Here is a 57,671-nt window from a genome sequence, read left to right as displayed (position 1 = left end):
CGCCGATACGTTTCAGTTCATGTATCAGCTTCAGGACTACAAAGTGCAATGTGACCGACTACTGAAAGAGGTGGATGTTGTTATTACGCCGACCACCGGAAGCACTTACACCATTGAAGAAGTTGAAGCTAACCCGATAGCGCTCAACAGTAACCTTGGTTACTACACTAACTTCATGAATCTGCTGGATTATACGGCGATAGCGATTCCGTCATCGTTTTGTGAATCCGGTTTACCGTTTGGCTTTACGCTTTTTGCCCCCGCATTTACAGACTTGGGATTGATTAAGCTTGCAAAAGCGTGGCAAAAAGAAACTTGTCTTCCTCTTGGCGCTACTGAGCAATTTTTACCTGAAGATGAACGTGTTGATCTGCTGGTGTGTGGTGCCCATATGGAAGGGCTCCCGCTGAATCATCAGCTAACGGGAGTGGGTGCGATTCTCAAAGCCAAAGGCGAAACCGCCAAGTCTTATCGGATGTACGCATTGGCTGGTGGTCCGCCAGCACGTCCGGGGCTCGTTCGAGATGAAGGCAATGGTCAGGCGATTGAAATTGAAGTGTGGTCGTTCCCTAAATCGGCTTTAGGTACTCTGCTATGCCAGATCCCGCATCCGTTAGGGTTAGGAAAAGTCGAGCTCAGCGATGGCAGTTGGGTAACAGGATTTATCTGTGAAGCGATTGGAATCAAAGGTGCTGAGGATATTACCGAGTTAGGTGGATGGCGAAATTATCTTTCTGCTAGTTAAAGAAACTTTGTTAATAGAATAGCCAGTTAAATCTAAAGCTTAGACTAAGGAGAAAGCCGCCGTTCTCCTTATTTTAGTTCTTCAGTAAGACGATGTTTCTCATTGGCTGTTTTACCCGGCTCTCTAATCATGTCCTTACAGCCCGCAGCGTCGTTAGTTTGCGGGCTTTTATTTCGCTTCTCACTTTAACCTCTCTTTAGCTATGCACGTCTTTACTCTATAATCCCCCCGTTTTATTCGGTACTTAACCATTTTCTCCTGGGATATTTTCATGATTTCAAAAAACCAATTAAAACTGCTTCGTGCTTTGGGTCAAAAGAAGCAGCGTAAAGCGCACGGCTTATTTCTGGTTCAGGGTGAAAAAAACGTACTGGAGTTGGCGACGAGTTCGTTAACGGTTAAACAGATTTTTGCAACGGCAGAGTTTCTTGAACTGCACCGCCAAGAACTTAGTCAATTTGACTGCATCGAAGCATCACTAGACGACCTGACTAAAGCAAGCACGTTGGTAAGCAACAACGCGGCAATCGCTGTAGTAGAAATCCCAAGTGTGAAAGTGCCTCAGGCTAAAGGCTTGATGATCGCGTTGGACGGTGTGTCTGATCCGGGTAACTTAGGTACTATCATTCGCGTAGCGGATTGGTATGGCATTAAGCACATTGTCGCAAGTGCAGACTGCGCGGATCCATACAACCCTAAAACCATCAGTGCGACGATGGGCAGCTTTGGTCGCGTTCAGGTTAGCCTTGTTGATCTGCCAAGCTACCTCGAGCAAGCGAACTTGCCAGTCTATGGTGCGTTTTTGGAAGGGGAAAGCGTGCATAAGACGGATTTCTCTGCCGAAGGCATTTTATTGATGGGCAGTGAATCTCACGGCGTGCGTGAAGAAGCGTCGAAATTCGTGACGGATAAGATCACTATTCCGGCATTTGGCGGTGCTGAATCGCTCAACGTCGCAATGGCTACGGGTATTATTTTGGATAATATGCGTCGTCAGCACAGCTAATTTCATTCAACAAATCGAGATACAAAAAAAGCGTAATGGCTTTCGTCATTACGCTTTTTTCGTTTATCTGCTCTTAATTACTTTTCCAGCATATCCAGTTTGTTTGGCACGCCATTCCACTTCTCGGCTTCTTCCATTGCTGGTTTTACTTCAGTTTGTACTGGCCAAATTTCAGCGAGTTCTGCATTGAGCTCTATATAGATTTGTTGATCTTCAGGGACTTCATCTTCCTGGAAAATCGCATGAGCGTCACACTCGTCGACACACAAACCGCAGTCGATGCATTCTATTGGATTGATTACCATGAAGTTCGGACCTTCGTGAAAGGCGTCAGCCGGGCACACCGCAACACAGTCGGTGTATTTACATTGGATACAGTTATCGGTTACGACAAACGCCATGATAATCAGCTCTTAAGTTAGTCAAAATGAAGGAATGGGGGATAATACTCATCCCAAGGTAAAATTCAACTCGAAAGGTCAACAGACCCTCAGTTAAATTCACCACCTATTTTTGATTTAGTATGACAGACAATTCAATTTCTCGTAAAATGCGCGCCATTGTGAGCTGGAGACTTTTTGATTCTGGCTAAGACACCTACTATCCGAGACATCGACATGATTCGTATTAATGAAATTAAACTTCCTCTTGATCACGAGGAAGACGCGCTATTAGACGCGATTACTAAAAAGCTTGGCATTCCTGCTGAGAAAGTTATCTCTTTTAACGTCTTTAGACGCGGGTACGATGCTCGAAAGAAAACCAACATCCATCTTATTTACACGCTTGATGTTATCGTGGAAGGCGATGAAGAAGCGCTGTTAGAGAAGTTTACAAAAGATCCACATGTTCGCCAAACTCCGGATATGGAGTACAAGTTTGTCGCGAAAGCGCCTGAAAATCTGAAAGAGCGCCCAGTTGTTATCGGCTTTGGCCCTTGTGGTTTGTTTGCAGGTCTTGTTCTGGCTCAAATGGGCTTTAACCCGATTATCGTTGAACGTGGTAAAGAAGTTCGTGAGCGTACTAAAGATACGTTTGGTTTTTGGCGTAAGCGCACGCTAAACACCGAGTCAAACGTACAGTTTGGTGAGGGCGGCGCAGGTACATTCTCTGACGGCAAACTATATAGTCAGGTAAAAGATCCTAACTTTTACGGCCGTAAAGTGATCACTGAATTTGTCGACGCTGGCGCACCAGAAGAAATTCTGTATGTAAGCAAACCACACATCGGTACTTTTAAATTAGTAACGATGATCGAAAAAATGCGCGCGAAAATCATCGAACTGGGTGGTGAAATCCGCTTTAGCACACGTGTTGATGATCTTCATATGGAAGATGGTCAGATTACGGGCGTAACACTGTCGAATGGTGAAGAGATCAAATCTCGCCACATTGTTCTGGCTGTTGGTCATAGTGCGCGTGACACATTTGAAATGCTGCATGAACGCGGTGTCTACATGGAAGCAAAACCCTTCTCGGTAGGTTTCCGTATTGAACACAAACAATCAATGATTGACGAAGCACGTTTTGGTCCAAGCGCAGGACATCCAATTCTTGGTGCGGCGGATTACAAACTGGTTCACCACTGTAAGAACGGTCGCACGGTTTACAGCTTCTGTATGTGTCCAGGTGGCACAGTGGTTGCTGCAACATCAGAAGAAGGCCGTGTAGTAACAAATGGTATGAGCCAATACTCTCGTTCAGAGCGTAACGCAAACAGTGCAATTGTTGTTGGCATCTCTCCAGAGGTGGATTATCCGGGTGATCCGCTTGCAGGTATTCGCTTCCAGCGTGAGTTGGAATCTGGCGCTTACAAGCTGGGTGGTGAGACTTACGACGCACCAGCACAAAAGATTGGAGACTTCCTGAAAGGTCGCGATCCAAGTGAATTAGGTGATGTTGAACCATCATTCACACCAGGTATCAAGCTTACTGACCTATCGAAAGCGCTGCCACCGTTTGCAATTGAAGCAATTCGTGAAGCGATTCCTGCGTTCGATCGCAAGATCAAAGGATTTGCTTCAGACGACGGTTTGTTGACTGGCGTAGAAACACGTACGTCTTCACCTGTGTGCATTAAACGTGGTAAAGATTTTCAAAGCATCAATTTGAAAGGCTTCTACCCAGCGGGTGAAGGTGCAGGTTACGCTGGTGGTATCTTATCGGCTGGTATCGACGGCATCAAAGTCGCTGAAGCAGTTGCTCGCGATATTGTGGCAGCGATAGAAAACGCTTAATTTCCCCTTCGTCTTAAAGACCGCAAAGCCAGTCAGTTTCACTGACTGGCTTTTTTGTGCGCGGTGCTTAAGCGTTTTCTGGTAAACATCCCGCCAAACGCGTGTTTTATGTGACTCACATTGTCTAATTCTACGAGTAATAAAGTCTGATGCCGGGAGAAGTAATATAAATATGTCACCACGTCTTTGTTGATTTTTCAGTCTCTCTAATTCGGATATAGATCAATAGACTAGCGCTATGATCAAAATTGACACTTTCCATTTAGTAAAATCAGAAAATTAGACGACACTTAAATAAAGGCCGCAAGAAAATGGTGCTAAGGAGATTAGGATGGCTTCATTAAAAGTAAAAGATTACATGACGTTGCAAGCAGTGACCTTCACCAAAGATATGTCGCTTACGGCTGCGTTGAATAAGGTAATGAAAAGTGTGACTCTTGGTGGCCCCGTCATCGATGAGAACAAAAAGGTGGTTGGGTTCTTATCGGAGCAAGATTTGTTAGATAAATTGGTTAAAGCGAGCTACCACTGTCAGGATACGCACACGGTTCAGGAATGCATGCATCAGGATGTACTTTCTGTTTCACCAGAAATGTCGATTATTGAGTTGGCAGATATGATGAAAATTGGTAAGCCCAAAGTTTATCCAGTCATTGATGATAAGGGGAAATTGGTTGGGATTATTACCAGACGAGATGTATTAAGGGCACTCGGAATGGCACTAAACGAATGTTTCATGCATCCGGTATAGATACAGACTTACCAAAGCTACATCAAAAAGGCGCATCAGCGCCTTTTGACGTTTAGTCTGCGGGTGCCGTCAAAAATTTTTCGAATCAACTTGACCTTGGATCTTACTCCAAGGTTTATCCTTGTTGTCAGATGAACAGGTTATCCCAATAAGGAACATGGCTTATGTGCACGAAACATCAAGGTTGCCAATCAGGCAAAATTAAATCTGCGGTGCCGATAGGGGTGAGTGACTCCTGCTGCGCGTCGACTAAAACGACCCTTAACATTACAAATGCAACGGTCGATACAGGTGAAAGTGCCTGTTGCAGCGGTAGCAGTTGCAATTCGGAATCTACGGCAGATGAAGCCCCCGAGAGAGCGCCCAAATCTTTAATTCGGAGCAGTTGGCTCGTCGCAGACATGGACTGCCCATCATGTGCACTAAAGCTTGAAAAGGCGATTACAGGGTTAGAAGGTGTAAGCAACGCCAGAGTAATGTTTGCTACCGAGAAATTGGTTGTTGATTTTGATGACCACTCACTAACATCTATCATTGAACAAACCGCTCGACAGACAGGCTTTCCTCTCGCGTCACTGGATAAGCCAAATAAGAAAAGTGAAATTAAAGGTTGGCGTGGTCTCGTTAAAGACAATCTGCACATTTTCGCTATCTCTGCTGCGATGCTGATTGCGGCCATCGTTTCGAATATAAACCCTCAAATTGGTGCCTGGATATTTACCTTAACCTGTCTGCTGGGTTTGTATCCGATTGCACGGAAAGCCGCCAAGTTAGCGAAAGGAGGAACCCCTTTTGCTATCGAAACCTTAATGACTGTTGCGGCGTTAGGTGCACTCTATTTAGGTGAAACGGCAGAAGCAGCAATGGTTTTATTGCTGTTCCTCATTGGTGAAAAATTAGAAGCGTACGCCTCTTCTCGTGCCCGGAGCGGCATTCAGGCGCTAATGGATTTGGTTCCGGAGAACACCATTTTGATTAAAGATGGTGTGCGCACTGAAGTACCTGCCTCGCAACTTCAACCGGGAGATGTCATAGAAGTGGCTCCCGGCGGCCGTATGCCTGCCGATGGTGTCCTGATGAACTCGATGGCGAGCTTTGACGAAAGCGCGCTTACCGGTGAATCGATTCCTGTTGAGCGCGGCGAGGGCGGTAAAATAATGGCGGGCGCTGTTGTCGTCGATAAAGTCGTGCGGATGCAAGTGACGTCGAAACAAGGTGACAATGCTATCGACCGAATTCTGCACTTAATTGAAGAGGCGGAATCACGAAAAGCACCGCTGGAACGTTTTCTGGACAAGTTTAGCCGCTGGTATACGCCGTTTATGATGGTGGTGTCGTTGGTCGTGGTCGTCACACCGCCACTGCTGTTCGCTCAACCTTGGGAAACATGGCTTTACCGTGGTTTAGCGCTATTACTTATCGCTTGTCCGTGCGCATTGGTTATCTCAACACCCGCTGCGATTACGTCTGGTTTAGCCGCTGCTGCACGTCGTGGGGCATTGATCAAAGGCGGCGCGGCATTGGAACTACTAGGAAAAGTGGAGTCAGTTGCGTTTGACAAAACCGGCACGCTGACACAGGGCAAACCACAAGTCACCGATGTCCTTTCATTCGGAGTGACTGAAGAGCAGCTACTTAGTCTTGCTGCTGCGATTGAGGTTGGGTCGAGTCATCCATTGGCGGTATCTCTGGTCAATAAGGCAGAAGGTTTAGGTATTGCGATTCCCGAAGCAAGCGAAAAAACCGCACAAGTGGGCTCGGGTGTAACGGGTGTAGTGGAAGGAACATTGGTTCAGGTTATTGCGCCTTCAAAAGCCGTCTTTCAACTTTCACAATCGCTTGAAGAACAGATCGTTGAGTTGGAAGATTTGGGCAAAACTGTCGTTATTGTCCGCCGTGAGGAAGAGGTAATTGGTGTCATTGCCTGGCAGGACACGCTACGGCAGGACGCACATCAAGCAGTGCAAGCTCTTAAAGCGCTTGGGATCTCTTCGGTGATGTTAACTGGAGACAACCCTCGCAGTGCCGAAGCGATAGCGACCCAAATAGGGTTAGATTATCAAGCCAGTTTGTTGCCAGCAGATAAAGTGCATTACGTTGAAACGGTTTCTAAACAGCACACGGTTGCGATGCTTGGAGACGGTATCAATGATGCGCCTGCGATGAAAGCGTCCAGTATTGGTATTGCGATGGGAGGAGGCACTGATGTCGCGCTGGAAACCGCAGATGCCGCACTGACTCATAATCGATTGCTGGAGTTGCCCGCAATGATCGAGCTATCACGCGCGACGATGAATAATATTCGCCAGAACGTTGCATTGGCACTTGGCCTGAAAGGTGTGTTTCTGGTGACCAGTCTGCTGGGTATCACGGGGCTTTGGGTTGCAGTGTTGGCGGATAGTGGAGCAACGGCACTGGTGACACTCAATGCTTTGCGGCTGTTACGTTTTAAGTCAAAGCAAGTGTCGTAATGAAATAAACTTGCACTATATTTAACCCGGGGCATATGACAGTGTCTCGGGGTTTTTGTTTTCCTGTGCTCAATATTGTCCAGTTTGATTATTGGGATATGACAGTCGCTCATTTAATATGCAACCAAGCTTTAATTTCATAAATAGTGTGACCAGAGTCTATTTTATGTGAAAGTGCTATGTTATTGCATTTTATTGGTGTGACCAATATCACTATATGTCCCCTTAAGGTTCGTTACAGTGCTTCTGTACCCAACCACATATTAATGAGCTTATTACTCCCAAAAATAAGCCAGAACAAGGAGCGACTTATGTCTCAAGCTGTATTCCATCTAAGTGTTACTGAAGCCGATCTTAATGGTGCAACTCTAGCCATCATTCCTGGTGATCCAGCACGCGTACAAAAAATTGCGGAGCAAATGGAGAACCCAGTATTCCTTGCTAGTCAACGTGAATACACGCTATACCGTGCAGAGTTGGACGGTAAGCCAGTTGTTGTTTGTTCAACAGGTATTGGTGGTCCATCTACGTCTATCGCTGTTGAAGAGTTGGCACAGCTTGGTGTTCGCACTTTCTTACGTGTGGGTACTACGGGTGCGATTCAACCACATGTAAATGTGGGTGACATGATCGTGACGACAGGTTCTGTTCGTCTGGATGGTGCAAGCCTGCACTTCGCTCCTATGGAGTTCCCAGCGGTTGCTGACTTTGATGTTGCGACTGCAATGAAAGCCGCAGTAGAAGAGTCCGGAGCAACGGTTCACATGGGTGTTACGGCTTCAAGTGACACTTTCTACCCAGGACAAGAGCGCTACGATACGTTCACAGGCCGTGTGGTTAAGCGCTTCCAAGGCTCAATGAAAGAGTGGCAAGACATGGGTGTTCTGAACTTTGAAATGGAGTCAGCAACACTACTTACTATGTGTGCAAGCTCTGGTCTGAAAGCGGGTTGTGTCGCGGGCGTTATTATCAACCGTACACAAAAAGAGATTCCAGATCATTCAACTCTGAAAGAGACGGAAGCTCGCTCAATCAAAATTGTGGTAGAAGCTGCACGTAAAATGCTTTAATTCGTCATTATCTGACTGAAAAGAATAGAAAAAGCCAGAGGTTGTCCTCTGGCTTTTTGTTTATTGAACGGTGGGATAAATGGTAAAGAAGCCGCGATTCAGCGGCTTCTTTACTCTCGATGCTCTCGATTAAACTTCGTCTGAGCCACCAGCGGCTTCAAACCAAGCTGCAAGGTGAGTTTTAAGGTCTTTTAACTCATCAGGGCCAATCAAAGCCAGTCCCAAATCTTCTGCGCGGGTGATGTCGTTATGACGCAAAGGGCGGAAGCTCACCAGCATAGCTCGTGCTTGTAGGCCACCTAGCAAATCACGAAGTGATTCCAGTTTGTACAGCGTATCATCGCCGTCATCACGCATGCCTTTCGTTTTGCACTCGATGATATGTAGTTTGTTGTTTACCACTGTCGCCACATCAAGTTCGTTTCTAACTTCACTTTCTCCAAGCTTACGATAAACCTGAACATTCAAAGATCGGTCCTGAATCGTTGGCATGGTGTCTTGAATCTGCTTCACCGTGCTGTGTACCAGAGTTTCCAGCCATTCACCATTAGAAAAACGACGTGCGTCTTCATTCGCAAACGTGAGGATGCCGTTTTCGTAGGTAGCAATTTCGGCTTCAACAAGATCGCTGATTAGCATGTTTAGTTCACGATAACCTTGTTGTTTCTCAGAAAGCTCTACATCCAGTTTCTGTTCTTTGCGACATGTGGTAGCAAGGTAGTTTAGCGTGGCAAGACCAGGACCAAGCTCAAGGGCGTTTGATGCCCAACGCTCACCAAGTTCATACAACTTTTTATCAAGAAGAGGTGGTAAATCAATGTATTGGAATTCGCCTCGCGCACCAAAAATCGTTAGGTAGTCAGCAATCGTAATATGATCTTCGACCTGGGTATCCTTTAGACCATCAGGGTAAAGCCAACATAATCTGTCACTGTTTGGCTCAACGACGAAAATTGGCCAGTGATAGGTGCGGAAAACCTCGTATACAGATAGCAATCGGTGGCGAAGACCGCAACTGGCATTCAATTTTACATCCTCACCACGGTCGTGAAGATCTTTAGCCAGCTTCTGAATCGATTGCTTAATCAAAGTAGTATTAACGGCGGAAGGGATCTCAAAGAATTCGGAGGTAATCTCTCGCTGCGCTAGAACGTTACTCAGTCGGTTATACATATCCTTCTGGCTTGCATCGCCTATGAAGACTATATGAGAACTTAGTGTGCGATTATCCAATAGAGGGGTAACCAATCTCACTGGGTCTTGGTCAATAATACCAACATGAACAGCCATAGATTTTCCTTTTTATGCGGCCGCTCTAAAATAGATATGAAAAGGGTTGAGTCGGCCATAATAACCATATGTAGACACGGCCGATAAAAAACAAGGGCGATCTAATAAAAAGTCGCCCTTATACAATTGGTTGAACCAGTGAAATATCCCTATTTATAATTTAAAGCGATGTACCAGCTCGTTTTGTTGATGTGCTAAATGAGTCAGGGACTCACTGGTTTGCGCTATGTTTGACATCGCCTGATAGCTTTCATCTGCGATGTGGTTGATATCCTCAATACTTCGCGCGATGGCTGCAGATGTTTCGCTTTGCTCCGCAGCAGCTTGTGAAATGTGAGTACTCATTTGACTGATTTCGATGATCAATGCCTGTATTTCTTCCATCGAACTATTTGCCTTCGAGGCTTGTTCGACAGACATTTCCATATCATTCATACAGCTTTGAATAACGTGGCTGGCTGACTGCGATCTTGATTGCAGATTACTGATCATCGACTCAATTTCAGTGGTCGACTGCGTGGTCCTCGAAGCAAGTACGCGTACCTCATCGGCCACAACGGCAAAACCACGTCCTTGCTCGCCTGCACGAGCGGATTCAATGGCCGCATTGAGTGCCAACAGATTGGTTTGCTCCGCGATATTACGGATGACATCCAAAATCGAGCCAATATGGCCGCTCATCTTCTGCAATTCTGATACGGCGCAGACAGATTCATGCAGACGCGTTTCCAACTGATTAATTGTTGTGATATTGCCGCTCATGATAGTGCGGCCTTCTTCTGATGCAGACTCGACGCGTTTTACCATCTCCAATGAGCCATGAGCACTGTGCGCTACCTCCTGAACTGAATGCGACATCTCGGTCATAGCCGTTGCAACGTTGGCGGTTTGTTCACGTTGAGAACTCAATTGTCCCTGAGCTTGAGAAGAGGTTTGTTCGTTGGTTGCTGCAGTCGAAGCCAGATTTTCAGACGCTTCGTTCAGCCTCACTAGGATGTCATGCAGGCTGTCTGCTAAAGAGTTGATGTGGCCGCTCACACGACTAAATTCATTTTTATATCGAACATCAATGCGTTGCGTCATATCACCTTCGGTGAGACTTTCAAGAACGTTGAGGATCTTAGTTAATGGCTCACGCACGCTTTGTGCAATGTGATAACCAATCGCCGCTGCAAAAAGTACGACTACCACACCAATGATCACCGCTTTTGTTACACCGGCAGAGTAGATGTCACCCGCCTCAGTCAGGGATTCATTCAGTTTATCTGTTGCAGTTGTGGTGAACTGCTCGAGGATAGTCATTGTTGTATCTACCTTGTTGGCAAGGTTGGCTATATTGTCATACAAAGCCGCGCGAGCGATCAGGTAGTTATTGTGCTGATCCAGTACCCCGCCACGTTTACCTACGTCACGAGTAAACTGCTCGACGGAATCGCCAAAGGCTTTTTCGATCTCTGGTAAATGGGCTGCCAGACCACGGAACGCATCGTTTAAGTGCGTGACCGTTTTGCGGTTTTTAGCGACGGCTTTTGTTACAAACTCTGAGTTTGAACTTGCTAATGCGTCTGACGTTATCACTTCTGCATCTTTCAGCTTAATGAAGTAGCTTTTGGCCATCACCTTCACCGAAATACTGGATTGATCCGCAACGTACTCTTTCAGCCCGACTGAAAGCTCTGTATTCAGTTTTTGGAAACGGCGAGAAGATTTTTGTACCTCTTCTTGCGCCATGAACATCGCTTCGTAGTTGTCCATGGCTTCTAGAGCTTCAGAAAAATAGCTTTTCTCTAATTCTTTTAGCTCAGTAAATGGTTCTGCGAGAGAGGGATAGATTTGACTTGCGGATTCTAACTGACTCAAGGTTGACTCGAATCGCTGATGAGATTTGGCGAACTCCTGACGCATTGTGTCCATGCGCTGCTTATTCTCAGTGGTCAGGAAGTCTTTAAAAGATTTGTCAGCAGAAAGTAGTTCTACACTGGTTTGGTTTGATAGAGAAACGAGTGGTAAAGATGACTTTGAAACGGTCTGGAATTTTCCATGGATGTCGTTCATTCCTCCCATCATAATGGCAATGGTGACTGCAAATAGGATGATGATCAGTGCAAAACCCGCATACATCCGTTTAATAACTGAACCTCGCATAAGTGAGTGTCCTCTCCCAGAAATAGACAAAAGAGTTCCAAATGACGTTAAAATGCAGTTTTCGGAATGTTTTAGTCCGGTTCTGGCAAGCATCTCAGGTGATTTGGGGATAATTTATAATTGTCTTAAAAAAGTAACAAAATTCACCGGATTGTATTGAGTCTGAGACGCACATTTTATGACGCACACGACAAAAATAGCTTAGTTTTAAACACCTTAAGTAATAATGTTAAGTGAACACTGTTTTTATTGAGCTATGCTTTTGCTTGGCGCATACTAAATGGGTTACACAACCTTATAAATTGGAGTACCCATGGCGGAAGAGACTATCTTTAGTAAAATTATTCGTAAGGAAATCCCAGCAGACATTCTTTACCAAGACGATTTAGTAACTGCTTTTCGTGATATCAACCCGCGTGCACCGAGCCATATTCTTATCATCCCAAATAAATTGATTCCTACTATCAATGATATGGAAGTTGAAGACGAAGCGATGATGGGTCGCCTATTTACTGTCGCGAAAAAACTTGCAAAAGAAGAGGGCATTGCCGAAGACGGTTACCGCTTAATCCTAAACTGCAATCCTCATGGCGGTCAGGAAGTTTATCATATTCACATGCATCTATTAGGCGGTCGTCCTTTAGGCCCAATGGTGTTGAGCTAAGCGACTTAAATTGGGTGGTAATTGTGCCACCCAATTTGTTTACTTTTCTGAGCACACATTTGTGGAGATAAATGTGAAATTAGGTGTGAAGCTGTTAGGGCTGGTTAGTTGGGCTCTTATGGCGTCTGGTTGTGCTAATTTATCTGCTGGTAAATTGTTTAGTCACTACAGCGATCAGAACCAAGAAGTTTATCAGGCCGTAGCCTCCGGAGAATATGCAAAAGCCAAGCAAATTCAATCGAGTGATGTAGGTGGTGAGATACTTGGCAATTTCGAAAAAGGCCGACTTTCATTTCTCGCTCAAGATTATCCGGCCAGCCTCCGCGCATTGGAAAACAGTGATCGCGCTGTTCGTACCCAACAAGATCGTGCCATCATTTCTGTCTCTGAAACTGCCACTAATGTTGGTTCTCTGGCGGTCAACGATAATCTTCAAGATTACCAACCCGCTGATTATGAGTTGGGCTTCCTACACTTATATCTTGCGCTGAATTATTTGCAGAAAAATGATCTGGAAGGCGCATTAGTCGAAGTTCGTCGAGCGAATCAGGTGCAGGAAGCGGCAAGAAAAGCGCGTGAAAAAGAGTTAGAAGCCGCTGAAAAGGATCTGAAAAACCAAGGCATGTCCGCTAATTTGGGGAGTGTACTGGCCAGATATCCCGATGCAGGGGAAAAACTTAGCGCGGTGCAAAATGGGTATCTGTTCTACCTTTCAGGTTTGTTATACGAAGCTTCACGAGACCTCAACAGCGCTTATGTCGATTATCGACGCGCGCTGGCAGTGATGCCCGATAATCCGCAAGTCATCGAAAGTACGATGTACGTGGCAAAGAATTTGGGTATGCGCGAAGACCTCAGGTTGCTGGAAAAACGCTACGGCAATGCGCCATCAGGCCTTAACAAGGCACCATCAGGCCTTAACAAGGCACAAGGCCGGGTTATCGTGCTAGACGAACAAGGTGTAGTTGAAGCTCTTAATGGATGGCGCATCGATTTACCGATTTACGACAGTCGAAATAGGTGGGCAATCTATTCGCTAGCTTTGCCTTACTACCCTAATCGAGGGACGCAGAAGTTTGGTGATGTCAGTCTGAATGGCACCAAACTGAATTCCAGTACTTTGGCTGATGTAAACGCAATGGCTCAAAACGATCTCAATGAGCGTTTAATGTCCATAGTGATTCGTCAGGCACTCCGTGTGTGGGCGAAAGACCGCATTCGTAAAGAAGCGGCCAAGAAAGGTGATGACGTTGGCAACCTTTTGTTCAACGTCTGGAATACATTGACTGAACAACCTGATACCCGAAGCTGGCAAACACTGCCTGCACAAGTGAAAACGGCATCTCAAATAGTGAAGCCGGGAACACAGAGCTTAAACTTAGGTGATCAAGTCTATCAATTTGATGTGCCTGCACAGCAAACCACGTTGGTTTGGGTCTCTCGTCAGGGAGCGCACTCGACTGTGTGGCATAAGCAACTAGGGAGATTGTAATGAGATTATGGTTTATTGGCTTAGCGATGCTTGTGGGTTTGGCTGGATGTGCTGACAACACAGCAGGCATCCGAATTGACGGTCAGACACAGCAAGTATTTTTTAACGACAACGTATTAGGTAGCCGATTAGTGGTGGACAACATTACGACCACTTATGTCGATGACCGGCCAAGAGGAGTCGTCCAGCTAAATAGTAACTATAAGGGTGATCAACCTATCCTTTACCGCTTTTACTGGTATGACAATAACGGACTGGAAGTGAACACCAAACCGGGACCATGGCGAAAGATGATCGTGCATGGTTTTGAGTCGGTTGTGCTTTCAGAAGTTACTGTGAATCCAAATGGCACGCGATTTCGCGTTCAAATCAGAGAAGCACAAGATAATTAAATTTACCCTGCGCCCTGAGCGCGAGGGTGTTGGATGAAACTAAGGAACTCTCATGAAAAAAAGTATTATTGCTCTTTTAGGTCTTGCCGTCATTCTGGGTGGTTGTGCTAACAAGGTCTCATACGGTGATGCTCAAACCACAGAAACAACGACCATCGACTTTGGTTCTACTGATCTGCAAAAAATTGCAGCTGAAATGGTCGATAGCATGATGATGTCTGGCTCTGTAGCTGCAATTACTCGTGACCAACGTCCTATCGTGTTTGTTGAACGCATTAAGAATAAGACCAGTGAGCATATTGATACTGAATCGATTACCGACACAATTTCAACCAAGATGCTAAATTCAGGTAAGTTCCGTTTTGTCGATATGGACCGCGTTGAGTCTGTTCGTAAACAACTAAACTTCCAAAATACGGATGAATTGGTAAATCAGAGTGCTGCGATTCAGTTCGGTAAAATGGTCGGCGCCCAATACATGCTTTACGGAAACCTTTCTAGCATTGTGAAGAACGCCGGAAGCGATAAAGACGTGTATTACAAAATGACCATGAGACTCATGGATCTGGAAACTGGCTTGATCGAATGGGCAGATGAAACTGAAATTCGAAAGGCACAATCTAAGAGCTTGTTTGGCCTTTAATTGGCAGTGATGGAGAAGTAATCGATGGCATTGTTTTCCTGGCCTCAAGCGAAGCAGCTTGATCCGACCCTAAATGCTCTTGATGGCTTTTTCAGTGAGCCTCCGGTGAAAGTACAAACTCTCACGGGAGGGCTTACTAACCGCTGTTGGCGCCTAGAATCTTCTGATGGTCTTGCTTATGTCTGGAGACCTTTAAGTAAAGTATGTAAGGCCTTTTTCATTTCTCGCCACAACGAATATCAGGTTCTCAGTGCCATTGCTCCTCTTGGCATTAGCCCGACGCCAGTGTTAGTCCATGAGCAAGGTTTATTGGTTGAGTGGGTAGAAGGCGAAACGCTGACTAATGTCGGCATTGAATTGGACGAGTTATTGTCCGTCGCAGCGACGATCCACCAATCTCCAACGAATGTTATTCCTGTTGTCCCATTCTCTTATCTCTCGCGAATTGACCATTATTGGCTAGAATTAGGCGGAAAATACTCGGGAACCGAGTTTGAGTTGCTCTATAAGAAGTGGCGAACTGAGCCGAGCATTGAGCCACTGCCTATCGCGCTGTGTCATTTCGATTTAGGTAGCTATAACCTGGTCAGGGGCGCTGATGGTGTCAAAGTGATTGATTGGGAATATGCCGGGTTGGCCGATCCTCGATTAGATTTAACCATTATGTTACAGGTCGCTGATGTGCCTATCGAAGATGCGGTAGTACGCTATTGTGAAATTAGAGGCATTGAGAATGTGCCTGTCTGGTTGGAAGGGGTTAGCGCTTGGCATCCTCGAACTCTAGTCATGGCAATGCTTTGGTACTTACTGGCTTATCAATTGTGGGGAGATGAGCAATACTTAATCAGCGCAAACGAGTTTAGAGACTTATTGTGTATAGACGATCACTGTTTTGAGAACTCGTGACATATTCCCCTTTAAGAGTAAGGAAATAGTGTTAGTTTTAAGAAAAGTACCAGATATTTACAGGGAGAGGTACAAATGATTATTTACTTGCATGGCTTTGATAGTACTAGCCCGGGTAACCACGAAAAAGTTCTTCAGTTACAATTTATCGACGATGACGTCCGCTTTATCAATTACAGCACGCTTCATCCTAAGCACGACATGCAGCACCTGCTCAAAGAGGTGTCGAAAGTAATTGATCAATCTGATGATCCAAATCCGTTGATTTGTGGTGTTGGCCTTGGTGGTTATTGGTCAGAACGGATTGGTTTTCTCTGCGGGATTAAACAGGTGATGTTTAACCCAAATTTACATCCTGAGCAAAACATGGCTGGACGTATCGATCGTCCAGAAGAGTACGAAGACATTGCGACCAAATGTGTCGATCAGTTCCGTGCAAAAAATCAGGGACAGTGTTTAGTCATTCTGTCGAGAGACGATGAAATCCACGACAACACGAAAACGGCCGCTGAGCTGGAAAAGCATTACCCTATCATTTGGGATGACACCCAATCTCACAAGTTTAAAAAGATCTCTCACCATCTTCAAACGGTCAAGGAGTTTAAGAACACCTAGACGCGCACAACTTTCCACTCTTAATCAGCACTCTTTAGAGTGCTGTTTTTCTTGTATCCCTGACAGCCCCTGTTTTAAACGATTATTGTGCTCTGCTCAGTGTTTTTCTGGTTGGAAACTATGTGGCACGAACATGCTGTTGTAGAGTAGCCGAAAAGTAGACAATCCGCATCCAGAACAAGGATTTTGGTTGCCTTCAAAAGACGGCTCTATATAATGAGCGGGATTAAAATTATTTGACGAATATCAAAAAAATTATTGAGAGCAAGTAAGAAACTTGCCCACTTCTGTCCGGATATTTAGCGCCTGACACTGTACGAGATGCGCAATAAAAAATGATACGAATGAACAAAAAACGACGCATCCATTTTAATCCAAACAGATTGAGACACCTCTAAGCACCAAGAATTCATCGGTTGGATGTTTTTCATCAGTGTGACTGATAGCGAAGCATCGAGCTGAACCTATTTATTCATTTTTGTAGAGGAAAATCATTGTGACACGCATTATCGTTGTAGGCGGCGGTGCTGGTGGCCTGGAATTGGCAACTAAGCTAGGTCGCACACTTGGTCGAAAGAAACGTGCCCACATTACGCTAGTAGACCGTAAAGCGAGCCACTTGTGGAAACCGTTGTTACACGAAGTAGCAACTGGATCATTAGACGAGGGGGTCGACGCTCTGAGCTATCGTGCTCATGCGAAGAATCATAGTTTCGACTTCCATATGGGTAGTCTTCAAGAAATTGACCGCGAACGTAAGATCATCACTCTAAGTGAGCTGAAAGACGAGCATGGTGAACTCCTGATACCGGGTCGTGAGCTGGAATATGACATTCTGGTAATGGCGATTGGCTCTACTTCAAACGATTTCAATACTCCTGGCGTTCAAGAAAACTGTATTTTCCTTGATAGCCCAGAGCAAGCCCACCGATTCCGTAGCGAAATGAACAACGAGTTTCTTAAACTTCATGCGAAAAACGGTAACGGTACGGTTGATATCGCGATTGTTGGTGCCGGTGCTACTGGTGTTGAACTATCTGCAGAGCTACATAACGCGATTAAAGAGCTGCGTGCTTACGGTTTTGGTGACTTAGACTCGAGCAAACTCAATGTAAACCTTATTGAAGCAGGTGCTCGTATCCTTCCTGCACTACCATCTCGCATTTCTACTGCGGCACACCAGGAATTAGTAAAACTTGGCGTGAATGTCCGCACTTCTACTATGGTGACAAAAGCTGAGAAAGATGGCTTGACGACCAAAGATGGTGAGAAGATTGCAGCTAAAATCATGGTTTGGGCGGCAGGTATCAAAGCACCCGATTTCATCAAGGATATTGCAGGTCTGGAAACGAACCGCATCAATCAGCTAGTGGTGAAAAGCACGCTGCAAACGACGCGCGACGATAACATCTTTGTTATCGGTGATCTGGCTCAGTGTACACAGGCTGATGGCACATTTGTTCCACCTCGAGCTCAAGCTGCGCACCAAATGGCAAGCCGAGCGTTTAGCAATATCGTTGCTATGATTAACGGCCGTGAACTGAAAAACTATGTTTACAAGGACCATGGTTCTTTGGTCTCCCTGAGTCAGTTCTCGACTGTAGGTAGCTTGATGGGCAACCTGACTAAAGGTTCTATGATGGTTGAGGGTCGCATTGCGCGCGTGGTGTACATCTCTCTTTACCGTATGCACCAAATCGCGTTGCATGGCCTGTTCAAGACTGGTTTGATGATGCTGGTTGGTCGTATCAACCGTGTATTGCGTCCTAACCTGAAATTGCACTAATACGGCATAAACTCGCTCATTCAGCAAAGCGAGTTTATGTTTGGATATAAAGACAAAAGTCACCGTTTATTGGTGGCTTTTTGTTTATCGGGCTCAGGAGAAGACTACTTCAGGTCTTGAGGTAGTAAAGAATAGACTACGCCATCTTTCGGTTTACCATTAAAAATAAAGCGGTTCCTCGCAATGGTCTCCCTATGTGCACCAATCGATTCAATTAAAGCCTGACTGGCGGCATTATCGGGATCACAGACGATCTCTATTCGAGTCAGGTTAAGTTTGGCGAAGCAGAACTCGGCAAGCGCACAAACCGCCTCTTGTGCATATCCCTGACGCTGATAATGATCGGCAACCCAGTAGCCGATACTCGCCATATTAAAAGTGTGATAAAGCTCGTTCACAGCCACCATTCCTAACAGGGAATTATTCTCCCGGCCATAAATGCCAAAACCAAAGGCTTCTGTTTTAACCCAGTTTAAGCGTGTGGCAAGCAGAAAATCTTGAGCGTCTTTGAGCGAGACGTTTTCATCACACCAATCTAACCAAGTGTGCAGAGAAGGAGAGTGCGCAAGTAATCGGTGCAGAGCGTTTGCGTCTTCGGCTGGAATGAGGCGCAAAGCTAAGCGAGGAGTGATGATTTCAAAATCAGGGTTCATGAATCGAGCGGATTTCCATTTCTGATGAATGTTTTCTAACGGTCTTACTTAGGTATATACCCAAATGACTGCAAGATGAAGGATTCAGACTGTCGTCACTGGCACGAGTTCAAGGAAAAGAATGCAGCGGAATGCCGTTCTTTCCAAGTCATTTGGCTATAACGCAAAAGCGCAGCCGGAGCTGCGCTTTATTTAATTTTTCTGATCAGTCAACACGACGAACCTGAATGATCATGCCCATCAACGGGTTATCAAGGTAATGAGTTTCACCGCTTTTCATACGACGTTTTTGGTCAAGTCTGTAGGTCTTGAGGAACTTCTCTTCAGTCACCGTTGGTGAAACATCCGCTAAGTTACCCACTTGTACGTTGCCGTCTACATCGCCCATTTCGTCCGCCAATTGCTCAGTCGGTTTTGATTCGAAGTGAACTTGTCGCACGCTCGGCTCACGGAAATCCATCGTCGTTTCTGCAAACAAGTAGTGCTGAACATAGATTTGAATCTTGCCATCTAATTCATACAGCGGGCCGTTAACATTAGACTCACTGTAACCGTCGCTAGCGAACGTCGTAACGCTACCATCGTTAGGACTGCCATCTGCGTAATATGAACCTGAAAAGTCGCGTCCACCTACGATACGGAAAATCGGTGCACTGCCTTGGCCACGATCACCTTGTCGCCAAGCAACATGTTTAAGCACTTTAAATCCTGCGTGATTGTTCAGTGCGGCTTCTTGTGGGTTCAGGCGGAAAGAAGAACGAGGTAATAAGGCTGCGCCTTTAGATGAGCGATATGCATCGCTATCTAAACTGCCGACATTCATCATGTCAATTTGAGGCAGTTGGTTTGGCCAGGATTCACTCGTGCTTTCAGCGTTGACTGCTCGCTTGAAAATGATCACTTCAATATCAAATTGGCGTTGTGCCCAAGAAGGCATAGAGACACATAGAAGTAATAACGGGATCAGTATTCTCATTCGACTGTTAGCTCGTTGGTAATAAATTCTGTTTAAAATCATTCAGTAAGTCTTTAACAAACTGAATTCGTTTACGTCGGTCTGTTAATGGTACGCTAAACTTGAACTTAGTTGGACCTTCCATTGCAAATTTTTGCGGCTGCGATTGAAGGAGTTTAACCAAATACACTGGATTAATGTCAGCTTCAGGGTAAAACTCTACGAATCCGCCTTTGTCATGGGCTTCAATCTTCCTCGCTTTCAGGTTAGCTGCAGCAAGTTTCATTTCTGATACAGCCAATAGGTTTTTCGCTGCATCTGGAAGCAGGCCAAATCGGTCAATCAGCTCCACTTTTAATTCCGACAACTCATCACTATCTGTCACGCTGGCAATACGTTTGTACATTGACAGGCGTGTATTAACATCAGGGATGTAGTCATCCGGCAAAAGCGCTGGAATGCGCATTTCCACTTCCGTTTGCTCTCGCAGCAAATCGTCCAGTGATGGTTCTTTGCCTTCTTTCAATGCTTCTACGGCTTGTTCTAGCATCTCCATATACAGTGTAAAGCCAACTGATTGAATTTGCCCACTTTGTTCATCACCAAGTAATTCACCGGCACCACGAATTTCTAAGTCGTGAGTTGCGAGCGTAAAGCCTGCGCCAAGATCTTCCAGAGACGCAATAGCATCCAGACGTTTGATGGCATCTTTGGTCATGGCTTTTGGATGTGGCGTCAATAAATAGGCATAGGCTTGATGGTGAGAACGACCAACACGACCACGCAACTGGTGCAACTGTGCCAGACCAAGATTATCCGCTCGGTCCATGATGATGGTGTTCGCGGTTGGTACGTCGATACCTGTTTCAATGATCGTTGTACACACCAAAACATTGAAGCGTTGGTGGTAGAAGTCGTTCATGACGCGTTCTAGTTCACGCTCACGCATTTGACCATGTGCCACGGTAATACGGGCTTCTGGAATCAGTTTCTGTATATCTTCGGCGGTCTTTTCGATGGTCTCCACCTGATTGTGCAGGAAGTAAACCTGTCCACCACGCATGATTTCACGCAGCACGGCTTCACGTACAACAGACTCTTCACGCTCTCGAACAAACGTCTTAATGGCCAAACGACGAGCTGGCGGGGTTGCGATGATGGATAAATCACGCATTCCGCTCATTGCCATGTTGAGAGTACGTGGAATCGGTGTCGCGGTGAGGGTCAGGATATCGACATCCGCGCGCATCGCCTTCACTTTCTCTTTTTGACGGACACCAAAGCGGTGCTCTTCATCGACGATCAGTAGGCCAAGATCTTTAAACCTGATGTCGCTGGACAGCAGTTTATGTGTACCTACGACGATATCTACTTTACCGTCAGCTACATCTTGCAAGATGACTTTTTGCTCTTTTGCGGACTTGAAGCGTGATAATACTTCTACGCGAATTGGCAAGTTAGCGAAACGGTCGCGGAAGTTTTCAAAATGCTGTTGAGCCAACAGGGTGGTTGGAACGAGTACTGCTACTTGTTTTCCATTGTCCGTGGCGACAAATGCCGCGCGCATCGCCACTTCTGTTTTACCAAAGCCAACGTCACCACAAACCAGTCTGTCCATCGCTTTCGCTTGGCACATATCTGACATCACCGCGTTTATCGCCGTTGATTGATCGTCGGTTTCCTCAAACGGGAAGGTTGCTTTGAAGGTGGCATACTGCCCACGATCCAGTTTGAACTTAAAGCCGGGTTTTAATTCGCGCTTGGCATAAACATCCAGCAGCTCCGCGGCGACGTCACGCACTTTCTCTGCGGCTTTTCTGCGTGCTTTCGCCCAAGCTTCTCCGCCGAGTTTGTGTAACGGCGCACTTTCTTCAGCGCCACCGGAGTAACGGCTAATGAGATTCAGTGATGACACTGGTACGTAAAGCTTGGCATCGTTTTGATATTCCAGCGTTACGTATTCGGTTTTCATACCACCTGCTTCAAGGGTCTGCAGTCCAATGTAGCGGCCGATACCGTGGTCTATATGGACAACGGGTTGACCCGGTTTAAGTTCGGCAAGATGGCGAATGACGGTATCGCTATTGACCGCCTTTTTGTCTTTGCGGCGGCGTTGGATAACACGATCGCCAAGCAAATCACTTTCACAGATAAGTGCAAAGTTCAGTTCATCATGGATAAAACCGTGGTCAGCCGTGCCAAGAATTAAGCTAAAGCGGTTATCCGAGTCCAATGCCTGGTACAAAGAGTTGTGTACTACAGGGCGAACTTTAATGCCTTGCAGAAGTTCAGTCAGTGCTTCGCGTCGGCCTTCCGATTCTACAGAAAAAACGATTTTGCCAGAGAACTGTTCACTGAACTGACGCAGGCGAGAAAGCGGCTCTTTGTTCTGCTGTTGCACACCAAGCTCTGCCAACGACTGTACTGCCAGGTTCTGACGACCTGCGCGCTTGACGATTTTTTCCAGATGTAACTGAGCTTGAGGCAGCTGTTTAAAGTGCGCGAAGAGCTCATCTTTTTTCAGCCATAGATCGTGCGGTGCAAGAAGCGGACGTAACGGATCAATTTTCTTCTGATCGTATCGATATTCAACGTCATTTAAGAAGGTGTCGACGGCTGACTCAATATCACCATAAGTGATCAACTGGGAGTCTTCAGGTAAGTAATCGAACAGAGTTTCGGTATGTTCAAAGAACAAAGGCTGCCAATACTCGATACCTGCCGGCCACGTTCCTTTAGTTACCTGCATATAGATGGATTCAGGTTCACGACGCGCTTCAAACTGAGTGCGCCAGCGAGTGCGAAACTCTTCAATCGCCTCTTTTGTGGTCGGAAACTCATGCGCAGGAAGCAGTTGGATCTGCTTAATGTCTTCGATAGAACGTTGGTTTTCTGGGTCGAAAGTACGAATCGTGTCGATCTCATCATCAAAGAAATCGATACGGTATGGGTCATCACTGCCCATCGGGAACAGATCGAGAATCGAACCTCGGCTTGCGTATTCGCCAGGTCCGAATACTTGGTCAACGTGTCGGTAACCAGAGTTCTCTAACTGTACTCGCAGCTTGTCTAACGAGAACTGATCGCCTGTTTTGACCATCAACGTGTGTTGCAGCAGGAAGTCACGCGGTGATTGGCGTTGTAATACGGTGCTGACAGGAACAATCGTAATACCGCTAGTTTGATGCGGTAACTGGTACAAACGAGCAATTCGGTCAGAGATGATTTCCTGATGCGGAGAAAAATTATCGTATGGCAGCGTTTCCCAATCAGGGAAAAGGCTCACTGGCTGGTCGGTGAATTGTTCAATTTCAGCTTGTAGTTTCAGGGCAAGCTGAGGGTCCGGCACAACAAGTAGTGAATGACTAGAATGTTGTTTCGCTAGCTCTGCAATCGCGAGCGGGAGGGCTGCCCCAGGTAAATTACCTAACTGTTTTTTATCGCCACGCTCAGATGGATTGGTGACGGAAAGTATCGTTGCTTTTGTCATAGGAGTTATTTTTTATCTCGCTCCAGTGAGCGCTGACGGAGTAGTTTTTGTTGTTGATATAAAGCGGCTTTGATCAATAAATCCTGATCGGAGTCTCGTAGCATCTTGTACTTCAGGGTGATGAGAACGCCTGATTCTGATGCTACACACTCTACCACTTCAGCGTAGCAGTATATTGCCGCCGCCGGATGGTCGAGAAACATTTTAACACGCACTAATTGATTCGTTTCTAGCGCTGTATCGGTGCGGTAACTGAGCTGACTCGCGCCAAATTGAGTCGTCTGAAATCGGGTTGCGGCGTCATCTTGCTGTGACAGCATAAAGCTTAACAACAGGTTAAGCTTAGCATTTTGCGTGTCGAGCAAATGAATAACCTGCTTTAAATCCTTGTTTTGCAATTCGAGACGAGCATTGTCTGACAGCGTGTCTAACTCGCTGAATTCACTGGCTACAATGAAAGGCGCAGGTATTTCGGAAGTAAAGGTTTCTTCATCTGGCAAAGCAAAGTCAGTACCCAACGTTTCCACGTTTATGGTGAGGTTATGGTGAACAGTGAAATATTCTTGCTCTGTCATGTTGTCGATCCTTTTGCCAGCGATTGCTTTCTGCTTCGTTTACGATACAGAAAGTAAGGCACTGATTATCGCTAACTGAATGAAGTTATCAAGTTTACCGCTTTTCTAGCTTGAACTTTTTGCTCGAAATGCAGACTTATTGCATGTCGTTGACAAATTTAGCGATTATCTTGTCTTTTTCATCAGAAGAGTAAGGTAAGATAGCCGACAACGTGTTATATCAAAACAGCCAGTTGATTGGTCTTATATGTATCATCCTATCTCATTATTTATTGGTTTGAGATATCTTCGGGGACGCTCTGGAGATAGGTTTAGCCGATTTGTTTCTTATATGTCGACAGCAGGTATCACCATCGGTGTGATGTCGTTAGTGACTGTATTGTCGGTGATGAATGGCTTTGAAGCCCAGCTTAAAGAACGTATTCTTGGCGTACTTCCTCATGCGGTTATCTCCCAACAAAATGGCGAAACTCCATTGACAGAAGCTGCACCGGAATTCATCCAGAATATTTCTAAAGTGGCGGAACCTGAGCCAGTTGTTCGTGGTGAAGCTGTGATACAAAGTCCTGCGCAGTTAACGGCAGGGTATTTGATCGGTATTGAGCCGAAAAAGGGCGACCCAATCGCGAACCACTTAATTGCAGGTCGATTGTCTTCGCTGCAGGCGGGCGAGTATCAAGTCTTTCTTGGACACAGCTTGGCACGTTCTCTGAAAGTCTCCATCGGCGACAAAGTTCGTTTAATGGTTACGAATGCAACACAGTTTACACCGATTGGACGTATTCCAAGTCAGCGAAACTTCACGGTTGCTGGTATATTCAATACCGGTTCTGACGTTGATGGGCAGCTGATGATCGTCAATATGACGGACGCCGCGAAACTGATGCGCTTACCAGAAAATACAGTGTCTGGCTGGCGTGTCTTTTTCTCTGATCCTTTTATGGTGACTAAATTCGCTGATGAACCAATGCCAGAAGGATGGCAATGGAGTGACTGGCGTGCCCAGCGTGGAGAGCTTTTCCAGGCAGTGAAAATGGAAAAGAATATGATGGGTTTAATGCTGGGTCTCATCGTCGGTGTTGCTGCGTTTAATATCATCTCAGCACTCATCATGGTCGTGATGGAAAAACAATCCGAGGTCGCCATTCTTAAGACTCAGGGCATGACCCAAGCTCAAGTCATGACAATCTTTATGGTTCAAGGTGCGAGCAGTGGCGTAATCGGCTCCATCGTAGGTGGCTTGGTTGGGGTAGCGGTATCGCTTAATTTAAATGCCATCCTTGAATATGCGGGCGTAGCTCTATTTACCTTCGGTGGGCATCTGCCAATTTTGATTGATTCATTTCAGATTTTATTAGTGGTGGTATTGGCTATTGCTCTAAGCCTTGCTGCTACTGTTTACCCTTCTTATCGAGCATCTTCTGTTAAACCTGCTGAGGCACTCCGCTATGAATAAGCTATTAGAATGTCGTGATATTCGTAAAGTCTACCGAGAAGGCTCGTTAGATACGGAAGTGCTGAAAGGTGTCAGTTTTGACATAGAGAAAGGTGAGTTAGTTTCTATCGTCGGGTCATCTGGCTCGGGTAAAAGTACGCTGCTGCATATTCTTGGTGCCCTCGATGATGCTACGCATGGTGAAGTGGACTTCTTAGGGCAAAATCTGACTTCCTTGAGTTCTAATAAACAAGCTGCGCTGCGTAACAAGCATCTGGGTTTTGTTTATCAGTTTCATCATCTGCTCGCTGACTTTACTGCTTTGGAGAATGTGGCAATGCCGCTATTGATAGGCGGGACTAAAGCTGTGGAAGCAAAAGCAGCGGCAAAAGCGTTGCTTGATAAAGTGGGTTTGGGTCATCGTGTGGATCATAGACCATCGGAGCTTTCTGGGGGTGAACGTCAACGCGTTGCGATTGCGCGTGCGTTGGTCAATAAACCGGACTTAGTGTTAGCGGATGAGCCGACCGGTAATCTGGATCACAACACGGCGCTGTCTATTTATGATCTTATGCGTGAGCTAAACCAGGAGTCGAATATTGCTTTTTTGGTTGTGACGCACGATAAGGAGTTGGCGGCAAAGATGGATCGTCAAATGCATATGCAGGATGGTTTGCTGGTGGATCGTTTGACGATTGAATCTGCAGTGGCGGAGGGCTAATTTTGTTTTCATCTTTAGCACTGATGATCGGTGGTCGTTTCAGTCGCGCTAAAAAGCGCAACAAGATGGTGTCGTTCATCTCTTTATCTTCTACCATTGGTATTGCTGTTGGCGTTGCCGTCATCATCATTGGTTTATCTGCAATGAACGGTTTTGAGCGGGAACTGCAGTCACGAGTACTGTCCGTGATACCGCATGGTGAGTTGGAGGGAGTGGATGGTCCTCTTCGTAATTACACTAAAACAATCAATCAAGCGTTAAAACATGAAAATGTGGTTGCTGCTGCTCCTTACGTACGTTTTACTGGATTAGCAGAAAAGGGCAGTAAACTAAAAGCCGTCGAAGTGCGGGGCGTTGAACCTTCATTTGAGCAAGCGGTCTCCAGCATGTCTGACTTTATTGACCCAGCAGCATGGCAGAATTTCTACTCAGGCCAACAACAAGTCATTTTAGGTCGTGGTGTTGCTGACGAATTGGGTATCAATGTTGGAGACTATGTCACTTTGATGATCCCACAAATGAGCACTGGCAATAACGTTCAAGCACCAAAGCGTGTTCGAGTTCAGGTCATCGGGTTTTTAACCTTGAATGGACAGATCGATCATTCGCTCGCGTTAGTTCCTTTGGCTGACGCACAGCAATACGCACGATTGGATGATGGTGTCACAGGTATTTCGTTAAAAACTAATGATGTCCTCAATGCTCCGGAAATTGTTCGCGAAGTCGGCGGTCTAGTCGATGTGTACGTTTATCTGAAAAGTTGGCAGCAGCAATTCGGTTTCTTGTACCGAGACATTCAGCTTGTACGAACTATCATGTATTTGGTTATGGTGCTGGTGATTGGTGTGGCATGTTTCAATATCGTTTCGACATTAATGATGGCGGTAAAAGACCGCGCTGCTGAAATCGCTATTTTGAGAACGATGGGAGCGAAAGACAGTCTGATTAAGCGCATCTTTGTATGGCAGGGTGTTTTCTCTGGTGTCTTTGGCAGCGTAGCGGGAAGTGTGGTTGGTGTTTTTGTCGCATTAAATTTAACCACACTTATTACAGGATTAGAGCGTTTAGTTGGGCACCACTTCCTGTCGGGAGACATCTATTTTGTCGATTTCCTGCCTTCACAACTGCACTGGCCAGATGTGGCTTTGGTGTCGATAACCGCGATTGTTTTGAGTTTGTTGGCAACCTGGTATCCCGCTTCGCGAGCGGCCAAGTTAAATCCAGCTGCGGTTTTGAGTTCCAAGTAAAGAGAGGCTTCTTTACCAGAACAAAAAACAGAAAAAGGACCGATTCCGGTCCTTTTTTGTATTTCCAATCTATTTGTCATTCGTGAATGACATTTCTTTTCAGTCAAACTGTTATTTGCGCCTCAGTGCATATCTAAGGCGCTGATTTTTACGCGATGACAATTTATCTTATGTTTCGTTTTTGCCAACTGCGAACTACTGAATAGCGCCATAATCCACGAATGCCAAAGTATCCGATGATGGCTGAAGCAACACCACAAATAGCACATCCTAAAAGAAATGGAGGTCCAATCGTGCTCATCTGTTGCATGATGAATTCCCAAGACAGCTCAAAAGTGAAAGGCTGCGGCGGAACATGCATCACAAGCGCTCCTAGCTTGTAAGCAAAGTAGAACAAAACTGGCATGGTGATCGGGTTACTGACCCAAACTAATGCCACGGAAAGCGGTAGATTGACGCCCATTAAAATAGCTAAACCCGCTGCCATGAGCATTTGGCTGGGAAGCGGAACAAACGCCATAAATAGGCCAACGGCAAAAGCGCCAGACGCAGAGCGACGATTTAAGCACCACAGGTTCGGGTTGTATAACACATGGCCGAAGACCTTTAATGCTTTTTGGCGCTTGATCACTTCGTGATCTGGCATGAAGCGTTTTATCAGCTTTCTAGGCATAGGACTGCATGACTCTCTCAGAAAAAAGTTTGACCTTGGCGTTATTTGTAGCAAGCGTCGTGTCATCAGCATGGTGGCCGACGATACCAGACTGGCGTTGGCTGCTACTGGGAATAATTACCACAGGCTCAATAATTAAGTTACGTCGTGGCTTAATTAGCATAGGCGTAATTTGGGGCTGCATGGTTGTCATCTTCCACGGCAATGCTATTGAGTATCAGCGACAAGCCCTTTTTGAAATTGGGGAGAATATTACCATAATTGGCAAAGTTGACAGCTCTTTTAAACAAATAAGTCATGGATATGAAGGTGTCGTAACGATAAAACAGGTTAACGACCAAATTCTGTTACCTTTTCTCAAACCTAAAGTGCGTTTAATAACTACCTTTCCTATATCTGTTAACAGTGAATTTACGACTTCGGTTTTGTTTAAACCGATTATTGGACTTCGCAATGAAGCGGGTTTCGACGCTGAAAAGCAGGCGATAGGAAATGGCATTGTGGCCCGAGCCGTAGTGCCTGAAGACGCGCGTTGGATTATCCGAACCAACCATTCTTGGCGTCAGACCATTATCGACAGAGTAATGGATGATCTGTCCCACCTGAATCACTTAGGACTCATTAAAGCACTGGCCTTTGCAGACCGCACAACCCTGAGTGATGACGATTGGCAAGCCCTCAGAGACAGTGGATTGCTGCATCTGGTCTCCATTTCAGGACTACACATCGGTATGGCCTTTAGTTTCGGCTTGTTGCTTGGGAGAGTCGTTCGAATTGTTTTCCCTGGTTATCCGTTTATTCCATCCATATTTGGATTGGCGGTTGCATTGGCGTATGCGTGGTTGGCTGATTTCACCTTGCCAACGACACGTGCCGTATCGGTATGTGTCATCTATGCCGCACTCAAATATACTCTGGTTCATTGGAGCGCTTGGCGGGTGGTTATGCTGGCAGTTGCTATACAGTTATTCGTGCGGCCTTTTGCATCCTTTAGTATGAGCTTTTGGTTGTCATATTTGTCGGTTTGTGTGGTGCTCTTTGCGATTAACTTAGTGCAAAAGCAAAATGGCAATTGGTTAATCAAGTTGAGGGTTCTGCTCCTCACACAATTTGCGTTAAGTTTGTTAGTTATTCCTCTGAGCGGTTATTTCTTTTCCGGATTTAGCTTGTCAGCGATTGCCTATAACCTGATTTTTATTCCGTGGTTTGGGTTTGTCGTCGTTCCCTTAATGTTTCTCGCATTGTTTTTCTCTTTAATCAGCCCTGCATTCTCGAAATACATATGGCAATGGCTGGATATATCGTTATGGCCTTTGAGCGAGTCTATTAAGTATGCGCTTGGCAGTTGGCAGCCTTTGTCTATTGAATTCACGTGGCTACTTATCCTGCTCGGCTGTTGTTTTATCATCAAACGCTTTTTGTCCGGTCAGGCATGGCTACTATTGTTAGCAGTGGTGGTCTGCGTCTCCCTATTGCCTGAGCGGAGCAAAAATGAGTGGAGAATTGATATTCTCGATGTTGGGCATGGTTTAGCCGCTGTCATCGAAAAGGATGGAAAAATCTTGCTTTACGACACAGGTAAAGCTTGGCCAAACGGAAGCATTGCTGAACAGGTTATTACGCCAGTACTTCATCAAAGGGGATACGTAACTATCGATACTTTGGTGCTCAGTCATTCCGATAATGATCACGCAGGAGGGAGGCATGTAATTGAAACCCATTTTTCTCCTGTCATTAAACGCAGTAGCCAGCAGTTTGATGGTTATCATACGTGCCATAGTGGTGCTAACTGGGATTGGCAGGGGCTAAATGTCGAGGTGTTATGGCCGCCTCAACCAGTGAAAAGAGCCTATAATCCTCATTCCTGCGTATTCCGGATTCGTGATCCAGCGTCGGGCTTTAAGGTATTGTTTACCGGAGATATCGAAGCCATCAGTGAGTGGATGCTATTAAGAGAGCCAGATAAACTTCGCAGTGACATTATGCTTGTGCCACATCACGGCAGTAAAAGCTCTTCTAATCCTCGCTTTATTAATGCGGTTGCTCCTAGATTAGCTGTTGCATCGTTAGCGAAAGATAATCAGTGGGGAATGCCAGCAGAATCGGTCGTGGCTTCTTATATTAATGCCGGTTCCATTTGGCTTGATACCGCAACCAGCGGTCAGGTAATCGTTAAAGTAAGTGAAGGTAAGTGGCGTTTTAGCACTAAACGAAGTCATACATTTGAGCCTTGGTATAGGCAGATGCTGCGTAAGCGGGTAGAATGAGCGCCTTAATGTAAGAAAATAAAGCACTTCTATGTCGATAAATACTGATGAAACGACTTGGCAGACGTTTAAGCGTCTATGGGTACATATCCGCCTTTATAAAGCTGGTCTTATCGTTGCTATCATTGCATTAGTTATTAATGCTGTCTCAGATACCTATATGATCTCTTTGCTGAAACCTTTGCTTGATGAAGGTTTTGGAAGCGCAGATTCTGATTTCCTACGCACACTTCCGCTGATCATTTTTGCCATGATGTTTATACGTGGTACCAGTGGGTTTGTCGCCGATTATTGCTTAAGTTGGGTTTCTGGTAACGTAGTCATGCGGATTCGCCGTATGGTATTTAACCACTTCATGCACATGCCAGTGTCTTATTTTGATAAAGAAAAGACAGGCAACCTACTATCTCGTATCACTTATGACTCCGAACAGGTCTCTGCTGCGACAAGCCGTGCCTTAGTAAGTATCGTACGTGAAGGTGCCAGTATCATTGGTCTTCTGGTATTGATGTTTTATAACAGTTGGCAGCTTTCATTGGTTTTGTTTGCCGTTGCGCCTGTTGTAGCGTGGGGGATTGGAGTTGTTTCTAAGCGCTTTAGAAAAGTGTCCAAAAACATGCAAACCATGATGGGTAACGTAACGGCTTCTGCTGAACAAATGCTGAAGGGGCACAAAGTTGTTTTGAGCTACGGCGGTCAGGATATAGAACGTCAACGGTTCGAAAAAGTCAGCAACCAGATGCGCCAACAAAGCATGAAGTTGGTAACGGCACAGGCAGCCGCGAACCCTATCATCCAGATGATCGCATCTGTCGCTATTGTCGCTGTGTTGTACCTGGCGAGCATTGATTCAATTAAAGAACAGCTCACTCCGGGTACATTTACCGTTGTGTTCTCTGCGATGTTTGGTTTGATGCGCCCTCTGAAAGCGCTGACTAACGTAACGTCTCAGTTCCAGCGTGGTATGGCAGCAAGCCAAACGCTATTCGCACTTATCGACCTTGAACCAGAGAAAAATGAAGGTAAACATAAAGTTGAACGTGCGAACGGTGATATCTCCGTAAAAGATGTCACGTTCACGTACGAAGGATCAGAGAAACCGGCCCTAGAGCATGTCAGCTTTGATATTCCTCGTGGTAAGACTGTTGCCTTAGTTGGGCGTTCTGGTTCTGGTAAGAGTACCATCGCTAACTTGTTTAATCGCTTTTACGATGTGGATAGCGGTTCAATCATGTTAGACGGTCACGATATTCGCGACTACGAGCTTAAAAACTTGCGTGAACAATTTGCGCTTGTTTCTCAAAACGTCCACTTGTTCAACGATACTATTGCTAACAATATCTCTTACGCGACAGAAGATAAGTTCCAACGTAGCGATATTGAAAAGGCGGCTGAGTTGGCTCATGCGATGGAATTTGTCAGCAAGATGGAAAATGGCCTCGACACGACAATTGGTGAGAATGGCGCAAGTCTTTCTGGCGGTCAGCGTCAGCGTATTGCTATTGCTCGAGCGTTACTTCGTGATGCGCCAGTACTGATTTTGGACGAAGCGACTTCTGCGCTTGATACTGAGTCTGAACGCGCTATTCAAGCCGCACTGGACGAGCTGCAAAAAGATAAGACGGTACTGGTTATCGCTCACCGTCTGTCGACAATCGAAAAAGCCGATGAAATTCTGGTCGTTGATGATGGCACGATTGTAGAACGTGGCACTCATGCCGATCTGATTTCAAAAGATGGTGCGTACGCTCAGTTACACCGTATTCAGTTTGGCGGTTAAGTTGTGATCGAAAAAATCTGGTTCGACAACCATCCACTCAAATATCTCTTGTGGCCGCTGTTGTGGCCACTGAGTCTGTTGTTTGGTGCAATCAGTCAGTCAAAACGTAAGCAATACCAAACAGGAAAAAAGCTCGCTTATAAAGCGCCTGTACCTGTCGTGGTGGTCGGTAATATTACTGCTGGCGGCAATGGTAAAACGCCAGTGGTGGTATGGCTGGTGGAACAATTACAGCAGCTTGGTTATAAGCCGGGAGTTGTGTCACGCGGCTATGGCGCTAAGGCACCGCATTATCCATTAGTTCTGGATGACCAAACACCAGCAAAACACTGTGGTGATGAGCCTAAGCTTATTTACGGTCGTACTGGTGCGCCCGTCGCGGTTGACCCTGTACGAGTAAATGCAGTCAAGGCGCTGTTGGAAGTCGGGGTGGATATTGTCATTACTGATGATGGCCTGCAGCATTATGCACTCGCACGAGACATCGAATTAGTGATTGTTGACGGAAATCGACGCTTTGGTAATGAAAGCTTGATACCTTTGGGGCCATTGCGCGAAGGTATAGAAAGACTGAGTGAAGTGGATTTCGTGATCACTAACGGTGGTCATGCCCAACAAGATGAAATTGCGATGTCACTTGCGCCTGAGAAAGCAATTAACCTCAAGACTAATCAGCATATTGATGTGTCAGAGTTAAAAGAATTAGTTGCATTCGCGGGCATTGGGCATCCGCCGAGATTTTTTAATACACTGAATGTAATGAATGCTGATGTCAAAGTAACCAAAGGCTTTGCCGACCATCAAGACTTTGACCAGCAAGGATTAGAAGCATTGGCTCAACAAGGAGCGAATGTGATCATGACAGAGAAAGATGCCGTTAAGTGTCGCGATTACGCACAGGATAATTGGTGGTATCTGCCTGTATCTGCGCAGTTTAATTCAAACGACGCAGAGCGAATTTTAAATAGAATAAAAGAGGTTAAAGCGACTTATGGATCACCGTCTGCTTGAGATTGTAGCTTGCCCTGTATGCAAAGGTAAGCTGACGTACGACAAAGATAATCAAGAGTTGATCTGCAAATTTGATCGCCTTGCTTACCCGATAAAAGAGGGTATTCCTGTTCTGCTTGAACCAGAAGCACGAACAATGAGCATGGACGAGGGACGCTAATGTCTTTTACTGTCGTCATTCCCGCTCGTTATTCCTCTACTCGCTTACCGGGTAAACCACTGGCTGATATTGGCGGAAAGCCGATGGTGCAGTGGGTGTATGAACAAGCGATGCAAGCTGGTGCGGAAGATGTGATCATCGCTACGGATGATGATCGTGTTGCGGGTGCGGTTGCGAAGTTTGGCGGCAAAGTCTGTTTGACATCGCCAAACCATGAATCTGGCACTGAGCGTTTGGCTGAAGTGGTCGAGAAAATGGCTATTCCTGCTGATCACATTATTGTGAATGTCCAAGGTGATGAGCCGTTAATTCCTCCTTCAATTATTCGTCAGGTCGCGGACAATCTTGCAGGTTGTGATGCTCCGATGGCCACACTGGCAGTAGAAATTGAGTCGGAAGAAGAAGTCTTCAATCCAAATGCGGTTAAAGTGGTGACTGATTCTCGTGGTTATGCGATGTACTTTAGCCGAGCTACGATTCCATGGGATAGAGATAATTTTGCCAAGCAAGACAAAACAATCGTAAATCCTTTGATGCGCCACATTGGTATCTACGCGTACCGAGCGGGTTTCATCAATACGTATGTCAATTGGGCTCCGAGCACATTGGAGCAAATTGAATGTCTGGAGCAGCTTCGTGTGCTCTGGTATGGCGAGAAGATTCACGTTGCCGTTGCTAAGGAAGCGCCTGCTGCGGGCGTAGATACTCCAGAAGATCTGGAAGCAGTACGAGCGATAGTAGCAGCTAACGTAAAGTGAGTTTTCCTGACGATAAAAAGGCTCCGATTCAGGAGCCTTTTGCATTTAAGGGGACTGCTCAGGGGTATCAAATATTGTTATTGTTGTCATATTGATTACGCTTAGGGCAGGTTGCCAGCGTTTCTCTATGACCGGTATCTTTGACTTCTTGCAAAATAACGTCGAAGCCCCATATACGGTACACGTGTTTTAATACCTCATCATAGCTCTCATCTAGTGGGATGCGATTATGAGGAACATACTGAAGCGTCAGTGATCGGTCACCACGGACATCAACGTTGAACACCTGAATATTCGGTTCAAGATTCGATAAGTTATATTGCGCCGCGAGTGTTTCTCGTATGCGTTTATAGCCAACCTCATCATGAATGGCCGATATTTCAATGAAGTTCTTGTGGTCGTCATCCTTGATGGCGAACAGTTTAAAATCACGCATTATCTTCGGTGAGAGGTATTGGCTGATAAAACTCTCATCTTTAAAGTTGTGCATTGCAAAGTGCACCGCTTCTAGCCAATCTGTACCCGCTAAATCAGGGAACCATTCGCGATCTTCATCGGTTGGTTCTTCACAGATGCGTTTGATATCACGGAACATGGCGAACCCAAGTGCATAAGGGTTTATGCCACTAAAGTATGGACTATTGTAGGCTGGCTGAGCCACTACGCTCGTATGGCTGTGTAAGAATTCCAGAATGAATTTTTCAGACACCAACCCTTCATCATAGAGATGATTGAGAATGGTGTAATGCCAGAACGTTGCCCAGCCTTCGTTCATTACCTGAGTCTGTTTTTGTGGATAAAAGTATTGGCTGATTTTACGCACAATACGTATGACTTCACGTTGCCATGGTTCAAGCAATGGCGCGTGTTTTTCAAAGAAGTACAGCAAGTTTTCCTGAGGTTCACTCGGGAAGCGCGCTACGATGTCCTCCTCTTTTGTTTTCGCTCTTGGTACGGTTCGCCATAGGTCGTTAATTTGAGACTGAAGGTAAGCCTCACGCTCTTCTTGGCGCGCTTTTTCCTCTGTGATGGAAATTTTCTCTGGTCGTTTATAACGATCGACACCAAAGTTCATCAGTGCATGACAGGAATCGAGTAGTTTTTCAACTTCCAGAACGCCATAACGTTCTTCACACCCTGCCAGATACTTTTTCGCAAACAACAAGTAGTCAATGATAGAGCTTGCGTCTGTCCATGTCTGGAACAGGTAATTACCTTTAAAGAATGAATTGTGACCGTAGCAGGCATGTGCCATAACCAATGCTTGCATAGTGACGGTGTTTTCTTCCATTAAGTAGGCGATACAGGGATCGGAGTTGATCACTATCTCATACGCCAAACCCATTTGGCCGTGTTTATAATGTTGCTCCGTTTGAATGAATTTTTTACCAAACGACCAGTGATTGTAGTTGATAGGCATACCAATACTTGAGTACGCGTCCATCATTTGTTCTGAAGTGATAACTTCAATTTGATTTGGATAAGTGTCGAGACGATAGTGTTCAGCGACACGCTTTATCTCTTTGTGGTATCGCTCCAGCAGTTCAAATGTCCAATCTGGGCCATCTGGCAGAATCTTGCTCTTACTGTTGCGCTTCTTTGGAGCCTCTTCAGAGAGGTTTTTTGTTGCAGTACTCATCCTAGCCTCCTTACGCCGTTTCTTTGTGGAATAGTTCTCTGAAGACAGGGAAGATATCCTCCACAGCGCGAATATTCTTCATAGCGAAGTTCGGGAATTCGTCAGTGAGTTTTTCATACTCATGCCACAATGTCTGGTGAGAACGGCGTGTGATCTCAATATATGAGTAGTACTGACAGTTAGGTAGTAATTTATTCACTAATATGTCGCGGCATCTCGGTGAGTCATCCGCCCAGTTATCGCCATCGGATGCTTGGGCAGCATAAATATTCCATTGCCCAACAGGGTAACGATCTTTCACTATCTCATCCATGAGCTTTAATGCACTGGATACAATTGTGCCACCAGTTTCCTGTGAGTAGAAAAATTCATGCTCGTCGACTTCCTTCGCTTGAGTATGATGGCGAATAAATACGACTTCTACGTTTTCGTAAGTACGAGTCAGGAACAGGTAAAGCAAGACGTAGAATCGCTTAGCGATATCTTTAGTCGCCTGATCCATAGAACCTGATACGTCCATCAAACAGAACATGACAGCCTGGCTGGATGGTACAGGACGCTTTTCGTAATTCTTGAAACGTAAATCGAATGTATCAATGAAGGGTACACTTTCGATCTTTTTACGGAGTTCCTCTATCTCCTTCTTGAGGCGATTTTCTTCAAAAGGCTGAGCAGGTTCGGTGTTTTTAATACGTGCGAGCTCTTCCTCAAGCTCTTTAAGGAGGCGTTTTTTACCCGCCGTCATTGCTGTTCTACGAGCCAGTGATTGCTGGAGTGAACGCACAACGGCTATGTTGGAAGGAATACCGGCGGTTTTGAAGCCTGCTCGATGTGTTTTCCACTCGGTAATCTTCGCGATTTGGTTTTTTTCTAAATTTGGTAGTTCAAGATCTTCAAATAGAATATCGAGATATTCATCTTTCGAAATTTGGAATACAAATTCGTCCTGGCCTTCACCGTCTGCACTTGCATTACCTTCACCAGAACCGCTACCTTGTCCTCCGGATTTCGGACGCTCGATTTTATCACCAGTGATGAATTGGTCGTTTCCTGGGTGTACACGTTCGCGTAGCCCACCTCGTCCCTGATGAAAAATCGGCTCGTTTATGTCTTTGTGCGGTATAGAGACGTCTTCGCCCGTTTCCGTATTCGTGATCGAGCGTCGATTCACTGCGTCTGCTACCGACTCTTTGATTTGCTCCTTATGGCGCTTCAAGAAGCGCTGTCTGTTAACAGCGCTCTTGTTCTTGCCATTGAGCCTGCGGTCTATAAATTGCGCCATGAAATAGCCCTCTTCATGTTTCACAAGCGACCTAACTCAACACTGGGTTAGGATGACTTACGTACTCGTAGGTACCACTCAGAAAGTAGGCGAACCTGTTTCTCGGTATAGCCTTTTTCCATCATGCGAGCGACAAAGTCGTCATGTTTCCTCTGATCTTCAGAAGAGGTTTTCGCATTAAATGAGATAACCGGAAGTAGTTCTTCGGTGTTAGAGAACATTTTCTTCTCGATCACTGTGCGCAATTTTTCGTAGCTGGTCCAAACAGGGTTTAGACCATTGTTAGTCGCTTTCGCACGAAGCACAAAGTTGACGATTTCGTTACGGAAATCTTTAGGGTTTGAGATGCCCGCTGTTTTCTCGATTTTCTCTAGTTCGGAGTTTAGAGAACCTCGGTCAAATAACTGCCCGGTTTCAGGATCACGGTACTCTTGGTCTTGGATCCAGAAGTCAGCGTAGGTGACGTAACGGTCGAAGATATTCTGACCATATTCAGAGTAGGACTCTAGGTATGCGGTCTGAATTTCTTTGCCAATAAACTCGACGTAGCGTGGAACCAGGTATCCTTTCAAAAACTCGAGGTATTTTTCAGCCGTTTCTGTTGGGAACTGTTCACGTTCGACTTGTTGCTCGATGACATAGAAAAGGTGGACAGGGTTCGCTGCCACTTCGGTTTGGTCAAAGTTAAAGACACGCGACAAGATTTTGAAGGCGAAACGAGTGGATAGACCATTCATACCTTCATCAACACCCGCGTAATCACGATACTCTTGGTAACTCTTCGCTTTCGGGTCGGTGTCTTTCAACGTTTCACCATCGTACACACGCATTTTTGAGAAGATGGACGAATTCTCAGGCTCTTTCAGGCGTGAAAGAATACTGAACTGAGCCAAAGTCTCTAAGGTACTTGGTGAGCAAGGTGCTTGAGACAATTCACTGTTTTCAAGCAGTTTCTTATAAATCTTCACTTCTTCTGAAACGCGTAGACAGTACGGTACTTTAACGATGTACACACGGTCGAGGAACGCTTCGTTGTTCTTATTGTTGCGGAATGTTTGCCATTCGGATTCATTCGAGTGCGCTAAAATCATGCCATCGAATGGAATCGCAGAAAGACCTTCAGTACCGTTAAAGTTGCCTTCCTGAGTCGCGGTCAGCAATGGGTGAAGCACTTTGATTGGCGCTTTGAACATCTCAACAAACTCCATCAAGCCTTGGTTGGCTTTACAGAGTGCACCAGAGTAGCTGTAAGCATCTGGGTCGTCTTGAGAGAAGTGTTCAAGCTTACGGATGTCCACTTTACCAACTAGCGATGAAATATCTTGGTTGTTTTCATCACCTGGTTCAGTTTTCGCCACCCCGATCTGGTCGAGAATAGATGGACGCACTTTCACGACTTTGAACTTGGTGATGTCTCCACCGAATTCATGCAAGCGTTTCGCTGCCCATGGCGACATGATTGAACGAAGGTAACGTTGGTCAATGCCGTATTCTTTTTTAAGAATCTCGCCATCTTCGGTTGCTTTAAATAAGCAGAAAGGATGGTCATTGACTGGGCTGCGTTTACCATTTGCACTAAGAATATAGATCGGCATCTGCTCCATTAGTGCTTTCAATTTTTCGGCAAGAGATGATTTACCGCCACCAACAGGGCCTAGTAAATAAAGAATCTGTTTACGTTCTTCTAAACCTTGGGCTGCGTGTTTTAGGTACGAAACAATTTGTTCTATCGCATCCTCCATGCCATAGAAATCTTTAAACGTTGGATAACGTGATATAACACGGTTTGAGAAGATACGGCTTAGCCTCGGATCTTTGGCTGTATCGATTACCTGAGGCTCACCAATTGCCATCAGTAGGCGTTCTGCTGCATTGGCGTATGCGCTTTTGTCATCCTTGCACAGGGCTAAAAACTCCTGTAACGACATCTCTTCATCTTTTGCAGCTTCATATCTGGATTGATAGTGGTCGAAAATACTCATGTCGCTTTCCCCTTTAATAGTCAGTCTACCGACGAACGTTGATTAAGGCTTACCCACCTGTTGTCATGCTCTTGGTTGTCTGAATGTATACGTACGTCCATCTAATTTGGTTCGTACAGAACACAAGATTGGCGACACCAAAGACTTTATGTTTGTGGACAGATTTATCATCACAACGGTGAGAGGTGGATTTGAATCATTCAATCTCAGCCTTTCTCTACTTAAGACTAGTCTGGGATTTACAATTTTGCTTAACAATTATGAATTTATTGCAAAAGTGACATTTTCATCACTCTTTCATAATTGGTGTAATTGTATTGGGTGTTGCACATTGATAAATCAAATATTTGGCGCACTGGTGCCAATATTAGTGATTCATGTTTGGGATAGAACAAAGATTGAAAAAATCGTGCTAACGGATAAAAGAGGGGGCGATAGGAGAACAAAAAAAGGAGAGCATTTGCTCTCCTTAGTAAATAGTTGCATATTTATGCGCTGAAGATTTGTGCCAGTTCGTTTGGACATAAGTGGTACTGACGAGGGCAGTTACGCCACGTTTGTAGCATGCGACGGTACTTGTTTAGCATTGGCATCTGGCTGTTAAAATGATGGTCAGCTTTATCAAATTGCGGATATAAGCCTTCAGAATCCACTAAAAAGCGTACGTAGTGTACTTGCTGAGCTTCTGTCGCAATGTCAAAACCAAGGAACTGTAGGCGACGTTGATCGACTTTGCTTCGTTCTTCGGTTTCGAGTAAGTTGTTGGACTCTTGCATCGCATGGTACATCTCCATGATGTCGATAATTTCGCGACATTCTGCTTCAGTAATGCAGCCAAAATTTTTGTTTAGCTCGCACATTTGCAATCCGTATCCACGTTCAACGATCGTCTGTAGGCGTTTGTATTTCGCCGCATTACTTGGATCAAGTTGAGACATTAGGTTGTACTGGTTTGATAGAATCAAACGTTGAGCGTTTGACATTTCCATGATGACCTCACTAAATAATCTAATACATTTTTAATGTGCTTAGGTTAACGCTTCAGACATGAATGAAACATGATCTCAACACATATTTAATATGAAAAAATGGCAAGAATTACAGATTTCATCTAGCTTGCGGCACTATATTTTTCGAAGTAACGCTACTTTTTGTGATAGTGGTTGTATATATAATCTCTATCCGAGAATACCCTCAACCACTCGGGTTTGAAGACGGTAAGTACGGCAAGTGACATACCGTTTAACAGACCCTCTGGGAAGGCAAGGAGAGGCACAAAAATAAAGTAATTGTGTTGAATTGTCTCCCAATCGTAGTGACCGACAGATAAGTGGTAAAACGAATTAATCAGAAGGTGCAAACTTCCGGTAATGGCCCCATTGAAGAAACCAGCGACGAAAATAAATACAAAGATATTACGCGGTAGATAGTGATAGCTAAGTAGGAATACTAAGTAACTGACTAAAATAGGCAGTAGGGCGGACAAGATCAGAGAACTAGGCAGCAATATTAGCGAAATACCCTGTATCCAATGGTTGGCAATCATCGCGGGAATGCTAATTAAGAACGCCATCCGCCATCCATACATCATGGTTAACGTTGTTAAAGCGAGAAAGTGGATTTTCAGCCCTTCCTTAACCCCTGCTTGCGCAGACCACAAGATGATTAGCAGAACAAGCGTTGCAAAAACAATGTGCTGAAAAGATTTTTCTTGTTCAAGCTTAGGCCAAACTGTCTTTTTCCAATCAGGTAAGCAAAAGGCAATGATTACCCACATGATGACAACGAATGCTCCTAAGTTAAACCAATCCATGAATATTTCCCTACAGCGACGTTTTGTTATTTCTACGTTAAACAATTGAGTAGGGCGCTATTTTACACATACGAGTGATTGAAATAAGGTCTCCGATGCCACGAAATAAAAAAATACCAGCTAAAAGCTGGCATTTTTATGATACGTAGTCGTTCTTGCTTAGTATTTTACATTTGGGTGGTACTGAGAAAGAATCGACTTGATTTCATCCATGGTCTCTTTAGACGGAGGGTTTACTCCCTCAAGAGGGTACTCGAAGCCCAGTGCTTCCCATTTGTGAGCACCAAGTTTGTGGTAAGGAAGTAGCTCTACTTTCTCAATGTTATCCATGTCTTTGATAAATTCACCAAGCATGTGCGCCGCTTCTGGATCGTCGGTATAACCTGGAACCACAACGTAACGAATCCACGTTTTTTGGCCAATTTTATGTAAGTAACGAGCGAAATCCAGAGTACGTTTGTTCGATACACCGATTAAGTCCTGATGGACTTCATCTTTCATGTGCTTGATATCCAACATCACTAGATCGGTTGCATCCAGCACTTCGTCAATGACTTCAGTGTGTTTGCGAACATAGCCATTTGTGTCAAGACAGGTATGAATACCTTCTGCTTTAGCTGCTCTGAAAAAGTCGCGAACAAACTCAGGTTGAAGTATCGCTTCTCCACCTGAACAAGTCACACCACCGCCAGACGCATTCATGAAATGACGGTATGATTTCGCTTCAGCAATGATTTCTTCAACGGTAACTTCTTTACCTGTATGCGTATCCCAAGTATCGCGGTTATGGCAGTACTTACAGCGCATCAAACAACCCTGCAAGAAGACGATAAAACGAATACCAGGTCCGTCTACGGTACCACATGATTCAAATGAGTGAATACGACCAGTTGTTGACATCTTTTGCTCTCATGACTAGTAAACTGTTGCTGTTATTTTATTACAAAAAGCAGGGTTAAAACAGTCTTGCAGGTGTTTAGCTTGTGGAATGAAGGCAAACAAAATGGCCAATGAAGTTTTCAATGGCCATTTGCGAGTGTTTCACTAAAAGAAAGCGAAGACGGAAAAAGAACCTGTTCCGTATACGTCGGTTTGAGACTCTTTATATTCGGGAGTCTTAACCGTAAATGTTATGCTCGCACCATAATTTTGGTTATACCAGGCTGTGCCAGCAACTGCGCTGCTTTGCCAGTGCTCTAATGTGACGTCGTAAGGTTTGGACGAGCCAGGGATTCCAGAACGGTCACCTTCGATAGTGATGTCGTTAAAACGGTAGCGGCCTTCAAATCCCGCAAATAAGAACCAGCTGCTTGTGTTTGCGGCCAGCATACTTGCAGAAAATGGGTTTTCCACGCTGATGTTTGCTGCCCCCAGGCTATTTGCTAAGTTTGTTCCCCAACGAAACATGACACCTTGAGATACATCGCTTCGGAAGTTACCGGCATTAATGTCATTGACGTTGGTTATTTCCCACTGAGTACTTTTGTCTTCGCTGCGTATTAATTTATTGAATGCGCGGTAGCCAACGCTGAATGCCAAGTAGTCATCAATTTGGTAATCCCAGCCTTTTGGGTCTGTGGAACCGGTAATGCGGTGAACCAGAGACTGTGCTTTCTCTGATAATGAGCTTTCGCCAGTTGTGCCGATTGTAAAGTTATAACGCACCGCTTTATCTGACGTCAGGGAAAGGTAGTTCATTTCAGTATGAAGATAACCAGCGTATGGTCGATCGTTTGCCAGTGGGTAATCCGCCTCAATATCACTTGGTGTCCACATTTTATGGCCAAGTAGCAGCTCTATCTTATCAATGCTTGAGGATGACGAGTCACTTAGGCTCAGCCAACTCCATTCACTCTCTTTTCTTAGCTGACCGGTCGCGTAAGAGAGAAAAATGCCGTTTGTGTAATCGTGATCAACACCGAAGATACCGTCGTTATCGAGAGTAAACGCAACAGTGGATTTGGTGGATGCAAAAGCAGCAGGTGACAAAAGGGCTAGAATAAATAATTTATTGAACTTCATATAATGCTTGGTAACTTTTTCTTCGCATCATACGTAAGATTGGCAGTGAAATCCTTTGTAGTGTCACAAGATTACAGTTGAACATAAAAAAAGCCGATGCTTTTCAGCATCGGCTCTTGTGGTATTAGTAAAACGTTATAGCGCTAAAGTCTTATAGAGACTCTGTGAATGTACGAGCGATAACGTCAGCTTGCTGTTCTGCAGTCAGAGAGTTGAAACGTACAGCGTATCCAGAAACACGGATAGTTAGCTGAGGGTATTTCTCTGGGTGTTTAACTGCGTCTTCTAGAGTTTCACGGTTAAGCACGTTCACGTTTAGGTGTTGACCACCTTCGATGCCTGATTCGTGGTGGAAGTAACCATCCATTAGACCAGCAAGGTTAGCGCGTTGACTGTCTTCTTCTTTACCTAGTGCGTTTGGCACGATAGAGAAGGTGTAAGAGATACCATCTTGAGCATCAGCAAACGGTAGTTTCGCTACTGAAGTCAGTGATGCTACTGCACCTTTTTCATCGCGACCGTGCATTGGGTTTGCACCTGGAGCAAATGGAGTACCAGCGCGACGACCGTCAGGCGTGTTACCAGTTTTCTTACCGTATACCACGTTTGAAGTGATAGTAAGAATTGACTGAGTAGGAATCGCGTTGCGGTAAGTCTTAAGCTCACGGATCTTGTTCATAAATACAGAAACAAGTTCACAAGCGATGTCATCAACACGAGGGTCGTTGTTACCAAATTTAGGGTAATCACCTTCGATTTCGAAGTCGATTGCTAGACCATCTTCGTCACGAATTGGTTTAACTTTCGCGAACTTGATTGCAGATAGAGAGTCAGCTGCAACAGATAGACCTGCGATACCACATGCCATAGTACGTTTAACGTCACGGTCGTGTAGAGCCATTAGAGACGCTTCGTAGCTGTACTTGTCGTGCATGAAGTGGATAGCGTTTAGTGCAGTCACATACTGCTTAGCTAGCCAATCCATGAAGTGGTCCATTTTTTCCCAAAGTTCGTTGTAATCTAGGTATTCACCAGTGATCTTGTCCATCTTAGGACCAACTTGAATCTTCAGCTTCTCATCGATACCGCCGTTGATTGTGTAAAGCATAGTTTTAGCAAGGTTAGCGCGAGCACCGAAGAACTGCATTTGCTTACCAACAACCATTGGAGATACACAACAAGCGATAGCGTAATCGTCAGAGTTCATGTCTGGACGCATTAGGTCGTCGTTTTCGTACTGGATAGAAGAAGTATCGATAGATACTTTCGCACAGAAACGTTTGAAACCGTCTGGAAGCGCTTCAGACCAAAGAACAGTGATGTTTGGCTCTGGAGAAGGACCCATAGTGTATAGGCTGTTTAGGAAACGGAAGTTAGAACGCGTAACTAGCGTACGACCGTCAAGACCCATACCACCCATAGATTCTGTTGCCCAGATTGGGTCGCCAGAGAATAGCTCATCGTACTCAGGAGTACGTAGGAAACGAACCATACGTAGTTTCATTACGAAGTGGTCGATCATTTCTTGAGCTTGAGCTTCAGTGATCTTACCTGCAGCGATATCACGCTCGATGTAAACGTCTAGGAACGTAGAAGTACGGCCTAGAGACATTGCAGCACCGTTTTGAGACTTAACAGCAGCTAGGTAACCGAAGTAAGTCCATTGGATAGCTTCTTGTGCAGTTTCAGCTGGACGAGAAATGTCGAAACCGTATTTCGAAGCCATCTTCTTGATTTGACCAAGAGCGCGGTGTTGCTCGGCAATTTCTTCACGAAGCTGCATAGTCATGTGAAGGTCTTCACCGTTCTCAAAACGCTCTTGTAGAGACGTGAATTGAGCTAGTTTATCCTTCATTAGGAAGTCGATACCGTATAGTGCAATACGACGGTAGTCACCGATGATACGACCACGGCCGTACGCATCTGGAAGACCAGTTAGTACACCTGATTTACGACATGCAAGGATGTCTGGAGTATAGATATCGAAAACACCAGCGTTGTGAGTTTTACGGTATTCTGTGTAGATTTTAGAAACCATAGGATCAAGTTCACGATCGTATGCTTTGCATGAACCTTCAACCATACGGATACCACCGTTAGGGATGATAGCACGCTTAAGTGGAGCGTCAGTTTGTAGACCAACGATAGTTTCTAAGTCTTTTTCGATGTAGCCTGCATCGTGAGCAGTGATGGTAGAGATAACAGAAGTGTCAAAATCTACAGGAGCGTGAGTAGAGTTCTCCTGTTTGATGCCTTCCATTACTTTAGCCCAAAGCTTGTTAGTAGCTTCAGTACCTTCAGAAACTAGGAAAGATTCGTCGCCTTCGTACGGTGTGTAGTTCTTTTGAATGAAATCACGAACGTTTACTTCGTTTTGCCAATCACCTGCAGCAAAACCTTCCCAAGCTTTAGCAAATTGCTCTGCCATGACATACCTACCTTTTTAGTAGAAAAAAATACGTACTGCTTCGCCGTTGAGCCAGCTACCCCCAGATTAATCAGTTCCGTGGGGAACAGTACACTCTTATGAATAACAATATTTATAGTCTTAAATTTCTAAATTTGGGTTACAAAACTATAAATATTGTCACTGCATGTGATGTCTACCTTTTGAAGCAACAATTGCAGGTTAAACTAAAATTTTTTTGCAAACCTTAAACTAAATCAATAAATGATCAACTTTCTAGATAAAAATGGGGTAGCGACTAGCGCTACCCACAATTATTTTTTAGTTTTTTGGTCTTATAGCCAAGCTTTCAAACCATATTGGGTTTCTAGCATACCAACTGCTAGCATAGCTACCAAACAGATAACGAGTACACCCACAGGAATCACAATCTTGTCCACAAATGATAGACGAGCAGCACGCTCTTTATCACCAATCAGACCGTTGTTGTCCAGAAGCATTGTTAGTGCCCAAGCCAGTACAGGGTTAACTACTGCAGAACCAAAGATACAGATACCTGCTGCTTGTGAGTCTTTAGAGTCTTTAATCATCTGCATACCAGCTTCAAGTAGTGGTAGAGATACACCTACTAGAAGAGCAACACGCATCACCGGTGGCCATACTGCGATATCCATTGGGAAACCTAGAATCGCGATGATCATTACTAAAAGACCAAGAAGGATTGCGCCACCAGGGATTGGACGTTTTGCGATTGCTGCTGGGATCATGTAAGTACCCCAAGATGAAGTGATGTTACCACCACCAACAGCTGTACCAACCATCTGACGAACAGAACACATAGTCATTGTGTCATCCACATCCATCAGTACTTTTTCAGTCTTACGTGGGTAGTTCAACTCCTGGAAAATACGGTGGCCAAGGAAGTCTGGCGACCACATCGCAACAGCCAGGATGGCGAACGGTAGTGACGCGATAAAGTGTTCCATATTTGGAAGACCTAGCATCCAACCTTCTTCAGTGCTGCCCCACCAGTAAACTGGGTTTAGATTAGGTAGACCTGTTTCAGTCACGAATTTAATGTCAAACCCTGCACCTAGTATAAGTGCAATTGCAAGACCAGTGAATGCACACACTGGGATTGCTAACCAGCGTTTGTTCACTTTCGCAAGGAATGCGTACAGTGCAATCGTCACCGCGAGTACGATCAGACCAACGTAACCCATGCTGCCAGCTTCAACCGTCGAAGATTGTAGGCCAACTGCCCATTCTTGAATCGAGTTGATTTGGCTCATAGTACCCGTCAAGCCCAAGAAGATTAGCAAACCACCTGCCGTACCTTCCGAGGTGAGGTTCACCAGTTTGGAGCCGCCTTTTAGGAAGCTAAGCAAAAGACCGAATACACCGATTAGAATTGCCAATGCAAGAGGGTGAGCACCAGCGAGCGCGATGGTACCAATAAGAGGGATCATTGGACCGTGGTTACCTGCGAGGTTGGCTTTAGGGTTAATAAAACCAGAAGCAAGCACACAGAAAAGGAGTGCAGGGATAAGCATTTCTACACGGGCAACTTCGATAGCAAAATCTTTGCCCAAGTTAACATGGTCCCATGCTGCAGTAAGGCCATCAGCCCAAGACATCATTACCGCAGAATACATCGCGATAATGCCGATAGTGCCAGCAAGTGCTGGAACAAGGTCTTCAAGCTCAAAGCGGAAGTCACGACCTGGCAAGTTTAAGCCGAAACGACGCGGCTTCATGATTTGTAGTTCGTGGTCTAGGTAGTCTGAACGGCTTGCGAACTCAGATGCTGGACGATGAAGCTCACTGTAGCTTTTGGTCTCGATATCCGAATCAGAGTGCACTTTATTAACTGCGTCTGACATAGATTCCTCATATATTTAAAAGTTATGAATTCTTGATTCAGTTTTGCTGTGCTGCATCAGCGGCACATCCTATGCTCTAGCTATTATTAGATTTGTTGCACGTATACCTCGTGCCTAAGCATAGCTAATAACTTGTTGTGTTGAGGCACAAAAATTTCCTCAGATTGTGGTTGGAGTCTAGCAAGATAGCCATTTAGCGTGATTGATTTAGATCACTTTAAGAATCGATGTGAAATAAAACTACAGAAAATGATTAACTTAAGAATGATGAGGTAATTTTACCTGTAATTTCATTACACAAGTTGCATAAATTTAGAAAATAGCGAGGAGATATCGCACTAGTAGCACGTGACATGCCAATATTCACAGAGTGTATATAAAGCTGGCTTTATTCTTGCTTAAACGGCAAAAGACAATTTTTATGGCTACTTATTGCCGCTCAGTTTAGGAAGAAAACATGAAACAGCTTAAAATACTGCCGTTAGTGGCTATTATCTCAGGGTTGATGATCGGTTGTGGCGGCGGTGGCGGTGGTAGTAGTTCGCCTAAGACGCTGTTTAAATTCACCTTTGTTGCACCTAAGACTCAATCACTGGCGAGTAATGGTTCTTGCACGATTTACGATAGATTTACGACGAATGGCGTAGAACAAGTGCTGAATTACCATACGATAGGCGGCGTACTCGACAGTCAGCTGACCGCATACTACTCAGACGCAACTGGCGAGCGTGTAGGAGACTTAGTAACAGCAAGCAATGATAAGCTGACCATCACTCTACAATCCATTCCTGATGATGGCAGCGTTACCATCCAAGAGGTTAATGGAACGCTTATCAACGCGCTGACTTTTTCAAAACAGCTACTAGAGTCAGATTCTTCGCTGCGCAATGTATATCTATCCGTAGACGCAAACGTGAGCAATACTACGTGCTTAACTGGTAGTAACGATAAAACAGTCGTCAAATCAGTTCTGGATTACAAAGTAGCGGCAGATGCAGTGGGTAACCCATATTCTACGTTCTACTTCGATTCTCAATATGAAACCGTTACTGCAAACGAATCACGCTTCACGAAAGGTGAAACGTTGTCGGCAGTAAGCACCGAAAATACGATGGTTGCGCAGTACCGTACAGAATCGCGTTCCGCTCTTTACCAATATGGTTTTGAGGATTGGACGGATGACCGCATGGTATTTGCTGGTAATACATCTACTCCAGTGGTGAGTAGTTCCGGTATTGAGTTCTCCACTATTGATATTGACACCATTTACAAAAACTTTTCTTACCGTTTGGCTGAAGTGGCTAAGGCGGGCACGTTTTATCACCCAGATTCACTCAATGGTGACGTTTGGACGTTTAGTGTAGAAGGAACTATCGCAACTACCGGGTGGGAAGCGCAATACACAGATAAAGTTTCTGACGCTTGGGACATTGTTGTGGATGATGCGTCTCTATTTGCTGTGAGTAATACGCAAAACACCAAACCTGGCGTTACTAATCGCACCGTCTATTTGGCAGACAGCATCGGTCTGGGTAATGAAAATGGCCTGCAGCGTGTAAGTTACCAGCAAGGTACTGAGGTGGGGGCCACGCCATACATCGTTCGCCACTCTGTTTATTCTTATATCAATGATACCGTTGTTGTACCTGATCTGGATTATTCAAGTGTACCGTCTGGCGCGAAAGATGCTCTCGTGATTTCTGACAGTTCTTTGATTTCACAAAGCTATGTTTTCACGCAAGATGAAGGTGATGTACAAGTGGCTGATTTTCTGACAGCTTTTGCAAATGGCGATGGTATAGATACGACAGAAGATGTGCTTGGTATTGTGAAGAACGAGCAGCAAGTGAGAGCCGTTGCTAATCGAATTGCTCAAACGAAAACGTTACTCTTAGAGAGAACTAACTAACACTTTTATAATATTATTTGCCCCTCATTGTAGGGGCTTTTTTATGTATAATATTCACCATAAGAAGAATATAGTGCTAGATAGTGCATATTAATTTAGCTATCATATCTAACTATTCGATTTATTTAGGTTAATCATTTGTTGCAACTTCTGGGCCGTGGTGCTAATTTGATTCGACTTAGTTAGGGCGGAGTCCCTTATTGCAGTGAAAAAACACAGGGAGTAAAGCGCATGAATGATGTACCAGCGCTAGATATAAAAGACCTGCACAAAACGTTTGGACAAAATGAAGTCCTCAAGGGAATATCTCTTTCTGCACACAAAGGGGATGTTATCTCTATTATTGGCTCTTCCGGTTCCGGTAAGAGTACCTTTCTTAGATGTATCAACTTATTAGAGACACCAACTGCTGGCGAAATTTGGGTTAATGGCGAGCTTATTCAGATGAAGAATAACCGAGCTGGTGAATCTGTACCTGCCAACGAGAAACAAGTTCAGCGCATTCGTTCACGCTTGGCGATGGTATTCCAGGGTTTTAACCTTTGGTCTCATCTTACTGTTTTAGAAAATGTCATTGAAGCGCCAGTTCATGTCTTGGGGGTTCCTAAAGCTCAAGCGATTGAAAATGCAGAGATGCTGCTTAAAAAAGTGGGTCTCTACGAGCGTAAAGATTATTACCCAGGTCATTTATCTGGTGGTCAACAACAACGCGCTGCGATTGCCCGCGCGCTAGCTGTTGACCCAGAAGTAATGTTGTTTGATGAACCTACGTCTGCACTGGATCCTGAGCTGGTTGGTGAAGTTCTGGGAGTAATGAGAGATTTGGCAGAAGAAGGGCGTACGATGTTAGTTGTTACTCACGAAATGGCATTTGCTCGTGACGTATCGAACCACGTCATGTTCCTTCATCAGGGATTGGTGGAAGAGCAAGGTGATCCAGCTAAGTTGTTTACAAATCCAGATTCACCGCGACTAAAGCAGTTTATCTCGTCGATTTACTAAGTATTTTGGGGCGGCAGCTTTTTGCCTCTTACGCAAACACAACATCAAAATTAAATAAAATAGAAATCACAGGAGTATGGAAATGAAAAAGTGGTTATTAGCAGCAACACTTGCTGCAACGGCAGTATCTGGTGCCGTTCAAGCGAAAGAATGGACGACAGTTCGCTTCGGTGTTGAAGGCGCTTACCCTCCGTTTAGCTGGACTGAAACTGACGGCTCTCTTAAGGGTTTTGACGTAGACATGGCAAATGCGCTTTGTGAAGAGATGCAAGTTAAGTGTCAAATCGTTGCTCAAGACTGGGATGGCATCATTCCTTCTCTACTAGCACGTAAATACGATGCGATCATTGCAGCTATGTCTATTACTGAAGAGCGTAAGAAGAAAGTTGATTTCACTGGTAAATACGCACTTATCCCAAACAAATTTATCGCGAAGAAAGGCGCTAACCTAGATTTCGATAACCTGGCGGGCAAAAAAATCGCAGTACAGCGTGCAACTACTCACGACAAATACCTGACTGACAACTACGGTGACAAAGTTGAGATCGTTCGTTACGGCTCATTCGATGAAGCTTATCTGGATCTTGCTAATGGTCGTGTTGCTGCAGTACTAGGTGATGCCTCAGCGTTGGAAGAAGGTGTTTTGAACAAAGCTGGTGGTGATGCATACGAGTTTGTTGGTCCATCACTAACGGATCCTAAGTGGTTTGGCGAAGGTTTCGGTATCGCAGTTCGTAAGCAAGATAAAGACCTAACGCAAAAACTTGACGCAGCGATTTTGTCATTGCGTGATAAAGGCGTTTACCAACAACTTGCTGGTAAATACTTTAACTACGATGTTTACGGCGAATAAGTCGTAATTAAGCGACCGTTGGCTTGTTCCTAGAAGTAGTCGACGGTCGGTTTTTGAGTTTAGGGATTAGGAACTCACCTATGCTGGATTTACAAGGATATGAAGCTTCCATCTACACAGGAGCTTTAGTAACCATTCAAGTAGCAGTGCTCTCTCTGCTGCTTGCGGTAATGTTAGGTATGCTTGGTGCTTTGGCTAAGCTGTCACCTTACAAATGGGCAAAATCCATTGCCACTCTTTACACCACCATTATTCGCGGTATTCCGGACTTGGTTCTGATGATGCTGATTTTCTTTGGTGGACAAATACTTTTGAATAACAGCCTTTATTCTATCAATGAAACGCTAAACGGATGGTTTACTTCTAGTGACCCAAGTCATGAGTGGACATCATATTTACCGGATTATATCGATGTCAGCCCATTCATCGCTGGTGTACTGACGATCGGATTTATCTTTGGTGCGTACATGGCGGAAACGTTTCGTGGAGCAATAATGGCAGTCGACAGAGGTGAGTTAGAGGCTGCAAAAGCCTATGGTATGAGCTCTACTTTGTCGTTTCGAAGAATCCTTTTACCTCAAATGATTCGTCACGCACTTCCGGGTTTTGGTAATAACTGGTTAGTTCTGCTCAAAACAACGGCACTGGTGTCGATCATTGGCCTTGATGATATGGTGAGAATGAGCTCTTTGGCTGCGGGTTCAACCAAAATGCCATTTACGTTCTACATGGCGGTAGCCATCATCTTTCTGTTCTTTACCAGTGTTTCGACAGGTCTACTTAAACTTGTTGAGCGTAAGTTCAGTATTCATGCGAGGTAACTTATGGATTTTTCACTGATTATTGACAGTTTTCCTATCTACCTCAACGGACTTTGGACCACAGTATGGCTGGTGGGTATTTCGCTGATTATTGGGTTGTGCGTGTCTATTCCAATGGCAATTGCCAGAAATAGTACGAACTACGCAATAAGTTTACCAGCTTGGTGCTTTATCTACTTTTTCCGTGGAACACCTTTGCTGGTTCAGCTTTATTTGATCTATTACGGAATGGACCAATTCTTCCCGGTAAAAAATACGCTTTGGGAAAATGCCTGGTTCTGTGCTCTGGTTGCATTTGTTTTGAATACCTCTGCGTACACGGCGGAGATTATTCGTGGTGCTATCAATGGACTACCAAAGGGTGAAATTGAAGCGGCCAAAGCGTATGGGATGAGTAAGTTTAAGACTTATAAACGTATTATTTTACCGAGTGCATTGAGAAGAGCATTACCTGTCTATTCAAACGAAGTTATTTTCATGCTGCACGGCAGCGCGGTCGCTGGCATTGTTACGATTATGGATCTAACAGGTGCTGCACGTTTGGTGAACTCGCGTTACTACGCACCGTTTGAGTCGTTCTTAACGGCAGGTTTATTCTACATGTCACTGACGTTTATCATCCTTTGGTGCTTTAAACATGCGGAGAAACGCCTCCTCGCGTATTTAAGGCCATTAAGCTAATGTCGCTATCGACGCCCAATAAAAAAGAGCGCATTAACGCGCTCTTTTTGTTTAGGTTTGAGTAGATTACTTGAACGTCGACCAGATAGGTGCATGGTCAGAAGGCTTATCAATGCCACGAAGTTCATAGTCGATACCAGACTCTGTACATTTTTGAGCCAGAGAAGGTGTCGCTAAAATCACATCAATGCGTAGACCACGGTTGTCATCAAATCCGCGAGAGCGGTAGTCAAACCACGAAAAACGATCATTTACCTCCGGATATAGCTTACGGAAGGTATCTTCAAAGCCCCAATCTAACAGAGTTTTCAGCCATTCACGCTCTTCAGGCTGGAATGAACATTTACCCGTTTTTAACCAGCGTTTACGGTTCGGTTCACCAATGCCAATGTCGGCGTCGATAGGACTGATGTTGATGTCACCCATGACGATCAGCTGCTCGTCATTACTGTGGTGACCATTGAGGTAGGTCATCAAATCTTTGTAGAACTGGCGCTTATAAGGGAATTTGGTTTCGTGACTGATATTATCCCCTTGAGGGAAGTAGCCATTGAGTACCGTTACTTTTTCGCCTTTTTCATCTTCAAAGGTCGCCATGATCATGCGTTTTTGGTGATCATCATCATCGGTTGGAAATCCCTTTTGCACACTGATTGGCTCTTGTTTACAAAGCATTGCTACCCCGTAATGCGCTTTTTGACCATGAAAATACACTTTGTAGCCCATGGCTTCGACATCTTCAATTGGAAACGCCTCATCGTGAACTTTGATTTCCTGAAGACCGATGACATCCGGTTGATGTTTATCGATCAGCGCTTGAAGCTGGTGCAATCTCGCGCGGAGTCCATTGATGTTAAAGCTAATTACTTTCATATAGTTTTATTCCTATTGTAAAATCTTGCTTACCATTGATTTATTAGGGTTGTGAGTTTTCATAATTCTGTATAAAGCTGACTAATACCGATAAAAGACGACGAGCGTCGCCATTTTGTCGTTATACTTTGAGGCCGCTGATAGGGTTGAAATTGACTACCGACGAAAGGTGATCTGGCGAAAAATGGGCGTAAACCATCGTTTGTTCAATTTTGACATGGCCTAGTGCCGCTTTCAAATAGAGGATGTTGCCGCCATTGCGCATGAAAGCCCTTGCTTTCTCTGTTTCATATCCATACACAATTCACTTTGGTCACCTATATTTCAGGGATTACTTGCTTTAGGCTACGCATGGATCCTTCCACTTTCCTGACAAAGTTTAATCCATGCCTCTGCAGCTTTAGAGATATAACGCTCTTGATTCCAAACCACGCCAAGTTGCCAATTGATGGAGGGCTGAATAGGTATTATCAGCACATCTTCGTCAAAAATACGATTACATAAAGGTTGAGGAAGAAAGGTCACACCAACGCCACTTTTCACAAGAGCAACGAGAAAGTCCCACTGGCTACTACGGGCTGAAATTTGCGGAGAATACCCTGCTTGTTGGCATTGGCTCTTAATGTAATCACTCAAGGTAAATTCTTCGGTGTAGATATAGAAAGGTTCCTCTTTTAACTCTTCCCATGAGATCGAGCTTTTTTCTGACCAAGAAGTTGTGACAGGTAAAATGGCATGAATGGGATATTCATCAAGGGCAAGGTTTGTTAAGCAATCACTATTCTGAGTCGCTAACATGGTGATTGCAACATCAAGATCGCCATCAATAAGTGCTTGCTCAATCCTCTTGCCTCCGTATTCGACGATCGCTAGTTCTACATTCGGGTAGAGTTGTTTATATTGGCGAATTAATCCAGCGTACAGGGGACCAACCATAGGTGGGATGCCTAAGCGAAGATGACCTCGTTCTAATTTGTTGAGATCAATGAGTTCGGAGTTCAATTGTGCCATTGTCTCTAATATTTGTTTTGCCCGAAGATATACGATTTCTCCTGCATCAGTTAGCCAAAACTTTCTCCCCTCACGATGTATAAGTGGTTGTGCAACAGACTGTTCGAGACTTTGTATCATTTTGCTGATTGTTGGTTGGGTCACGCATAAATTTTCTGAAGCACGGGTGAAACTTTTTTGATCAATGAGTTCGACAAAATAACGAAGTGATTTAATGTCCATGCTTTGCTTAAATTAACCATTACAAAATTATGCCATTTTGGCATACTTTTGATAATAAAAATTCACTATATGACTATTTTTGTTCTGGATATAATGTGATCAAAATCTCAGAATGGAGTGAGAAGTCATGAAGGTATTTACTGGTGGATTGCTTACCTTGCTGCAAATTGGCTTGTTATCTGCGATATGGTTGATTGCCGAGTATTTGGTTAAACAATTTAATTTTCCGGTGCCAGCTAATTTGGCTGGGATGCTGATATTACTGTTGTGTCTGTTTCTTGGTGTGATCAAAGCAAGCTGGTTACGTAAAGGTGCAACTTGGCTGTTAGCTGAAATGCTATTGTTCTTTGTGCCAGCTGTGGTTGCCGTGGTGAAATACCAATCTCTGATGGAAACGGAAGGATTACGGATATTTGTTGTATTACTGATTAGTACAGTTTTAGTTTTGGGAATTACGGCTGCGGTTGTTGATCGTGTTTATCGTTTTGAGTTGCAGTTGTCCCGGAGAAAAAGCAACAGACACTACCAAAAACTGACAAAACATACGGAGCAATAACTATGTTCGAAACAGATTTTGGATTGGGTTTATTTTGTTTATTGATGACAGTTGTTTTTTATTATTTGAGCAAAATACTTTATCAGCGTAAAAAAACAATTTTTTTGATGCCTTTGTTGCTGGCGCCTTTGTTGCTGATTGTGGTCGTGTTCGCTTTTCACATTCCTTATCAATCTTATATGTCAGAGTCTCATTGGCTGTTGTGGATGCTTGGCCCTGCCACTGTTGCTTTTGCTATTCCCGTGTATGACAACCGTCGTCTTATTCAACGACATTGGTTATCCATGTCAATTGGTGTTCTTACGTCCATTTTTGTAGCGATAGGAAGCTCTGTTTTATTGGCTAAAATCTTTGGTCTGTCAGCGATTTTGCAGAAAAGCTTAGCAATGCGTTCTGTTACGACTCCTTTTGCGGTTGAAGCTAGTAAATTGATTGGTGGTCAAGAAGATTTAACTGCATTATTTGTTGTGATGACTGGTGTCATAGGAATGGCTGTTGGAGAAGTAATTCTTACCGTTTTATCAATTCGTTCTCGCTTGGGTAAGGGGTCAAGTCTGGGTGCTTCCGCTCACGGAGCTGGTACTGCAAAAGCATATCAACTGGGAAGTTCTGAAGGGGTCATATCCAGCGTTGCGATGATGCTCGCTGGTATGATTACTGTGTTATTGGCACCAGTTATTGGCCATCTGTTATGGTAAACAAGGCTTTTCAGTTTGTACCTAATCATGTCATGAACCTCATGTGCTAATCCCACTCAGCATTTATTAATGTATTTTCACAATCCATGTCTAGGTATTTGTCGTGGATGGTAGCATTGCTGAAATGTGATGAAAATGATTCTCAAAATATTGTAAGAACAGGTCTGAAAACGAAGTTTGAAGATGAGAGGCTACTGTTTTTCTTTTAGTTTGTTCTCTAAATCTACTTGTACGATTTTCAACGCGTTTAGCGCGGTTTTAGGATCAATGTCATTTGATTCAAGCAGGTATATGAGGTCGACAGCTAACTTTATTTCTTCTGGCGCGTCCTCTAAAGGCGTTTTACATTGGTCAGACATTACTGATGTTTTTCCCTGTGAGTTATTTGGTTTTCGAGCTTCACTAATGCTGCTTCACAGCGTTCCAGTCTTTGCTCCGTCGCGAGCAGCGCTTTCTGGGCTTCCGCACGCATAAAGCTTGGAGCTGCCTCTACGGCTCTTTCTTTATCAAGCACCATTTCTCGTAAGCGTCGAGCCCATTCTTGGTGCTGAGCCAGTTCTTGATACAGTACATTGATAGGCTTGCGGAAATGGCTACTGTGTTTAATTTCGTTTTTGCGGATTTTCGTTGTCGATATTTCGCGTTGAATAGCAGCAATTTGTGCAACTAATCGTTCGGTAATGTATTCAGCGCGAAGAGCGGTTAACTTACCTTCGTTCTGTTCGCGGACGATAGTCCCTAATGTCGCTTTGGCTTCTTTAACACATGGGGTTAATAATCGAGAACGGCAACTAAATAGCCGCTCATCAAACAGCGGAACATGATGCTCACCTCTTTGACGATCCAGAATGGCAGCTTGCTTTGCCATCTGCTCTAAATGTGCTGAAAGTTGCTCGATGTTCATGTTAAACCTACAAACCAGGCGTCATAAGCCAATTTGATAGCAAGTATACTCACTACGGTCACAAAAACCGGACGAATGAACTTGGCTCCAAAGTGAATCGCTGAGTGAGCGCCAACAAATGCGCCTGCCATTAAGCATAGACCCATCGTTAAGCCTAAGACCCAGTTGATGTGACCTAATACTGCAAAGGTTATGAGCGAAGTAAAGTTGCTGGTAAAGTTCATCGCTTTTGCTAAACCAGAAGCCAGCAAGATATTAAGGCGATACAGTGCCATAGAACTCACCGTCCAAAATGCTCCAGTACCAGGCCCCGCTAATCCATCGTAAAAGCCAATTGAGAAACCTTGCGCGTATTGCTTTTTATGCAGAAGAGGGCAAGGCTCTGGGATTGGACTTTGATGCGTTGTTTTAGGCGTTTTATGAAAGACGGTATAAAGTGCAGCGGCCAAAATAATCAGTGGCAGTACTTTCTCTAGCCATTCAGTACTGATTGCATCGACAAACAGCGTTCCTAATGCGGCACCTATCAAAGTAGCAACAAAGGCTCTACCCCAACACTGTGGACGGAATAAGCGCTTCTTGTAATAAGTAAAAGCAGCCGTCGAAGAGGCAAAGGTTGCAGCGAGTTTATTCGTACCCAAAGCAATATGAGGTGGTAGTCCCAATGACAACAAAGCAGGTACGGTCAGCATGCCGCCGCCTCCGGCAACCGCATCAATGAATCCTGCGACAAAAGCGACAAGCGCCAACACCAGTAACATGCCTGGCTCAATCATTTCCATAAATGGTTATTCTTCTAATATTCTATTTTACGTTTAAATGGCGGCAGCGAGTCGATTAAGGCTTGTCCATAACGTTTCGTGACAAGGCGTCTATCTAGAATCGTTACTCTACCAGAATCACGTTCCTTACGCAGTAATCGACCAACGCTTTGGATCAGCTTTTTGCTTGCGTCAGGTACAGTGATTTGCATAAACGGATTTCCGCCTTTCTTTTCTATGTACTCTGAATGCGCTTGCTCCACCGGCGAGGTAGGTACGCCAAACGGTATTTTGGTAATAACCAGATTTTCCAGAAGTTCTCCTGGTAAATCGAGTCCTTCGGAAAAGCTGCCTGTACCAAATAAAACGCTGGTTTTGTTTGATTCTATTAGCTTTTTATGTTTCTTTAGAATT

Annotated in this window: 51 protein-coding genes (2 of these 51 cut by a window edge); 28 read left to right on the top strand and 23 right to left on the bottom strand. The window is 44.8% G+C overall.

Going from position 1 to position 57,671, the window contains the following annotated elements:
• Together atzF and WJM94_RS19030 are read left to right on the top strand one after the other, a co-directional pair.
• Positions 1 to 745 carry the 3' end of an allophanate hydrolase gene (atzF, locus tag WJM94_RS19035; RefSeq protein WP_444495769.1) on the top strand. It extends 1,019 nt beyond the left edge of the window, so the window shows 745 of its 1,764 coding nt (coding positions 1,020-1,764); its start codon lies off the left edge, out of view; its stop codon occupies positions 743 to 745.
• 271 nt (positions 746 to 1,016) lie between these two features.
• Complete coding sequence (locus tag WJM94_RS19030; protein ID WP_444495768.1) at positions 1,017 to 1,751, top strand: RNA methyltransferase; 735 nt, start codon at positions 1,017 to 1,019, stop codon at positions 1,749 to 1,751.
• A gap of 77 nt (positions 1,752 to 1,828) precedes the next feature.
• Here WJM94_RS19030 and fdxA read toward each other — a convergent pair whose 3' ends face one another.
• A complete protein-coding gene (gene fdxA, locus WJM94_RS19025; RefSeq protein WP_444495767.1) occupies positions 1,829 to 2,152 on the bottom strand; it encodes a ferredoxin FdxA in 324 nt (107 codons plus the stop codon).
• A 216-nt stretch (positions 2,153 to 2,368) separates the two neighbouring features.
• On the opposite strand from fdxA, the gene WJM94_RS19020 reads away from it, so the two are divergent.
• From WJM94_RS19020 to udp, 4 genes are all read left to right on the top strand, one after another.
• Complete coding sequence (locus WJM94_RS19020; protein WP_444495799.1) at positions 2,369 to 3,988, top strand: NAD(P)/FAD-dependent oxidoreductase; 1,620 nt, start codon at positions 2,369 to 2,371, stop codon at positions 3,986 to 3,988.
• 331 nt (positions 3,989 to 4,319) lie between these two features.
• Positions 4,320 to 4,739, top strand: a complete 420-nt coding sequence (locus WJM94_RS19015; protein WP_444495766.1) for a CBS domain-containing protein — start codon at positions 4,320 to 4,322, stop codon at positions 4,737 to 4,739.
• A 164-nt stretch (positions 4,740 to 4,903) separates the two neighbouring features.
• Complete coding sequence (locus WJM94_RS19010) at positions 4,904 to 7,210, top strand: zinc/cadmium/mercury/lead-transporting ATPase (protein ID WP_444495765.1); 2,307 nt, start codon at positions 4,904 to 4,906, stop codon at positions 7,208 to 7,210.
• A gap of 311 nt (positions 7,211 to 7,521) precedes the next feature.
• Positions 7,522 to 8,280, top strand: a complete 759-nt coding sequence (gene udp / locus WJM94_RS19005) for a uridine phosphorylase (RefSeq protein ID WP_444495764.1) — start codon at positions 7,522 to 7,524, stop codon at positions 8,278 to 8,280.
• A 129-nt stretch (positions 8,281 to 8,409) separates the two neighbouring features.
• On the opposite strand, the gene WJM94_RS19000 is transcribed toward udp, so the two are convergent.
• Together WJM94_RS19000 and WJM94_RS18995 are read right to left on the bottom strand one after the other, a co-directional pair.
• Positions 8,410 to 9,570: a DUF1887 family protein gene (locus tag WJM94_RS19000; protein ID WP_444495763.1), complete on the bottom strand. Its 1,161-nt coding sequence runs from the start codon at positions 9,568 to 9,570 to the stop codon at positions 8,410 to 8,412.
• 153 nt (positions 9,571 to 9,723) lie between these two features.
• Positions 9,724 to 11,715, bottom strand: a complete 1,992-nt coding sequence (locus tag WJM94_RS18995; protein WP_444495762.1) for a methyl-accepting chemotaxis protein — start codon at positions 11,713 to 11,715, stop codon at positions 9,724 to 9,726.
• Between the two features lie 313 nt (positions 11,716 to 12,028).
• Here WJM94_RS18995 and hinT point away from each other — a divergent pair, with 313 nt between their 5' ends.
• The 7 genes from hinT to WJM94_RS18960 all read left to right on the top strand — a co-directional run bounded on the left by hinT (position 12,029) and on the right by WJM94_RS18960 (position 18,213).
• On the top strand, positions 12,029 to 12,379 hold the full coding sequence (gene hinT / locus WJM94_RS18990; protein ID WP_444495761.1) for a purine nucleoside phosphoramidase: 351 nt from the start codon (positions 12,029 to 12,031) through the stop codon (positions 12,377 to 12,379).
• 73 nt (positions 12,380 to 12,452) lie between these two features.
• Entirely contained in the window at positions 12,453 to 13,871 is a 1,419-nt protein-coding gene (locus tag WJM94_RS18985) for a COG3014 family protein (protein ID WP_444495760.1), read from the top strand.
• A complete protein-coding gene (locus WJM94_RS18980) occupies positions 13,871 to 14,263 on the top strand; it encodes a YcfL family protein (RefSeq protein ID WP_444495759.1) in 393 nt (130 codons plus the stop codon). Before WJM94_RS18985 ends, WJM94_RS18980 begins: the two co-directional genes overlap by 1 nt.
• Before the next feature lie 52 nt (positions 14,264 to 14,315).
• The gene (gene lpoB, locus WJM94_RS18975; RefSeq protein WP_444495758.1) at positions 14,316 to 14,906 is read left to right on the top strand and encodes a penicillin-binding protein activator LpoB; all 591 of its coding nucleotides are present in this window, start codon (positions 14,316 to 14,318) and stop codon (positions 14,904 to 14,906) included.
• 24 nt (positions 14,907 to 14,930) lie between these two features.
• Positions 14,931 to 15,812: a thiamine kinase gene (gene thiK / locus WJM94_RS18970; protein ID WP_444495757.1), complete on the top strand. Its 882-nt coding sequence runs from the start codon at positions 14,931 to 14,933 to the stop codon at positions 15,810 to 15,812.
• 75 nt (positions 15,813 to 15,887) lie between these two features.
• Positions 15,888 to 16,427: an alpha/beta hydrolase YcfP gene (ycfP, locus tag WJM94_RS18965; protein ID WP_444495756.1), complete on the top strand. Its 540-nt coding sequence runs from the start codon at positions 15,888 to 15,890 to the stop codon at positions 16,425 to 16,427.
• 496 nt (positions 16,428 to 16,923) lie between these two features.
• Positions 16,924 to 18,213: an NAD(P)/FAD-dependent oxidoreductase gene (locus WJM94_RS18960; RefSeq protein ID WP_444495755.1), complete on the top strand. Its 1,290-nt coding sequence runs from the start codon at positions 16,924 to 16,926 to the stop codon at positions 18,211 to 18,213.
• Positions 18,214 to 18,317: 104 nt separating this feature from the next.
• On the opposite strand, the gene WJM94_RS18955 is transcribed toward WJM94_RS18960, so the two are convergent.
• The 4 genes from WJM94_RS18955 to WJM94_RS18940 form a co-directional block, all read right to left on the bottom strand.
• Positions 18,318 to 18,866: a GNAT family N-acetyltransferase gene (locus WJM94_RS18955; protein WP_444495754.1), complete on the bottom strand. Its 549-nt coding sequence runs from the start codon at positions 18,864 to 18,866 to the stop codon at positions 18,318 to 18,320.
• Between the two features lie 205 nt (positions 18,867 to 19,071).
• The gene (locus tag WJM94_RS18950) at positions 19,072 to 19,842 is read right to left on the bottom strand and encodes a peptidoglycan binding protein CsiV (RefSeq protein ID WP_444495753.1); all 771 of its coding nucleotides are present in this window, start codon (positions 19,840 to 19,842) and stop codon (positions 19,072 to 19,074) included.
• A 7-nt stretch (positions 19,843 to 19,849) separates the two neighbouring features.
• Positions 19,850 to 23,311: a transcription-repair coupling factor gene (gene mfd, locus WJM94_RS18945; RefSeq protein ID WP_444495752.1), complete on the bottom strand. Its 3,462-nt coding sequence runs from the start codon at positions 23,309 to 23,311 to the stop codon at positions 19,850 to 19,852.
• 5 nt (positions 23,312 to 23,316) lie between these two features.
• Positions 23,317 to 23,886 (bottom strand): PilZ domain-containing protein, encoded by a 570-nt coding sequence (locus WJM94_RS18940; protein ID WP_444495751.1) that lies wholly within the window; start codon positions 23,884 to 23,886, stop codon positions 23,317 to 23,319.
• 247 nt (positions 23,887 to 24,133) lie between these two features.
• On the opposite strand from WJM94_RS18940, the gene lolC reads away from it, so the two are divergent.
• Genes lolC through lolE form a run of 3 tightly spaced genes read left to right on the top strand, consistent with a single transcriptional unit; the run spans position 24,134 to position 27,289 of the window.
• Positions 24,134 to 25,342 carry a lipoprotein-releasing ABC transporter permease subunit LolC gene (gene lolC / locus WJM94_RS18935; protein ID WP_444495750.1) on the top strand — a complete coding sequence of 403 codons (1,209 nt, stop codon included), beginning with the start codon at positions 24,134 to 24,136 and terminating at the stop codon, positions 25,340 to 25,342.
• Entirely contained in the window at positions 25,335 to 26,042 is a 708-nt protein-coding gene (lolD, locus tag WJM94_RS18930; protein ID WP_444495749.1) for a lipoprotein-releasing ABC transporter ATP-binding protein LolD, read from the top strand. The genes lolC and lolD overlap by 8 nt, the downstream gene beginning before the upstream one ends.
• Before the next feature lie 2 nt (positions 26,043 to 26,044).
• A complete protein-coding gene (lolE, locus tag WJM94_RS18925) occupies positions 26,045 to 27,289 on the top strand; it encodes a lipoprotein-releasing ABC transporter permease subunit LolE (RefSeq protein WP_444495748.1) in 1,245 nt (414 codons plus the stop codon).
• Positions 27,290 to 27,452: 163 nt separating this feature from the next.
• On the opposite strand, the gene WJM94_RS18920 is transcribed toward lolE, so the two are convergent.
• Positions 27,453 to 27,962, bottom strand: coding sequence for a DUF2062 domain-containing protein (locus tag WJM94_RS18920; RefSeq protein WP_444495747.1), 510 nt, complete (start codon positions 27,960 to 27,962; stop codon positions 27,453 to 27,455).
• Positions 27,963 to 27,970: 8 nt separating this feature from the next.
• Here WJM94_RS18920 and WJM94_RS18915 point away from each other — a divergent pair, with 8 nt between their 5' ends.
• The 5 genes from WJM94_RS18915 to kdsB are packed head-to-tail and all read left to right on the top strand — an operon-like array spanning position 27,971 to position 33,938.
• Positions 27,971 to 30,229 (top strand): DNA internalization-related competence protein ComEC/Rec2, encoded by a 2,259-nt coding sequence (locus WJM94_RS18915; RefSeq protein WP_444495746.1) that lies wholly within the window; start codon positions 27,971 to 27,973, stop codon positions 30,227 to 30,229.
• 31 nt (positions 30,230 to 30,260) lie between these two features.
• The gene (msbA, locus tag WJM94_RS18910) at positions 30,261 to 32,009 is read left to right on the top strand and encodes a lipid A ABC transporter ATP-binding protein/permease MsbA (RefSeq protein ID WP_444495745.1); all 1,749 of its coding nucleotides are present in this window, start codon (positions 30,261 to 30,263) and stop codon (positions 32,007 to 32,009) included.
• Positions 32,010 to 32,012: 3 nt separating this feature from the next.
• On the top strand, positions 32,013 to 33,020 hold the full coding sequence (gene lpxK / locus WJM94_RS18905) for a tetraacyldisaccharide 4'-kinase (RefSeq protein ID WP_444495744.1): 1,008 nt from the start codon (positions 32,013 to 32,015) through the stop codon (positions 33,018 to 33,020).
• Positions 33,001 to 33,180: a Trm112 family protein gene (locus tag WJM94_RS18900; RefSeq protein ID WP_444495743.1), complete on the top strand. Its 180-nt coding sequence runs from the start codon at positions 33,001 to 33,003 to the stop codon at positions 33,178 to 33,180. Before lpxK ends, WJM94_RS18900 begins: the two co-directional genes overlap by 20 nt.
• A complete protein-coding gene (gene kdsB, locus WJM94_RS18895; protein WP_444495742.1) occupies positions 33,180 to 33,938 on the top strand; it encodes a 3-deoxy-manno-octulosonate cytidylyltransferase in 759 nt (252 codons plus the stop codon). Before WJM94_RS18900 ends, kdsB begins: the two co-directional genes overlap by 1 nt.
• 67 nt (positions 33,939 to 34,005) lie before the next feature.
• Here kdsB and WJM94_RS18890 read toward each other — a convergent pair whose 3' ends face one another.
• The 9 genes from WJM94_RS18890 to WJM94_RS18850 form a co-directional block, all read right to left on the bottom strand.
• Positions 34,006 to 35,577, bottom strand: coding sequence for a SpoVR family protein (locus WJM94_RS18890; protein WP_444495741.1), 1,572 nt, complete (start codon positions 35,575 to 35,577; stop codon positions 34,006 to 34,008).
• Between the two features lie 10 nt (positions 35,578 to 35,587).
• Entirely contained in the window at positions 35,588 to 36,859 is a 1,272-nt protein-coding gene (locus WJM94_RS18885) for a YeaH/YhbH family protein (protein WP_444495740.1), read from the bottom strand.
• 47 nt (positions 36,860 to 36,906) lie between these two features.
• Positions 36,907 to 38,841 carry a PrkA family serine protein kinase gene (locus WJM94_RS18880; RefSeq protein WP_444495739.1) on the bottom strand — a complete coding sequence of 645 codons (1,935 nt, stop codon included), beginning with the start codon at positions 38,839 to 38,841 and terminating at the stop codon, positions 36,907 to 36,909.
• Positions 38,842 to 39,329: 488 nt separating this feature from the next.
• Positions 39,330 to 39,830, bottom strand: coding sequence for a YfbU family protein (locus tag WJM94_RS18875; protein WP_444495738.1), 501 nt, complete (start codon positions 39,828 to 39,830; stop codon positions 39,330 to 39,332).
• 155 nt (positions 39,831 to 39,985) lie between these two features.
• A complete protein-coding gene (locus WJM94_RS18870) occupies positions 39,986 to 40,654 on the bottom strand; it encodes an energy-coupling factor ABC transporter permease (protein WP_444495737.1) in 669 nt (222 codons plus the stop codon).
• Positions 40,655 to 40,813: 159 nt separating this feature from the next.
• Complete coding sequence (gene pflA, locus WJM94_RS18865) at positions 40,814 to 41,554, bottom strand: pyruvate formate lyase 1-activating protein (RefSeq protein ID WP_444495736.1); 741 nt, start codon at positions 41,552 to 41,554, stop codon at positions 40,814 to 40,816.
• Positions 41,555 to 41,698: 144 nt separating this feature from the next.
• On the bottom strand, positions 41,699 to 42,676 hold the full coding sequence (locus tag WJM94_RS18860; RefSeq protein ID WP_444495735.1) for a lipid A deacylase LpxR family protein: 978 nt from the start codon (positions 42,674 to 42,676) through the stop codon (positions 41,699 to 41,701).
• Between the two features lie 151 nt (positions 42,677 to 42,827).
• Positions 42,828 to 45,104 carry a formate C-acetyltransferase gene (gene pflB, locus WJM94_RS18855; RefSeq protein WP_444495734.1) on the bottom strand — a complete coding sequence of 759 codons (2,277 nt, stop codon included), beginning with the start codon at positions 45,102 to 45,104 and terminating at the stop codon, positions 42,828 to 42,830.
• Positions 45,105 to 45,418: 314 nt separating this feature from the next.
• A complete protein-coding gene (locus WJM94_RS18850; protein WP_444495733.1) occupies positions 45,419 to 46,966 on the bottom strand; it encodes a DUF3360 family protein in 1,548 nt (515 codons plus the stop codon).
• A gap of 457 nt (positions 46,967 to 47,423) precedes the next feature.
• Between WJM94_RS18850 and WJM94_RS18845 the strand changes: the two genes are divergently transcribed.
• The 5 genes from WJM94_RS18845 (at position 47,424) to WJM94_RS18825 (ending at position 52,232) form a co-directional block, all read left to right on the top strand.
• Positions 47,424 to 48,875, top strand: a complete 1,452-nt coding sequence (locus tag WJM94_RS18845) for a flagellar sheath protein A (RefSeq protein ID WP_444495732.1) — start codon at positions 47,424 to 47,426, stop codon at positions 48,873 to 48,875.
• A gap of 231 nt (positions 48,876 to 49,106) precedes the next feature.
• Positions 49,107 to 49,877: an ABC transporter ATP-binding protein gene (locus WJM94_RS18840; protein WP_444495731.1), complete on the top strand. Its 771-nt coding sequence runs from the start codon at positions 49,107 to 49,109 to the stop codon at positions 49,875 to 49,877.
• Between the two features lie 82 nt (positions 49,878 to 49,959).
• Positions 49,960 to 50,730 (top strand): ABC transporter substrate-binding protein, encoded by a 771-nt coding sequence (locus WJM94_RS18835; protein WP_444495730.1) that lies wholly within the window; start codon positions 49,960 to 49,962, stop codon positions 50,728 to 50,730.
• 80 nt (positions 50,731 to 50,810) lie between these two features.
• Positions 50,811 to 51,551: an ABC transporter permease gene (locus tag WJM94_RS18830; RefSeq protein WP_444495729.1), complete on the top strand. Its 741-nt coding sequence runs from the start codon at positions 50,811 to 50,813 to the stop codon at positions 51,549 to 51,551.
• Between the two features lie 3 nt (positions 51,552 to 51,554).
• A complete protein-coding gene (locus tag WJM94_RS18825) occupies positions 51,555 to 52,232 on the top strand; it encodes an ABC transporter permease (protein WP_444495728.1) in 678 nt (225 codons plus the stop codon).
• Between the two features lie 66 nt (positions 52,233 to 52,298).
• On the opposite strand, the gene xthA is transcribed toward WJM94_RS18825, so the two are convergent.
• On the bottom strand, positions 52,299 to 53,105 hold the full coding sequence (xthA, locus tag WJM94_RS18820) for an exodeoxyribonuclease III (protein ID WP_444495727.1): 807 nt from the start codon (positions 53,103 to 53,105) through the stop codon (positions 52,299 to 52,301).
• Positions 53,106 to 53,450: 345 nt separating this feature from the next.
• The gene (locus WJM94_RS18815; RefSeq protein ID WP_444495726.1) at positions 53,451 to 54,338 is read right to left on the bottom strand and encodes a LysR family transcriptional regulator; all 888 of its coding nucleotides are present in this window, start codon (positions 54,336 to 54,338) and stop codon (positions 53,451 to 53,453) included.
• A gap of 127 nt (positions 54,339 to 54,465) precedes the next feature.
• On the opposite strand from WJM94_RS18815, the gene WJM94_RS18810 reads away from it, so the two are divergent.
• Positions 54,466 to 54,894, top strand: coding sequence for a CidA/LrgA family protein (locus WJM94_RS18810; RefSeq protein ID WP_444495725.1), 429 nt, complete (start codon positions 54,466 to 54,468; stop codon positions 54,892 to 54,894).
• Between the two features lie 2 nt (positions 54,895 to 54,896).
• Positions 54,897 to 55,592, top strand: coding sequence for an LrgB family protein (locus WJM94_RS18805; RefSeq protein ID WP_444495724.1), 696 nt, complete (start codon positions 54,897 to 54,899; stop codon positions 55,590 to 55,592).
• Positions 55,593 to 55,783: 191 nt separating this feature from the next.
• Here WJM94_RS18805 and rsmS read toward each other — a convergent pair whose 3' ends face one another.
• The 4 genes in view from rsmS to dinG are tightly spaced (at most 14 nt apart) and all read right to left on the bottom strand, a layout consistent with a single transcriptional unit that may run on beyond the window.
• Positions 55,784 to 55,951, bottom strand: coding sequence for a pleiotropic regulatory protein RsmS (rsmS, locus tag WJM94_RS18800; protein WP_444495723.1), 168 nt, complete (start codon positions 55,949 to 55,951; stop codon positions 55,784 to 55,786).
• Positions 55,951 to 56,496 (bottom strand): primosomal replication protein, encoded by a 546-nt coding sequence (locus WJM94_RS18795; RefSeq protein ID WP_444495722.1) that lies wholly within the window; start codon positions 56,494 to 56,496, stop codon positions 55,951 to 55,953. The genes rsmS and WJM94_RS18795 overlap by 1 nt, the downstream gene beginning before the upstream one ends.
• Entirely contained in the window at positions 56,493 to 57,278 is a 786-nt protein-coding gene (locus tag WJM94_RS18790; RefSeq protein ID WP_444495721.1) for a sulfite exporter TauE/SafE family protein, read from the bottom strand. Before WJM94_RS18790 ends, WJM94_RS18795 begins: the two co-directional genes overlap by 4 nt.
• A gap of 14 nt (positions 57,279 to 57,292) precedes the next feature.
• Positions 57,293 to 57,671 carry the 3' portion of an ATP-dependent DNA helicase DinG gene (dinG, locus tag WJM94_RS18785; protein ID WP_444495720.1) on the bottom strand. It continues 1,697 nt past the right edge of the window, so only the last 379 of its 2,076 coding nucleotides appear in the window; the start codon falls outside the window, past its right edge — the gene reads right to left on this strand; its stop codon occupies positions 57,293 to 57,295.

The sequence above is a fragment of the Vibrio sp. YIC-376 genome (genome assembly GCF_052353105.1).
Lineage (GTDB): Bacteria > Pseudomonadota > Gammaproteobacteria > Enterobacterales > Vibrionaceae > Vibrio.
Note: the sequence above shows the minus strand (reverse complement) of the source record. Positions and strands in the feature narration are given on the sequence as shown.

Coding starts and splice junctions, on each gene's coding strand:
- WJM94_RS19030 (WP_444495768.1), top strand. CDS start 1,017: ATGATTTCAAAAAACCAATTAAAACTGCTTCGTGCTTTGGGTCAAAAG.
- fdxA (WP_444495767.1), bottom strand. CDS start 2,152: ATGGCGTTTGTCGTAACCGATAACTGTATCCAATGTAAATACACCGAC.
- WJM94_RS19020 (WP_444495799.1), top strand. CDS start 2,369: ATGATTCGTATTAATGAAATTAAACTTCCTCTTGATCACGAGGAAGAC.
- WJM94_RS19015 (WP_444495766.1), top strand. CDS start 4,320: ATGGCTTCATTAAAAGTAAAAGATTACATGACGTTGCAAGCAGTGACC.
- WJM94_RS19010 (WP_444495765.1), top strand. CDS start 4,904: ATGTGCACGAAACATCAAGGTTGCCAATCAGGCAAAATTAAATCTGCG.
- udp (WP_444495764.1), top strand. CDS start 7,522: ATGTCTCAAGCTGTATTCCATCTAAGTGTTACTGAAGCCGATCTTAAT.
- WJM94_RS19000 (WP_444495763.1), bottom strand. CDS start 9,570: ATGGCTGTTCATGTTGGTATTATTGACCAAGACCCAGTGAGATTGGTT.
- WJM94_RS18995 (WP_444495762.1), bottom strand. CDS start 11,715: ATGCGAGGTTCAGTTATTAAACGGATGTATGCGGGTTTTGCACTGATC.
- hinT (WP_444495761.1), top strand. CDS start 12,029: ATGGCGGAAGAGACTATCTTTAGTAAAATTATTCGTAAGGAAATCCCA.
- WJM94_RS18980 (WP_444495759.1), top strand. CDS start 13,871: ATGAGATTATGGTTTATTGGCTTAGCGATGCTTGTGGGTTTGGCTGGA.
- lpoB (WP_444495758.1), top strand. CDS start 14,316: ATGAAAAAAAGTATTATTGCTCTTTTAGGTCTTGCCGTCATTCTGGGT.
- thiK (WP_444495757.1), top strand. CDS start 14,931: ATGGCATTGTTTTCCTGGCCTCAAGCGAAGCAGCTTGATCCGACCCTA.
- ycfP (WP_444495756.1), top strand. CDS start 15,888: ATGATTATTTACTTGCATGGCTTTGATAGTACTAGCCCGGGTAACCAC.
- WJM94_RS18955 (WP_444495754.1), bottom strand. CDS start 18,866: ATGAACCCTGATTTTGAAATCATCACTCCTCGCTTAGCTTTGCGCCTC.
- WJM94_RS18950 (WP_444495753.1), bottom strand. CDS start 19,842: ATGAGAATACTGATCCCGTTATTACTTCTATGTGTCTCTATGCCTTCT.
- mfd (WP_444495752.1), bottom strand. CDS start 23,311: ATGACAAAAGCAACGATACTTTCCGTCACCAATCCATCTGAGCGTGGC.
- WJM94_RS18940 (WP_444495751.1), bottom strand. CDS start 23,886: ATGACAGAGCAAGAATATTTCACTGTTCACCATAACCTCACCATAAAC.
- lolC (WP_444495750.1), top strand. CDS start 24,134: ATGTATCATCCTATCTCATTATTTATTGGTTTGAGATATCTTCGGGGA.
- lolD (WP_444495749.1), top strand. CDS start 25,335: ATGAATAAGCTATTAGAATGTCGTGATATTCGTAAAGTCTACCGAGAA.
- WJM94_RS18920 (WP_444495747.1), bottom strand. CDS start 27,962: ATGCCTAGAAAGCTGATAAAACGCTTCATGCCAGATCACGAAGTGATC.
- WJM94_RS18915 (WP_444495746.1), top strand. CDS start 27,971: ATGACTCTCTCAGAAAAAAGTTTGACCTTGGCGTTATTTGTAGCAAGC.
- msbA (WP_444495745.1), top strand. CDS start 30,261: ATGTCGATAAATACTGATGAAACGACTTGGCAGACGTTTAAGCGTCTA.
- WJM94_RS18900 (WP_444495743.1), top strand. CDS start 33,001: ATGGATCACCGTCTGCTTGAGATTGTAGCTTGCCCTGTATGCAAAGGT.
- kdsB (WP_444495742.1), top strand. CDS start 33,180: ATGTCTTTTACTGTCGTCATTCCCGCTCGTTATTCCTCTACTCGCTTA.
- WJM94_RS18890 (WP_444495741.1), bottom strand. CDS start 35,577: ATGAGTACTGCAACAAAAAACCTCTCTGAAGAGGCTCCAAAGAAGCGC.
- WJM94_RS18885 (WP_444495740.1), bottom strand. CDS start 36,859: ATGGCGCAATTTATAGACCGCAGGCTCAATGGCAAGAACAAGAGCGCT.
- WJM94_RS18880 (WP_444495739.1), bottom strand. CDS start 38,841: ATGAGTATTTTCGACCACTATCAATCCAGATATGAAGCTGCAAAAGAT.
- WJM94_RS18875 (WP_444495738.1), bottom strand. CDS start 39,830: ATGGAAATGTCAAACGCTCAACGTTTGATTCTATCAAACCAGTACAAC.
- WJM94_RS18870 (WP_444495737.1), bottom strand. CDS start 40,654: ATGGATTGGTTTAACTTAGGAGCATTCGTTGTCATCATGTGGGTAATC.
- pflA (WP_444495736.1), bottom strand. CDS start 41,554: ATGTCAACAACTGGTCGTATTCACTCATTTGAATCATGTGGTACCGTA.
- WJM94_RS18860 (WP_444495735.1), bottom strand. CDS start 42,676: ATGAAGTTCAATAAATTATTTATTCTAGCCCTTTTGTCACCTGCTGCT.
- pflB (WP_444495734.1), bottom strand. CDS start 45,104: ATGGCAGAGCAATTTGCTAAAGCTTGGGAAGGTTTTGCTGCAGGTGAT.
- WJM94_RS18850 (WP_444495733.1), bottom strand. CDS start 46,966: ATGTCAGACGCAGTTAATAAAGTGCACTCTGATTCGGATATCGAGACC.
- WJM94_RS18845 (WP_444495732.1), top strand. CDS start 47,424: ATGAAACAGCTTAAAATACTGCCGTTAGTGGCTATTATCTCAGGGTTG.
- WJM94_RS18840 (WP_444495731.1), top strand. CDS start 49,107: ATGAATGATGTACCAGCGCTAGATATAAAAGACCTGCACAAAACGTTT.
- WJM94_RS18835 (WP_444495730.1), top strand. CDS start 49,960: ATGAAAAAGTGGTTATTAGCAGCAACACTTGCTGCAACGGCAGTATCT.
- WJM94_RS18830 (WP_444495729.1), top strand. CDS start 50,811: ATGCTGGATTTACAAGGATATGAAGCTTCCATCTACACAGGAGCTTTA.
- WJM94_RS18825 (WP_444495728.1), top strand. CDS start 51,555: ATGGATTTTTCACTGATTATTGACAGTTTTCCTATCTACCTCAACGGA.
- xthA (WP_444495727.1), bottom strand. CDS start 53,105: ATGAAAGTAATTAGCTTTAACATCAATGGACTCCGCGCGAGATTGCAC.
- WJM94_RS18815 (WP_444495726.1), bottom strand. CDS start 54,338: ATGGACATTAAATCACTTCGTTATTTTGTCGAACTCATTGATCAAAAA.
- WJM94_RS18810 (WP_444495725.1), top strand. CDS start 54,466: ATGAAGGTATTTACTGGTGGATTGCTTACCTTGCTGCAAATTGGCTTG.
- WJM94_RS18805 (WP_444495724.1), top strand. CDS start 54,897: ATGTTCGAAACAGATTTTGGATTGGGTTTATTTTGTTTATTGATGACA.
- rsmS (WP_444495723.1), bottom strand. CDS start 55,951: ATGTCTGACCAATGTAAAACGCCTTTAGAGGACGCGCCAGAAGAAATA.
- WJM94_RS18795 (WP_444495722.1), bottom strand. CDS start 56,496: ATGAACATCGAGCAACTTTCAGCACATTTAGAGCAGATGGCAAAGCAA.
- WJM94_RS18790 (WP_444495721.1), bottom strand. CDS start 57,278: ATGGAAATGATTGAGCCAGGCATGTTACTGGTGTTGGCGCTTGTCGCT.